Here is a 50,867-nt window from a genome sequence, read left to right on the forward strand (position 1 = left end):
GCTCGGCCTGGCGCCACTTATCGTGAAGCAGATCTTCGATGCCATCCGCGAGCTGAACCGCACGCAGGGCCTCACCGTGTTCCTGGTCGAGCAGAACGCCTTCGGCGCCTTGAAGCTCGCCAACCGCGGCTATGTGATGGTCAACGGCAAAGTGACGATGAGCGGCACCGGCAAGGAACTGCTCGCCGATCCGGAAGTCCGCGCCGCCTATCTCGAAGGCGGACGGCACTAATGCATGTCGCCCGAAAGTGTCCTCGGTTTCGGGAGAAACGACATGCGCAAACAAGAAATTACGGCGCGGGGGCCGAATCCCATTCGGCGCGACGCGCTGTAGCAGTCGGGAGACAATGACGATGCAGGGAATTCTCTACGAGGAACCCTCGATTCTGCAGTTCTTTTTTGTCACCTGCCTGCTCGGCGGCTGGGCGGCCTGGATGACGGGGCGGGCCTGCGCGCAAACCTGGCGCCCTTATTCCGGGCTGGTTCTCTACCTGCTTCTGCTGGGCATTGCGGTGCGTTTCATCCACCACGCGCTGTTCAACGGCACCATGTTCACCCTGCAGTACTATGTTGTCGACACCATCGTGCTGCTCGTTATCGGCACGCTCGGCTACCGCTATACGCGGACCAGCCAGATGGTGTCGCAGTATCACTGGCTCTACGAGCGGGCCTCGCTGCTTTCATGGAAGCCCAAGGCCTGAACGCGTCCGCCCCAGCGGTTCGCCCGCATTCACCATTCGCGCTGATTTGGGGACAAATCGGCGTGACAACTGCCGGAAAATCGGCATTCTATCCCTTCTGCGATATGGGTGGGTCGCACGAACGGGTTGTCCAAAGCTCACCCTGTTTAATGGGAGTTTATCAATGAAGAAGTCACTGTTGTCCGCAGTTGCTCTGACCGCGCTCGTCGCGTTCAGCGGCAGCGCCTGGGCGGACGTCATTATCGGTGTCGCCGGCCCGATCACCGGCCCGAACGCCGCTTTCGGAGCCCAGCTCCAGAAGGGCGCAGAGCAGGCGGCCGCCGACATCAATGCCGCTGGCGGCATCAACGGCGAGCAGATCAAGGTCGTCGTCGGTGACGACGTCTCCGATCCGAAGCAGGGCATCTCGGTCGCCAACAAGTTTGTCGCGGATGGCGTCAAGTTCGTCGTCGGCCACTTCAACTCGGGCGTCTCGATCCCGGCCTCGGAAGTCTATGCCGAGAACGGCATCCTCGAGATCACGCCTGCCGCGACCAACCCGACCTTCACCGAACGCGGCCTCTGGAACACGTTCCGCACCTGCGGCCGTGACGATCAGCAGGGCGGCATTGCCGGTGCTTACCTCGCCGCCAACTTCAAGGACGCCAAGATCGCTGTCGTTCACGACAAGACGACCTACGGTCAGGGCCTTGCCGATGAGACCAAGAAGGCCATGAATGCCGCTGGCGTCACGGAAGCCCTCTACGAGGGCGTCAACGTCGGCGACAAGGACTTCTCGGCGCTCATCGCCAAGATGAAGGAAGCCGGCGTCTCGATCGTCTATTGGGGCGGCCTGCACACCGAAGCCGGCCTGATCATCCGTCAGCTGGCCGACCAGGGCCTGAAGGCGACGCTGGTTTCCGGCGACGGTATCGTGTCGAACGAACTCGCTTCGATCGCTGGCGATGCGGTTGCGGGCACCCTCAACACCTTCGGTCCCGATCCGCGCCTGATCCCGGCGAACAAGGAACTCGTCGAGAAGTTCCGCGCGCAGGGCTTCGAGCCGGAAGCCTACACGCTCTACTCCTACGCCGCGATGCAGTCGATCGCCGGTGCAGCCGCTGCGGCCGGATCCAACGATCCGCAGGCTGTTGCGACCGCGATGAAGGAAAAGGGTCCGTTCAAGACCGCTCTGGGCGACATCGCCTTCGACGAGAAGGGTGATCCGAAGCTTCCGGGCTACGTCATGTACGAATGGAAGAAGGGCGACGACGGCAAGTACACCTACGTCCAGAAGATGTAGGCTTCTTCCTTAGTCGACCAAAAACAAGGATGCCCGGCGCGCAAGCGCCGGGCATTTTTGTTGCGTCGCGACGTTGATTGCCGCAATGATGTTTGCACTGCAGCATTTTCGGCGCTAAGCGGTCCAACGACCTTTCCGTCCCCTGCCCCAGCGGAGCCTGGCCGTGCCAATCACGAAACTTCTTGTCGCTAACCGTTCCGAGATCGCGATCCGCGTCTTTCGCGCAGCCAACGAACTCGGCATCAAAACGGTCGCCATCTGGGCGGAAGAGGACAAATATTCCCTGCACCGCTTCAAGGCGGACGAATCCTACCAGGTCGGGCGTGGTCCTCACCTTTCCAAGGATCTCGGCCCGATCGAAAGTTACCTGTCGATCGACGAGGTAATCCGGGCGGCAAAGCAGTCTGGCGCCGATGCAATCCATCCCGGCTATGGTCTGCTGTCTGAGAGCCCGGAATTTGCCGAGGCCTGCGCCGCCAACGGCATCACCTTTATCGGACCTTCGCCGGAGACGATGCGCAGGCTCGGCAACAAGGTCGCCGCCCGCAACCTTGCCATCGAGGTTGGCGTGCCGGTGGTTCCGGCTACCGACCCGCTGCCGGATGACCTCGACGCTATCAAGAATATGGCAGCGGATATTGGCTTCCCGGTCATGTTGAAGGCATCCTGGGGCGGTGGCGGTCGCGGCATGCGCGCCATCCGCTCGGAAGCCGACCTCGGCCGCGAAGTGATGGAAGCCAAGCGCGAAGCGAAAGCCGCGTTCGGCAAGGACGAGGTCTACCTTGAAAAGCTCATCGAGCGCGCCCGCCATGTCGAGGTGCAGGTGCTCGGCGACACCCATGGCAACGCCGTTCACCTTTTCGAGCGCGACTGCTCGATCCAGCGCCGCAACCAGAAAGTCGTGGAGCGCGCGCCCGCCCCCTATCTCGACGAGAGCCAGCGTGAGGAACTCTGCGCCTATGCGCTGAAGATCGCCCGCGCCACCGATTATGTAGGCGCAGGCACGGTCGAATTCCTGATGGATGCCGATACAGGCAAATTCTACTTCATCGAGGTCAATCCGCGCATCCAGGTCGAGCACACCGTCACCGAACAGGTGACCGGCATCGACATCGTCAAGGCGCAGATCCACATCCTCGATGGCGAAGCGATCGGCTCGACGGCTGCAGGCGTGCCTGCGCAGGCGGATATCAGGCTGAATGGCCATGCTCTGCAGTGCCGCATCACGACGGAAGATCCCGAGCAGAATTTCATCCCGGACTATGGCCGCATCACCGCCTATCGCGGCGCCACGGGCTTCGGCATCCGCCTCGACGGCGGCACCGCCTACTCCGGCGCGGTGATCACCCGCTTTTACGACCCGCTGCTGGAAAAGGTGACCGCATGGGCGCCTACGCCGCAGGAGGCGATCGCCCGCATGCATCGCGCCTTGCGCGAGTTCCGCATCCGCGGCGTGGCTACCAACCTCACGTTTCTCGAAGCGATCATCACGCACCGCGCCTTCCGCGACAATTCCTACACGACGAAGTTCATCGACACGACGCCGGAACTGTTCGCCCAGGTGAAGCGGCAGGACCGCGCCACCAAGCTGTTGAACTACCTTGCCGACGTCACCGTCAACGGCCATCCAGAGACGCGCGGCCGCCCGAGGCCGAACGCCGAGGCGGCGCCGCCCGTGGTTCCCTATGTCAACGGCTCGGTGCCAGCCGGCACCAAGCAGTTGCTCGACGATCTCGGGCCGAAGAAGTTCGCCAGCTGGATGCGCGACCAGAACCGCGTGCTGGTCACCGACACGACGATGCGCGACGGCCACCAGTCGCTGCTGGCGACGCGCATGCGCACGCACGACATCGCAGGCATCGCCGGTGCCTATGCGCGCACCTTGCCCAACCTCTTCTCGCTGGAATGCTGGGGCGGCGCCACCTTCGACGTTTCCATGCGCTTCCTGACCGAAGACCCTTGGGAGCGGCTGGCGCTGGTGCGCGGCGGCGCGCCCAATATCCTTTTGCAGATGCTGCTGCGTGGCGCCAACGGTGTCGGCTACACCAACTACCCCGACAATGTGGTGAAACACTTCGTCAAGCAGGCAGCGCTCGGCGGCATCGACCTCTTCCGGGTGTTCGATTGCCTCAACTGGGTCGAAAACATGCGCGTCGCCATGGACGCGGTTGTCGAGGAGAACAAGCTCTGCGAAGCGGCGATCTGCTACACCGGCAACATCCTCGATCCCGACCGCGCCAAATACGACCTCAACTACTATGTCGGCCTGACCAGGGAACTGGAAGCCGCCGGCGCCCACATCATCGCCGTCAAGGACATGGCGGGACTGTTGAAGCCCGGGGCGGCGCGCGTGCTGTTCAAGGCGTTGCGCGAGGCGACCGACCTGCCCATCCACTTCCACACGCACGACACGTCCGGCATCGCCGCGGCTTCCGTGCTGGCGGCGGTCGAGAACGGCGCCGATGTCATCGACGCGGCGATGGATTCGTTTTCGGGCAACACCTCGCAACCATGCCTGGGCTCCATTGTCGAGGCGTTGCGCGGCCATGAACGCGACCCGGGCCTCGACCCGCAATGGATCCGCCGCATTTCCTTTTATTGGGAAGCGGTGCGCAACCAGTATGCGGCGTTCGAAAGCGACCTCAAGGGGCCGGCGTCGGAGGTCTACCTGCACGAAATGCCCGGCGGCCAGTTCACCAACCTCAAGGAGCAGGCGCGTTCTCTCGGGCTGGAGACGCGCTGGCACGAGGTGGCGCAGGCCTATCACGACGTCAACCTGATGTTCGGCGACATCGTCAAGGTCACGCCATCCTCCAAGGTTGTCGGCGACATGGCGCTGATGATGGTCAGCCAGGACCTGACCGTCGCCGATGTCGAGAATCCGGCCAAGGACATCGCCTTTCCCGATTCGGTGGTTTCGATGCTACGCGGCGATCTCGGCCAGTCGCCTGGAGGCTGGCCGAAGGACTTGCAGAAAAAGGTGCTGAAGAGCGAGAAGCCGATCACCGCCCGCCCCGGTTCGCTGCTCAAGGAGGCCGATCTCGAGGCAAGCCGCGCCGAGATCGAAGCGAAGCTGGAGCGCAAGCTCACCGAGTTCGAATTCGCTTCCTGGCTGATGTATCCGAAGGTGTTCACCGACTTTGCCGGCGCACAGGAGACCTACGGTCCGGTCAGTGTGTTGCCGACGCCCGTCTATTTCTACGGCATGAAGCCGCAGGACGAAATTTTCGTCGATCTCGAACGCGGCAAGACGCTGGTCATCCGGTGCTTTGCAATCGGCGAAGTCGATGACAAGGGCATGGTGACCGTGTTCTTCGAGCTGAACGGCCAGCCGCGCCGCGTCAAGGTTCCCGACCGCATGCATGGCGGTTCAGCCGCCAAGGCAAGGCGCAAGATAGAGCCCGGCAATGAAGCACATGTCGGCGCACCGATGCCGGGCGTGGTGTCGACGCTCGCCGTATCGGCCGGACAGTCGGTCAAGGCAGGCGATGTCCTGCTGTCGATCGAGGCGATGAAGATGGAAACCGCCCTGCACGCCGAGCGCGATGGCATCATTTCCGAGGTGCTGGTGCGCACCGGTGACCAGATCGATGCGAAAGACCTGCTGGTGGTATTCGGCTGACGGAAGATTGCGCCCTGCCACGCGAAGTGTCGCGTGGGGCGAACTGGCTCAACGGAATCCGCGATTGCGGCGGTTGACTGTCGATTAAATCGATTTAGTTGTTTGCAATCCGTTATCTCCTGTCAGGATTCTGTCCATGGATACCACCAACGCCATGCAAGCGGCCATACGCGGACGTTGGGCCGTCGCGGCGATGTTCTTCATCAACGGTTTCATTCTCGGCAGTTGGGCGCCGCAGATTCCAGAATTCGCCGCCCGCCTCACCATCACCGAGTTCACGCTGGGCCTGCTGATCCTGTGTTTCGGTCTAGGCGCAGTGGTGGCCATGGTGGCGGCGGGCCATCTCATCGCGCGTTACGGTTCGCAGCGCGTGCTCCGGCTTTTTGCCGGCGCCGCGATCTTCGGCCTGCTGATTGTCGCGCTGGCGCCCAATGTACCGCTGGCAGCGGGAGCGCTATTCCTGTTTGGCGGCTCCATCGGCGCCATGGACGTTTCGATGAACTCCAACGCCGTCGTGGTGGAGCGAAAGCTGGCACGGGCGGTCATGTCGTCCTCGCACGGCTTCTGGAGCCTGGGCGGCTTTGTCGGCGGCGGCACCGGCGGGATCCTGATCCAGAATTACGGGCACCTCTCCCATGCCTTCATGGTCACCTTGATTGCCTTGGTCGGCATCGGCCTGGCATTCCGCTATGTCGTTCCCGACGATCAGCCGATGGCGCAGGAACACAAGACCTTTTCGCTGCCGCGCGACCCCATGATCTACGTCATCGGCTTCATGGCGCTTCTATGCATGAACTCCGAAGGCGCGGTGCTCGATTGGGCCGCGCTCTACCTTCGTCAGGAACTTGGCACCGACATCGCGACAGCGGGTTTTGCATTTGCATTCTTTTCCGGCGCCATGGCCATCATGCGCTTTGCCGGCGACGGTATCCGCAACCGCTACGGCGCGGTCGCCACATTTCGGGTTTCGGCGGTCATCTCGGCCGCCGGAATGTTGGTCGCGGGCCTCGCGCCCTGGCCGTGGGTGTCGATCGCGGCATTCGCATTCTGCGGCCTTGGCATCGCCAACATGGTGCCGATCCTGTTTTCGGCGGCAGGCAACCATCCCGGGCTGACCTCGGGCGCCGGCATGAGCGTCGTCACCACGATGGGTTACTCCGGCATCCTCGTCGCACCGTCGCTGATCGGCTTCGTCGGCGGCAAGGTAGGCTTCTCGCCTGTCTACGTCGCGGTGGCGCTGTTGCTGATGCTTGTGTTCCTGATGTCGGGCCTCACCCGCTCCGCCGATCTCAACCACGACACCGTACAGGATCCGGTGCCGATCTGAACACGCAAGAACGCGCTGCTTCAGGCAGCGCGTTCTTGAAAGCCAGGCTCATTCGTCAGATTCTGCCCATCAGGACCAGGATCAGCAGCACGACCAGGATCACGCCGACAATGCCGGACGGCCCGTAGCCCCAGCCTGCCGAATGCGGCCATGCGGGAATCGCGCCAAGTAGGATGAGAATGAGAATGATGATCAGAATTGTGCCAAGCGTCATCGAAATTCCCCTTGGAAACGGTTTTGCAATACTGCGACAATGCACAAGGCCCGTGGGAGGTTCCCGCGGGCCTTGTTGATTTCGGCACCTGGCAGCAGTTGGCCGGCTTCTACTCGGCAGCCTTCGGGTAGGCGACTTTAGGCTTGACCGGCCCCACATGTGCCGGCACATCGACCGCCTTTCCGCGCCCGAACATCCGCTTCTTGATCTTCCCGAGCCAGCCGACATCGCCCACCTTGCGGGTGTCGCGGGTGAACACCATCAGCATCGAAGGGGTCACCACGAGCGTCAGTACCGTCGCGAAGGACAGGCCGAAGACGATCGCCGACGACAGCGCGATCCACCACTGCGTTGACGGCGCGTTGATCGTCGTCTCCTGATGGAAGATTTCGAGCCCGAGGCCGAAAGCGATCGGCAAGACGCCGAGGATCGCGGAAACGGCGGTCAGAACCACCGGACGGGCACGCTCACGGCAGGTCTGCATGACCGCATCGTATTTGTTCCAGCCCTCCTCGCGCAGCCGGTCGTAAGTATCGATCAGCACGATGTTGTTGTTCACCACCACGCCGGCCAGCGCGATGAAACCGATGCCGGACATCACAATGACGAAGGTCTGGCCTGTCGCGAGCATGCCGAGCAGTGCGCCTACAATCGCCATCACAACGCAGGTAAGCACCAGCACGACGCTGGTGAACTTGTTGAACTGCGCGAGCAGCACGATGAAGATCAGGAACATCGCCGCGCCAAAGGCATTGGTGAGGAAGGAGGCGGCTTCCGCGCTGTCCTCATTCGAGCCGGCCAGCTTCCAGTCGACACCCGGCTTGGCCATGTCCCCAACCACTTTGGTGACCGCCGCCTGTACCTCCGCCACCTGGAAACCATTCGCGACGTTGGCCTGGATGGTGATCGTGCGCTTGCCGTCGATGCGGTTCAGGATGCCGACGGTCGATTCCGGCTTGCGGGTGACGAAGTTCGAGATCGGCACCGAGCCATCGGCCGTTTCGACCCGCAACTGGTCGAGGGCGGCCAGTGTGCGCCGGTCCTCCGGCAGGCGAAGGCGAATATCGACCGCGTCGTCGACGCCCGCCGGCCGATACTCCGTCAGCTTGAGGCCGGTCGTCACCAGTTGCACGACCGTGCCGACGGCGAGTGGGCTGACACCGTATTGAGCAGCCTTGGCGCGGTCGACTTCCAGCGCCCAGTCGACCCCGGGCGGCGGCAGGCCGTCCGACAGGTCGATGACGCCAGGCACCTTGGCGACAGCCGCCGCCACCTGTTTGGCATAATCGTTCAGCCCGGTCGGATCGACCGCGGAAAGCTGAACCTGGACCGGCTTGCCGGTGGGCGGACCCGCATCCGGTACGCGGACTTCGACATCGACGCCCGGAATACCGGCCATGGCGACACGCAGATCGTCGAGAATATCGTGTGCCGACTTGCGCTCGCGCCAGTCGATGAACTCGTAGTTGATGACGCCGACGACGTCCTCCGGGATGTCCTGGCCGCCGCGCGTCTTGCCGACGCGCGTGTAGACTGACTTGATGCCGGGCCACCCGAGGATACGACGCTCCGCTTCGCGCGTGGCGATATCCATCTCTTCCAGCGAAAGATTGCCGCGGGCGTGGACATAGAGCAGTCCGTAGTCCGGTTCGACGGTGGGGAAGAACTCGACGCCGTTGCCGTATTTCACATAGGCGTAGAAGCCGCCGCTGAGCAGCGCGACCGTCAGCAGGAGCGCCGTGACCGGATAGTGCACCGCCTTCTTCACCACAGCCATGTAAAGGCCGTCCCGCCGGTCCTCCTCGGTATGCAGCGGCGCCTTGCCGATGATCGCTCCGATCGACGGCGCGAAGATCAGCGCATAGGCCATGGATGCGGCAAGCGTGACGATCAACGTTATCGGCAGGTATTTCATGAAGTCGCCGACGATACCCGGCCAGAACAGCAGCGGAGAGAAGGCGGCGATGCGGGTGAGCGTCGCCGCGATCACCGGGCCAGCCATGCGTTTGGCGGCTTCTTCGAACGCCTGCGCCTTCGGCATGCCTTCCGACATGCGCCGCTCGGCATATTCGGTGACGATGATTGCGTCGTCGACCAGCATGCCGACGGCCAGGATCAGCGAGAAGAGCACGATCATGTTGATCGTGTATCCCATCATCGCGAGCGCCAGGATGCCCATCAGGAACGAGGCGGGGATGGCGAGACCGATCAGCATCGAAGCGCGACCGGACAGCGCGTAGAGGATGACGATGAAGACCAGGATGACCGCGATCAACACGTGGTTCTGCAGGTCATTCAGCAACTGGTTGACGAAGGTCGACTTGTCCTGGGTGTAGGTCACCTTCAGGTCGGGCAGGGTCTGCTTGCTGTCGGCGACGAACCGGTCCGCGACCCTCTTGGCGCCTTCGATCGTCTCGACGACATTGGCGCCGATGCGCTTCTTGACCTCCAGTACGATGGCCGGCTTGCCGTCGAGACGGGCAATCGTTTCGGCATCCTCGAAGGTTGCGCGCACTGTGGCGAGATCCTGCACCCGCACCACGGCATCCGATCTGGCGACCACGGGAAGGTTGGCGACATCTTCCGGCGTCTCGATCAGTGCCGGCACCTTGATAGCGTATTTGCCTTCGGCGCCTTCGATGGAACCGGCCGCGACAAGGTTGTTCGACGCTCCGATCCCCTCGATCAGCTGATCGAGGCGCATATTGTAGGATGCGAGCTTCATCGGGTCGATGACGGCCTCGACCATATCGTCGCGCGCGCCCTGGATCGGCGCTTCCAGCACGCCAGGCACCTCCTCGATGCGATCCTGGAGTTCCTTGGCGGCGGCAGTCAGAGCGCGTTCCGGGATATCACCCGACAGGGTAACGAACACCACCGGGAATTCCGAGAGGTTCACCTCGTTGACCGTCGGCTCCTCAACGCCGGTCGGCAAATCACGCTTGGCGTCCTGAACCTTGTTGCGGGTCTCGATGAGCGCGTCGCCCAGATCCACGGAGGGGTCGAACTCGACGATGACGTTCGCGCCCCCCTGGTAGGCGTTCGACTTCATCTCCTTGAGGCCCTTGAGGTTCTTGAGCTGCTGCTCGACCGGCCGCAACAGAAGACGCTCGGCGTCCTCCGGGGAGATGCCCTGATAGACCAGGGAAACGTACATGATCGGGATTGCGACGTCCGGCTCGGCCTCTTTCGGCACTGCGCGGTAGGCAAGCGCCCCGGCGATCAGCAGGAACACCAGCACCGACAGCGTCAGGCGCGCATTGTTTATTGCAAGCTTGACGATATCCATGACAGACCTGTGTCGAGTCCCTAATTAATGCCGCTGTCGGCTTGGCCGGCGAGCTTCTTGACCAGTTCGGGGTCGACGGCCTCGGGGATCACTTCATCGCCCTCCTTGACCAGATCCTGACCCATGACGATCACCCGTGCATCGGACGGGATACCGCCAAGCAACAATCCACTTGGCGTGTCGTCGATGATGTCGATCGGGAAAAACCCAACCTTGTTAGCTGAATCGACGGCTCGGATGCCGAGATCGCCATCGTTGCCGAGCGTCACCACGGAACGCGGCAGCGCCACCGCATCGACAGGTTCGGACCGCAGCGTGATTTCAGCAGTCATCCCGGCCGGCAGCCGCTTGTCCTCGTTGGGCACCGCCACTTCGATGCGGAAGGTGCGGGTGGCGGCCGAGGCGTCGCGGCTTATGTAACGCAGCGTGCCCTTGACCGTCTCGCCGTTGACAAGCCGGATGTCGGCGTTGTTACCGAGCTTCAGATATTGCAGGTCGCGCTCGCTCACCTCGCCGATCACCAGCAGCGGGTCGAGATTGATCAGCGTCGCTACTTCGCCACCCGCCATGATGGCGCTGCCGCGTTCGACCGGTACACGGTCGATAACGCCATTGAACGGCGCATAAATCTCGTTGCGGGCGAGTTCAGCCTTGGCCGTCTCGCGCTGCGCCTTGGCGGCAGCAAGTGCGGCCCGCGCCTGATCGGCCTGCAACTTGGGTGCGTTGCCGCCCTTGACCAGTCTCTCGGCGGCATCGGCTTCCGCCTGGCGCTGCGTGACCAGCGTTTCCGCCATATCGACGGCAGCTTCCTTGTCCTCGGCGTCGAGCCTCATGACCAGATCGCCACGGTTGACATGTTGGCCCTGCTTGACCGGCAGTTCCTTGATGATGCCCATGACGCGAATGGCAAGCAGCGCGCGCTTCTCGGCTTCGGTGTGGCCGGAAATGCGGATCGCTCGCGCATGATCGAGGCGAGGCGGCGCAATCACCGCGACCTTCCGCAGGGGGGCCTTTGGCTGTTCCGCCGCTTGGGGTTTCTGTTCGGCTTCGGCTGCCGCGCTGCCGACAGACGAAAACTTTCCTGTTCCCATCCATGCCGCGAAAGCGACCAGCACTATCAAAGCGGCAACCTTGTGGAACCTCATCCGTGGCATTTCATGTTATCCATGTGGTTCCGGCCCGCTGTCATGCCCAGCGCTTTCGATATGGGTGCGCGGGTCGCCGGATGCAAATTTATACTGCCTTCGCGGGGCAGGCGGCGGTTTGTATCCCAAAGTTGCATCGCAAAACAGTCACAAATTTTCATGAATCGGCAAATCCTGACAATTGGTTGTCAGGATGTTTTGCAGTCAGGGGCACGGCGCGCCGGCCGCCACCCAACGCTGGATTGCAAGGAACGTCTCCTCGGCGGAGCCCGGCGCCGGCTCGCGCCCAGGGCCGGGGTCCCATCCCCAACCGACAAGTTCGTCCTCGTGCACATGCTTGGCGACCTTTTCCAGCGAGCGCCCGCCATTGCGTTGCGGATCCTTTATCTGGGCGCAGATCTGCTCCGACGACTTGCCGAACCACACCATCTCGACCGGCGCGAGCTGCCATTTCTCATTGCCCGGCGGTCCATGCGGCACACTTGAGTTCGTCTCGAAGTGACATGTGTTGCAGCGCAGGCCGGCATTGCCCATGCCCGATCCGTCCAAGCCACGCTGCACGTTGAAGCCATGTACCCTTGTCGTCGCGAATTCGGGGCCGGACCAGCGTGGATGATCATCCTCGACGTGGCAGTTGGCGCAGCGCGGATGGGAAAAGACGGCGTAAATCCTTTCCCATTCCTGCAGACCCTTGGCGGTGTCGGCCGCCGACGGCGGTTCAGGATTTGCGTCCTGCGCGGGCGCGATGCCTGCTCCAACGACGACCAGGGCTGCCGAGGCCAGGGTTACGGCGAGCGCTTTCATGCAAACGACACCTCCTTGTTGAGCGGCAGTTTGCGGATGCGTTTCCCGGTCAGAGCGAAGACGGCATTGGCCAATGCCGGAGCCGCGGGCGGCGTGCCGATTTCGCCGACGCCGCCCAACTTGTGGTAGTTCTCCAGGATAGCCACTTCGAATTCCGGGCACTGGAAGATGCGCATCGCGTCGTAGTCGTGGAAGTTGGATTGCTCGACCATGCCATCGGCGAAGGTGACCTCCTGCCCCATCGCCGCTGACAACCCGTAAACCGCGCCGGAGACCAGTTGTGCCTCGATTATGCCGGGATCGAGCGCGGTGCCGACATCGGCCGCAATCCACATCTTTTCCAGCCGGATACCCGCCGGGGTGTCGGCGATCTGCACGATCTCACCGACCCAGCTGCCGAACGACAGCGTGAAGGCAAACCCTTTGGCCTTGCCGGCCGGCAGCGCCTCGCCCCATTTCGCCATCTCGGCGACTTTCTCGACCACCTTCACCGCGGCCGGCTGGGCCGCCAGCAATTTCCTGCGCATCTCGACAGGATCGAGTTTGCCGGCCGCCGCGAGCTCGTCCATAAAGCATTCGTGGAAGAAGCCGTTGTAGGAATTTCCAACCGAGCGCCAGAAGCCGACCGGAATGGAAATGGCTGCCGGAATGGCCGTCACCCGATAGTCCGGGATCGTGTAGGGCTGGTCGAACGAGCCTTCGACGATCGTCTTGTCGGGACCGGGCAGCCACAGCCAGGGAAAGGTGCGGCGCAAAATGCTCGCCATGACCGATGGCGAGGCGATTGCCATGTCGACGGCGACCGGCATGCCGTCGTCGCCGAGGCGAGCCCTGAACTTGCCTGCAGCGGCAGGGCGGTAGACGTCGTGGCGGACATCCTCCTCGCGCGTCCATGTCACCTTGACCGGCCGGCCGTCGGCCTCCTTGGCGATCAGCGTCGCAAACATCGAAAAGTCGACCTCGCCGCGGCGCCCGAAACCGCCGCCCATATAGGTGGTGTGGACATTGACGTTGTCCTGACCGACGCCGGCAAGGCCGGCGCAGAGCTGGCGGGTGATGGTGGGTACCTGGTTGGGTGACCAGAGATCGAGAACCCCGTCCTTCAACCGCGCAGTGGCGTTCATCGGCTCCATGCAGGCGTGGGCGAGATAAGGCACCTCGTAATCCGCCTCGACGAGTTTCTCCCGCGCTACGTCGGCGAAGGCCGTGTCGACGTTGCCGTCGTCGCGCAGCGCAGAACCGTCCGCCGAGGCCAGCGCATCCTGCAGGGCTTTCGAAATAGCGGCGTTGTCGGCGGGATAGTCTGGCTCGCCCCACTCCACCGCTATCGCCTCGGCTGCCTTGAACGCCGCCCAGGTATTTTGAGCGATGATGCCGAAGCCATGGCCGTAGGTGGTGTCCATCTGCACGATCTTGACCACGCCTGGCATTTTTTCCGCCGCGGAGAGATCGATCTTCGTGGGTTTAGCGCCGAAGCGCGGGCTCATTTTCACCGTGCCGTAGAGCATGTCCGGCAGATTGACGTCGACCCCGAAGATCGGCGCGCCGGTGACCTTCGCCAGCATGTCGGTGCGCATCTGCGGTTTGCCGAGCAGCCGCCAGTGGGCCTTTTCCTTCAGCTGCAAGGTCTCCGGCGCCAGGGTTTGGGCATCCACGGCCACCTCGCCATACGTCACCGACTTGCCGGACGGCTGGTGCACAATCGTTGCGTCGGTGGTCCGGAGTTCGCCGGCCGGAACATCAAGCCTCGTCGCCGCCGCTGCAATCAGCATCTGCCGCGCCGCCGCACCCGCCTGACGCATATTGTCGAACGCGTCGCGGACGGATGCAGACCCGCCGGTGCCTTGCAGGCCAAGGAACTTGCTGGCCGCACCGAACGCGGCACGTCCGGATTCTGCGATCAGCCCATCGTCGAAGAAGGCAAAAGGGCCGCCTTCCGCCAGCATTTCACGGTTGTAGTAGGCGTAGGAAGCCGGACCATGCTCGACCTTGATCGCATCGAGCGCGACGTCCAGTTCCTCGGCGACGAGGGCCGCAAGCGTCGTCGTCACGCCCTGGCCCATTTCGGCGCGCGGCACGATGACCGTCACCGTGTTGTCGGCGGCGATCTTCACATAGGGGTTAAAGGTGACGTTGCCTTCCGCCAGATCGTCGTCGAGCGGATTGGGGAATGGTTTGCGGTAATAAAAATAGCCGACGGCGACGCCTCCGGCGATTGCGGCAGCGCCGATCAGCAAGCTGCGGCGGGTGATCGTGGCGATGGCGCCCATTGTCAGGCCCCCGCTTTCAGAGACGCCGCGCGCTTGATGGCGGCGCGGATGCGCGGATAGGTACCGCAGCGGCAGAGATTGCCCCCCATGGCGTTGTCAATGTCTTCGTCGGTCGGGTCGGAAATCTCGTCCAGAAGCGCCACGGCGGTCATGATCTGCCCGGCCTGGCAATAGCCGCATTGTGCGACCTGCTCTTCCAGCCATGCCTGCTGAACCGGGTGCAGCCTGCCATCCTGGGCAAGTCCATCGATGGTGAGGACGTTGTCTTCGACGTCGCCGACCGGCAGGACGCAGGAGCGCACCGGCACGCCGCCGACATGCACCGTACAGGCGCCGCAGGCTGCAATGCCGCAGCCGAATTTCGGACCGAGAATGCCCGCGATGTCTCGCAGCGCCCACAAAAGCGGCATCTCAGGATCGGCGTCGATGTCGATGGCCTTGCCGTTGACCGTGAGGCGCATGGGGATACCCTTCGTTGTCGTCCATAGCCCTTAGCGACACCGTCGCTTAAGAACATCTTGACAAATTCTGTTATTTTGTCAATTGAGGAAAGATGGACGGCTCGGCGATCGACGACGGTACACCGCAGACGCTGGAAAGCCTGAAGCGCGCCCGCATCCTCGACGGCGCGATGAAGGTGTTTCTGGCGTACGGGTTCGCGCGCACGACGATGGACGACATCGCGCGCGCCTCGGACTTGTCACGGCCGGCGCTGTACCTGCTGTTCAAGAACAAGACGGACATCTACCGCGCCATCGCCGAGACGCTGCTGCGCCACAGCCTCGACACTGCCCGCGCGGCGCTCGCGCGCGACGAACCGTTCGCCAGGCGCATGGAGGCGGTGGCCGACGAAGCGCTGATCGCGCTGATGCAGACATTCCAGCAGTCCGCCCACGGCGCCGAGATCCTCGACAAGAAGAACAGCCTCGCCGGCGATGTCGTCGAAACGTGGCGCAACACGATGACCGGCCTGCTGGCGGCGGCGATCGAGGAGGAGGCGGCGCGTGCGGGAACGGACCTCGGCGCCAGCGGGCTGTCGGCCGCGATGCTTGCAAACCTGCTGCTCGATGGGCTGGAGGGCATGAAGATGCGCAATCCCGACCCGGATGCACAGCGCGAAGGTGCGCGTGGGCTGATACGCGCGGTGGAACGCATCCTCAGGCCCTGAACGGCTTTTTGACAGGCTTCACCTCTTCCTCACCGCCTCCGGCTTCGCCCGGTTGGCAAGGAATGCACGGACACGGCTGCCGACGCCGTGCGGGCGTTTTGGAACCATGCCGGGCACCAGCATGTCGGAGAGGTCGAGCGTCGGCTCCTTGCCGACCTTGTCGTAATTTTCTTCCAGCCAGTCACCGGCCGCCGAGCGGCCGAGGTCGCGCAGATATTCGAGGAAAGCCCATTCGGCATTGACCTTGGAGGAGGCGGAGAGATCCTTGAAAGCCTCGTCGGCATCGATGCGGTGCATGCGGATATCCCGGTATTCGCCATGCGGGATGCGGCCGGCGGCGATCAGTTCCTTGATGAAGGCAATGGCGCGGAATTCGCGCAGCAGTGCGGCGTTGAAGGTGATTTCGTCGATGCGGTTCTGGATCTCGTTGGCGGTCCTTGGCACACCCTCGCGAACCACCGGATTGATCTGGACAAGCAGCACGTCCTCGGTGGCATTTGTGTAGAAGAACGGGTAGATCGCCGGATTGCCGCCATAGCCGCCGTCCCAATAGGGCGCGCCGTCAATCTCGACGGCCTGGAAGATCAGCGGCAGGCAGGCCGAGGCCATCACCACGTCCTCGCTTATGTCCTCCGTTTCGAAGACCCGCAGCTGGCCGGTTTCGACATTGGTTGCTGACAGGAACAGCTTCAGCGCCTTGCAGGCGCGCACATTGTCGAAATCGATCTCGGCGCGCACCACATCGCGCAGCGGATTGATGTTGTAGGGATTGGCGAGATAGGGCGAAAACAGCCGCGACATGGAATCGAACCACAAATAGCCCGGCGTGTTTTCGACCGACCAGTTGCCCCACAGCATGTCCCAGGGCGAGCGCTGCACCGGGCTGAAGCGACCGGTGCGGCCGACCGCGCGCCAGAAATCGGCGAGCTTCTGCCGTGCTCCGTCGGCGCCGCCACGCATCCATCCGTCGGCCATGGCGACCGCGTTCATGGCGCCGGCGCTGGTGCCGGACACCGCTGCGAAATCGAGGCGGCCATCCTCCAGCAGGCGGTCGAGCACGCCCCAGGAGAAGGCGCCATGCGAGCCGCCGCCCTGCAGCGCGATGTTGACCGGCTTTTTCTCGCCTTTGGCGTTGGTGTTCATCCGGGCGATCTCACTGAGCGGTCCAGCCGCCATCCACCGAGATCGGCGTGCCGGTGATCTGCGCGGCGTTGTCGGAACAGAGGAAGGCGACGGTGCCGCCGATCTGCTCGACCGTGGCGAACTGCCTGGTCGGTTGCCGGTCGAGCATGACCTCGCGGATGACGGTCTCGCGGTCCATGTTGTGCGCCTTCATCTGATCGGGAATCTGCGCCTCGACCAGCGGGGTCAGCACGTAGCCGGGGCAGATGGCGTTGCAGGTGATGCCCTGTTCGGCGACTTCCAGCGCCACCGTCTTGGTGAGGCCGAGAATGCCATGCTTGGCAGATACATAGGCCGATTTGAACGGCGACGCACGCAGCCCGTGCGCCGAGGCGATATTGACGATGCGGCCCCACTTCCTTGCCTTCATCAGCGGCAGCGCGGCAGCCGTGGTGTGGAAGGCCGAGGAAAGGTTGATCGCGATGATGCGATCCCACTGTTCGGCCGGGAATTCGTCGACCGGCGCGACGTGCTGGATGCCGGCATTGTTGACCAGGATGTCGACGCCGCCAAACCTTTCCGCGGCTTTCTTCACCAGCGCGCGGCAATCGTCGCCCTTAGACATGTCGGCCTGGACATAGATCGCCTCGACCGCATGTTTCGCGGCGATCTCGGCCGCAATGGCATGGTCTGCTTCGGTGTCGGAGAAGGAATTGACGACGATATTGCAGCCTTCGGCGGCGAGCGCATGGGCGATCGCCAGGCCAATGCCCGAGGTTGAGCCGGTGATGATGGCGGTCTTCTTGGCAAGTGCCATGATAGTGTCCTTTCGGCAGTCTTGTTGCGGCGCAATATACATATTGCTTTGCAGCAAAAATGCGAAGGCAGTGTTATCACCCTGTTTGTGAACGTCGATGACCACGCCCGCTTGCGCTCCTTCGCTCCGCTCTGGTCTGCCGGCTTGTCTATCAAGACCCCCTCTCCGGTTTGCTACGCAAACCACCTCTCCCCCATTTCATGGGGGCGAGGAACCCAAGCTGGAAGGGCGTCGGCATCGCGGCAGCGGTTCCTCGCCCCCGCCGAGCGGGGGAGAGGTGTCGAGGCGAAGCCGAGACGGAGAGGGGGTTCTTCATCAGCACAAGCTTCTCCGTCGCCACGCCCCGTTTCCGGTCTGGCCATTGCTGGGGAAAATGGGGAAGCGGGGCGCCGGGTCAGCACCTCGTAAGTAAATTATTGGCGCCTTCCCAGGCGCCGCCGGTGTTCTTGCCCTACCGCAGGGAGCGCGGCTTTCACACCGCGAACTAGCCTCGGTCAGGGCCCGGACCTACGGGTTCATTCCCCAGCAACGCCACCGTAGCGCTGCCGATCCGGCACCGTCGCCCTCCCTGATACCCGGTGCGCACCAGGTTCCCGTGAGGGCGATGCAGCCATTATGCGGGAGGGATCGAGGGGTGTGGATAAAAGAAAATGAAAGACTGCTGACAGGTGCTGACTATGGGGGAACCGGCCTTCTCCCCTTGTTGTGGGAGAAGGCGCCTGAGCGCAGCGAAGGCGGATGAGGGGTGTTTCCAGCCTGATGAGTCGCGCTTCGCCCAGCACCCCTCATCCGACCTCACCCTCGCAAGCTCGGGCTCGGCCACCTTCTCCCACAAGGGGAGAAGGGAGAGGCGCGCGTTCTGTGCCGCTTTCGTACTGCCGCCCTGTCACGGCATGATGGAGATTCCGGCCATGATGGCGTGGCGCGAACACCAGCGCATCTCCCCACAAGGAGGAGATGCGCTGGCCTCAAGGTCGCCGCCAGTCGCCAACGGTTGCCCACGTTGGCGTGACGAGCCGCAACCTGTGCTAGAATAGTTTCAGCAGGCGGATCGTTCCGACGAAGTCCTGCTCGAAGCCGCCTTCGGCATTCACGTCAGTGCCGATCATGCCGCCGAGCTGAAGTGTCGGCGTGAGGAAGGTGCTGGCATGGAGGCGGATCTGATCGTTGCGGGTCTTGATCCCGGTATAGGTGTCATTGACGAAATTCTCGCCGCCGAACGTTCCGGAATAGCCGACCGACACCGAGGTGGTCGGGGAGAACTGATAGCGCAGATAGGCCTGGAACTGGGCCGAAGCGTCGCGCGAGAACTCGATGCCATTTTCGGTATGGTCGGCCCGCCAGTTCACATCGAAGGCGGCGTCGACAAAGAAACCGTTGCCCAGGCCCTGAATGAGACCGACCTGCGGCATGAAGCTCCAGCTTCCCGATCCCAGATTGATGGCGCTCGGATTGTCGCTGAAGGCGCCCGTCGGTGTCACCAGATAGGCGGTCACGCCGATCGTCGTGCCGGTCGGCTCAGCGCTGTGCACCGGAAAGACAGTGAACCCGAAGGTCAGATCGCCAAGCCCATCCTTCGTCGGAGGCTCGCCGCCGCCGATGCGCGCCTCGGTAAAGCCGCCAAAAGGCAAGAAGGCCTGCACCGCAATCGGAATGCCGCCAATATCGTTGTAGTGGAGATAGCGCGCGATGCCGAGACCGACGCCGAGTTCGGAATTCGGAACATCGCCGACGCCGTCGACATTAAGACTGCCGGCGGTGGAGTATTGCCCGTAAGCGAGAAACAAGTTGGTGCCCGAAGGCAGGACCGTATAGTCGGCCGGAAAAATATCGAGTGCCTGCGCCTGCGTGGCCGCGCTCAAACAGCCGGCAAAGCCCGCCGCAAACTGTCCCCTCTTCGTCATTCCCCAAATCCTCCCAGAATTGTCTTGACAGCTGACCAAAATTTACAAGCCAGTCGTAAGAAAGAATTTGGTCAATCGTCAAGGATGCAATCACGTCGCGGAAGATTCGCGCATGGGTTGTGACTATTCTGCAACGAATTAGCCGGCGCACGACAAGGCGTGCGCGAATTGTCCGGTGTTTTTCGGATCAGTTCCGCTGCGGGGCGCAGCAGAGGGAGAGGAATTCGCGAACGTGCGTCTGCAGATCCGTCAAGGCAGCGGGATCGTCATCCAGGAAACGCAAAAGCGCCGTTTGAAACAGCCCGTCCAGCGACGCATAGGCCACTTCCCGGGAGACCGTGGGCTGAATGCCGCGCAGCGAAAACGCCTTGGTCATGACCCGCCAGACCATGTCTTCCAGGCTCTTGTCGATTTCGGCGACATCGCCTCGAAAAGTGTCCTCGAACAGAGCCTGCGACCGCAGGTCATACCAGAGGCGATGCAGCAATGCGTCCTCGCGAAGCGTCTGGGCAAGGCCGCTTGCGAATTTCTCCCGCAGTTCCTCGTACGAAGCCGCATCGAGCACGATCTGGTCGTAGCGAAGCACGCACTTCGCCTTGTAGTCCCGCACGCAGTAGGCGATCAGGTCATCCTTGTCGCTGAAGTAGTAGTGGATCACGCCATGCGAGAAACGGGATTTCTGTGCGATCTCCCGCAAGCTCGTGCGGGCGTAACCCAGTTCCGCCAGCGTATGCAGGGCGGCATTCACAAGTTCGGCCCGGCGTTCGGAGAACTTGTCCGCCGGAGGGCGTCGCTCCTTCCTCTGCTTCTGGGCCAATTCCATCAAAAGGTCTCTCAGATTCGCTCCACTCCCCCCAACATATGAACCCGAGGGCATGTTGAAAAGGCGAGTCAGCTTATCACGCATTCCTCATATACCGCCATCGAAAATCAAATCGATTGAATGCCTTGCATTGCCGCCCGGAATGCCGGTCTCCCGCTTGTCCGTCAGAACATGTAGCCGCCGCTGCAGACGACAACCTGTCCGCTGATGTAGTTCGATTCCGGGATGCAGAAGAGGTATATGGCGCCCGCCGCCTCCTCCGGCGTGCCGCCCCGGCCAAGCGGAATGCCCTCTTCAAGCGCCTTCATGACATCAGGATTGACGCCGACCTTGATGTCGCGGCCCTCGACCTTGATTGTGCTCGCGCCGGCCGGCGCCTGGGTCAGGCGCGTCTTGATCAGGCCGAAGGCGACGCTGTTGACATTGACCTTGAAGCGTCCCCACTCCTTCGCCATGACCTTCGTCATGCCATTGACGCCGGCTTTCGCGGCGCCATAGCCGAGTTGGCCGGCATTGCCGCCGACGCCGGCCAGCGAAGAGATGTTGACCACCTTGCGGAACACTTCGCGGCCCTCTTCTGCTTCCATCTTCGCATTGGCGCGGATGAATTCGGAAGCGGCGCGCAAGATGCGGAATGGCGCGGTCATGTGGACGTCGATCATCGCGTACCACTGCTCGTCCGTCATCTTGCCGACAGTGTTGTCCCAGGTGTAGCCGGCATTGTTGACGATGATGTCCAGCCTGCCGAAGGAATCGATCGCGGTCTTGACGAAACGGTGCCCGAAATCCGCGTCGGTGACGCTGCCCACACAGGCGATCGCCTTAGAACCGGCGTCGCCGATGGCTGCGACCGTTTCTTCGGCGAAGGTTCCGTCGAGATCGTTGACGACGATGCGCGCGCCGTCGCGCGCCAGTTTCAGCGCGATCTCCCTGCCGATGCCGCGGCCCGAGCCGGAGATCAGAGCGACCTTTCCGTCGAGTTTACCCATGTCCGTCCCTCTCGTTGCTGTCCAGGAATTCGCTGACCACGCCTGCGGCTTCCCGCGCGCTGGAGATCAGGAACAGGTGGCCGTCTTCGAAGACGTGCAGCCGGCTGTCGCGGATGAGGCCGGCCAGGATCTTTGCGTTCACCAGCGGAATGACCGGATCGTCATCGCCGGCCATCACCAGTGTCGGCTGACCGAGCAGCGGCAGCCACGGCACGCTCGTCCAGCCCATCAGGGCGAGCTGCTGGTAGAGATAGCCAAGCTTGCTGGTCTTGCGGAATTCCTCGACCGGCGACTTGCTGTCGCGGGCCTTGCCGCCATAGATCTGGCCGGCGATCCCGGCGCGGTAGCTGGCGTCGTTGAACCGCTTCGGCGTGATGAACTTGGCCAGCACCGAAAGCTTCGGCGGCACCATCAAGACGCCTTGCGAGGTCGCAGCGAGGATCAACCTGCGGCAGCGCCGCGGATTCTGCAGCGCGAACTGCTGCGCGAAAGCCCCGCCCCAGGAGACGCCGAGCACGTCGACCTGGCCGTAGCCGAGCTTGTCCAGAACGCCGCTGGCGACCATGGACAGCATCCACATCCGATAGGGCACGAGCATCGGGCCGGATTCGCCGGTGCCGGGCACGTCGAAGGCGATGATCTCGCGCCCGGCCAACGCGTCGGCGAACGGCACCAGAAGCTCCAGGCTCGCGCCGATCCCATTGAGCAGGAGCAGCGGCGTCTTCGCCTTGTCGCCGGGCCATACCGCCACGCGGATGCTGGAGCCATAGACCGTGACCTGCGACAGCTGCATCTCGCGCGTGGCCGCGCCGCGGACGAGCCGCGCCGGCTCGTCGATTTTGTTTTTTGCCGAGGCGCTTCTAGCCGCGTTCATGGACATAGGTGCCGGGTGCGGCCCCGAGCGGCGGAAAGTCCTTGTTGCCCGGGCTGTCGGGAGCGGGGACAAGAGCGCCGCCACGCTCGGACGTCCAGGCGACGCCATGGTCCCACCAGCTGCCGGCGTGCCGGGTGGCGGAAGCGAGCCATTCCTCGGCAGTGTCGGGCTTTTCGCCATGGGTGAAGAAACTCGCCTTGGGATTGCCCGGCGGGCAGACGATGGTCTGGATATGGCCTGAGTTGCCGAGCACGAACTGGCTGCGCTCACCCAGCAGCTGGGCGCTGCGGTAGACGCTCTGCCAGACGCAGAGATGGTCGTTCGCCGCGCCCAGCACGTAGCTGTCGATGCCGAGATCTGCGAGCCCGGCAATCGGCGTGCCGCGCACCGTCATTGCGCCATCGGTGACGAAGGGATTTTCCTCCACGAACCGCGAGAAATCGTGGTTGAACTGCGCCGTCATGCCGGTGCCGTCGCCGTTCCAGTACAGCACGTCGAAGGCGGACGGCGTCTTGCCCAGGAGATAGTTGCTGACCCAGTAGTTCCAGATCAGGTCGTTCGGCCGCAGCATCGCGAACAGCAGGGTAAACTCATTGGCGCTGATACGTTTGTTACGGGCCACCTTTTTCATGACCGCACTGGCGGCAGCGCCCTCTTCTTTGACGAAGGCGCTCAGCGACGGAGCCTTCGACATCGCCTTCATGTCGAGCGGCGACACCACCAGGAGCAGGCTATTGATCTTGCGCGTGTTTTTCGCCGCGTAGTAGCCGGCCATCGAAACGACGACCGGGCCCGCCCCGCACACCGCCCAGATGTTGACATCGCTGGAGCCGGCGATGGCTGACGTCGCGTCGATCGCGGCGTCGACCGCGTCCTGATAGTCCGGCATGCCCCAGCGGTCATGCCGCTTTTGCGGGTTGCGCCAGGCCAGCACGAACACCGAGTGCCCCTTCTGGATGAAATATTCCAGGATGCTGCGCTTTGGCGCGATATCGAAGATGTAGAACTTGTTGACGATCGAGGGCACGACGAGGATCGGCCGCTCATGCACCTCTTGCGTCTGCGGCGCATACTGGATGAGCTCGAACATCTCCGTGCGCAGCACCACCGAACCCGGTGTGACAGCGAGATTGCCGCCAACCTCGAAGGCGCTCTCGTCGACCTGGCTCGGGATCGGCCGGCGTTTTCGTACGTCGCCGATCAGGTTCTGCGCGCCGCGCACTATGCTCATGCCTTTGGTGTCGCGCGCTTCGCGCACAGCCGCCGGATTGCCGAGCAGGAAATTGGTCGGCGCGAAGGCTTCGCCCACCTGCTCGAGCAGGAAGCGGCCGCGATCGTCCACGCCAGCATCGTCGGCATAGGTCCCGACCGCCGCGCGCCACGCCAGATAGGTCTGCAGCAGGCCGGCGTAATACGGATTGTCGCGGTAAGCGTCGTCGGCGAAGCGGCGGTCGCCCGCTTCCGGTTCGCGCCGCGCGCCGCTTGTGGCGAGACGGCCGAGATCGCCCCAGAAGCCGAAGGCCGCCCTGGCAGCCGCCATCGGCTTGGTGAAAGCGTCGACCATCATGGCGTTGGCCGTGCCGATGAGATCCGACGGCAGGAAATCGCCGGTCACGTTCTGCCCAAGCGCGCTCTCCACCGTGCGGTGGATCTGGTCGTTGGGCATCGACGCAGCCGTCTCGTCGGCTGCTGGCCGGCTATCGCCGGCGGGGCCGTTGCCGGCCTTGCGTCTTGCCGTCGCGGCCATCACAAGCCTTCCCTGGTCGGCGCCTTCCAGGAGTAGTCGGCGGCAACATGGATCTGCCCGACGTCGCGCCCGGCGCCGTGATCTACCTGCCGGTGAATGCGCCGGGCGGCCTTCTCTATCTCGGCGATTGCCACGCGGCCCAGGGCGATGGCGAACTCTGCGGCGTCGCCATCGAGCACCCGACCGTCACCACCGTCCAGATCGACCTGATCAAGGGCTGGAATTTCCGCTGGGCCCGCCTGGAGACGGCGGAAACGATCATGACCATCGGCTCCGGGCGGCCCATGGAAGACGCCGCGCGGATCGCCTACCGCGAACTGGTCCGCTGGATGGCGGCCGACTACGGCTTCAGTGAAATCGATGCGTATATGCTCCTGACCCAGGTCGGAAAAGTGCGGCAATATGGTCGATCCCAAATACACATTGGGAGCGTCCATCAACAAGCGATACCTTCCCGATCCGAAGAGCGCCTCCTGACGAATCTGGCTGCACACCCGCCCGTTGGAGCACGATTATTTCGCCTCAACGAGGCAGAAGACCTCGCAAAGCGAAGGTCCCGACACTCTGGACAAAAAAGCCGGGCTGAACCCGGCTCTTTTCAATTCCGTTCGCAGGCGGCGGTCAGGCGGCCAGCGCGCTTTCCAGCGTGGTAAGCTGGGCGAGGAACTGCTCGGCCTTGGTCTTTGCCTTGTCGTCCTTGGCGTCGGCCACGTCTTCCTTGGCCTCCTGTATGCGGCGGGCAAGGTCGTCGCGATCGATGTCGCCGACAGCAACCGCCGATTCGGCGAGCAGCGTGCAGCCTTCCGGCAAGATGTCGGCGAAGCCGCCGAACACCACATAACGCTCTTCCGCGCCCGAGGCGGGTTTAACAGTGACGACGCCCGGCTTGATGGTGGTCATCACCGGCGCGTGGTTGGCCATCACGGTCATCTCGCCTTCGGCGCCCGGAATGACGACATGCTGGACCTCTTCGGAGACCAGCAGACGCTCGGGCGAGACGAGTTCGAATTTGAAGTTGTCGGCCATGATCCAATTAGTGAATAGTGAATGGTGAATGGTGGATGGCCGCAACGACCCGTCACCACGTCATCATCTGCTATTCGCTACCTCCATTCACCATTCACTATTGACCATTCACACTCAGGCCGCTTCCGCCGCCAGGCGCTGCGCCTTTTCGACCGCTTCCTCGATGGTGCCGACCATGTAGAAGGCGGCTTCGGGGAGGTGGTCGTAGTCGCCGTTGGCCAGGCCCTTGAAGCCCTTGATGGTGTCGGCGAGGTCGACCAGCTTGCCCGGCGAACCCGTGAACACTTCGGCGACGAAGAACGGCTGCGACAGGAAGCGCTCGATCTTGCGGGCGCGGGCAACGGCCAGCTTGTCTTCTTCCGACAGCTCGTCCATACCCAGGATCGCGATGATGTCCTGCAGCGACTTGTAGCGCTGGAGGATCGACTGCACCTGGCGGGCGACCGCGTAGTGCTCCTCGCCGACGACCAGCGGGTCGAGCATGCGCGAGGTCGAGTCGAGCGGATCCACCGCCGGATAGATGCCCTTTTCGGCGATCGAGCGGTTGAGCGTCGTCGTCGCGTCAAGGTGGGCAAACGACGTTGCCGGCGCCGGGTCGGTCAAGTCGTCGGCCGGCACGTAGATCGCCTGCACCGAGGTGATCGAACCCTTGGTGGTGGTGGTGATGCGTTCCTGCAGCGCGCCCATGTCGGTGGCGAGCGTCGGCTGGTAGCCCACGGCCGAAGGAATGCGGCCGAGAAGCGCCGACACTTCCGAACCCGCCTGGGTGAAGCGGAAGATGTTGTCGACGAAGAACAGCACGTCCTGGCCCTGGTCGCGGAAATATTCGGCGACCGTGAGGCCGGTCAGGCCGACGCGGGCGCGCGCGCCCGGCGGCTCGTTCATCTGGCCGTAGACGAGGGCAGCCTTGGAGCCTTCGCCGCCGCCCTTCTTGTTGACACCCGATTCGATGAACTCGTGATAGAGATCATTGCCCTCGCGGGTGCGCTCGCCGACGCCGGCGAACACCGAGTAGCCGCCGTGGGCCTTGGCGATGTTGTTGATCAGTTCCTGGATCAGCACGGTCTTGCCGACGCCGGCGCCGCCGAACAGACCGATCTTGCCGCCCTTGGCGTAGGGAGCCAAGAGGTCGAGCACCTTGATGCCGGTGATCAGGATCTGCGCTTCCGTCGACTGGTCGACATATTCCGGAGCCGGCTGGTGGATGGCGCGGAATTCGGTCGCCTTGACCGGGCCTTCCTCATCGACCGGCTCGCCGATGACGTTGATGATGCGGCCGAGCATTTCGGGGCCGACCGGCACCGAGATCGGGCCGCCGGTGTCGGTGACCGCCTGGCCGCGGACGAGACCTTCGGTCGAGTCCATGGCGATGGTGCGGACCGTGTTTTCGCCAAGATGCTGGGCGACTTCGAGAACCAGGCGGTTGCCGCGGTTGTCGGTTTCCAGCGCGTTCAGGATCGCCGGCAGGTTGCCTTCGTCGAACTGCACGTCGACGACGGCGCCGATGACCTGGCGGACTTTGCCGACCGATCCGGATGCCCTCTTCGCCGTTGCCGGCGCCTTGGCCGCCGCCGCCTTCACGGGAGCCGCCGCCTTGACCGGCGCCGTCTTCTTGGCCGCCGGAGCCTTTGCCGCCGCTGCCGGCGCCTTGGCCGGTGCGGCCTTCTTCGGGGTCGCTGCTTTCGCCATTTTGTCTACCCTTTTCGTCCGTTTCGTCTCGCGCGATGCGGAAGCTTTGCCTTCCGCGCCCGCGCGCCTAGAGCGCTTCGGCGCCCGAAATGATTTCGATCAGTTCCTTGGTGATCTGCGCCTGGCGCTGACGGTTGTAGGTGATCGACAGCTTGTTGATCATCTCGCCGGCATTGCGTGTCGCATTGTCCATGGCGCTCATCTTGGCGCCCATCTCGCCGGCAGCGTTTTCGAGCAGCGCCCGGAAAATCTGCACCGCGATGTTGCGCGGGATGAGGTCGCCAAGAATTTCGCCCGGCTCCGGCTCGTATTCGTAGACGGCGCTGCCGGCCGATTCCGGCTCCGCGGCGGCGACCGAGTCGGCCGCCGGGATGATCTGCTGCGCCGTCGGAACCTGGCTGATCACCGACTTGAATTCCGAATAGAACAGCGTGCAGACGTCGAACTGGCCTTCGTTGAACAGCGCGATCACCTTGCGGGCGATGGCGTCGGCATTGACGAAGCCGAGCGTCTTCACTTCGCGCAGGTCGACGCGGTCGATGATCAGGTTGCCATAGTCGCGGCGAAGGATATCGTAGCCCTTCTTGCCGACGCTGATGATCTTGACGGTCTTGCCCGCCGCGATGAGCTTGCGGGCATGCTCGCGGGCAAGCCGCGAAATCTGCGAGTTGAAGCCGCCGCAAAGGCCGCGCTCGGCGGTGCAGACGACGAGCAGGTGCACGTCGTCCTTGCCGGTGCCGGTCATCAGCGCCGGGGCTTCGCCGCCGCCGCCGACCGCCTGAGCGATGTTGGCGAGCACGGCGCCCATGCGCTGCGAATAGGGCCGGGCCGCTTCCGCCGCTTCCTGGGCGCGGCGCAGTTTCGCCGCGGCGACCATCTGCATCGCCTTGGTGATCTTCTGCGTCGCCTTGACCGAGGCGATACGGTTACGAAGGTCTTTTAGTGAAGCCATGCCTCAACCCTGATCCGTTCCGCCCTGTTCAGGCGAAGTTCTTGGCGAACGCGTCGATCTGCGCCTTGAGGTTGGCGCGCGTCTCATCCGTCAGCTGCTTGTCCTTGCGGATCGTATCGAGCACGCCCTTGCCTTCCGAGCGCATGTGGGCGAGCAGCCCCTGCTCGAACTTGCCGACCTGGTTGACGGCGAGCTTGTCGAGGTAGCCATTGACGCCGGCGAAGATCACCGCGACCTGCTCTTCGACCTTGAGCGGCGAGAACTGCGGCTGCTTCAGCAGCTCCGTCAGGCGGGCGCCGCGGTTCAGGAGGCGCTGCGTGGCAGCGTCGAGATCAGAACCGAACTGCGCGAAGGCCGCCATTTCGCGATACTGCGCGAGCTCGCCCTTGATCGAGCCGGCGACCTGCTTCATCGCCTTGATCTGCGCCGACGAACCGACGCGCGACACCGAGAGGCCGACGTTCACCGCCGGGCGGATGCCCTGGAAGAACAGGTTGGTCTCGAGGAAGATCTGGCCGTCGGTGATCGAGATCACGTTGGTCGGGATGTAGGCCGACACGTCGTTGGCCTGCGTCTCGATGACCGGCAGCGCGGTCAGCGAACCGTTGCCGTTGTCGTCGTTGAGCTTGGCGGCGCGCTCGAGCAGGCGCGAGTGCAGGTAGAAGACGTCGCCCGGATAGGCTTCGCGGCCCGGCGGGCGGCGCAGGAGCAGCGACATCTGGCGGTAGGCGACGGCCTGCTTGGACAGGTCGTCATAGCCGATCAGCGCGTGCTGGCCGTTGTCGCGGAAATATTCGCCCATGGTGCAGGCGGTGAACGGCGCCAGGAACTGCATCGGAGCCGGGTCCGATGCGGTGGCGGCGACGATGATCGAATATTCGAGCGCGCCGCGCTCTTCGAGCACCTTCACGAACTGAGCGACGGTCGAGCGCTTCTGGCCGACGGCGACGTAGACGCAGTAGAGTTTTTCCGAATCCGGGCCGCTCTGGTGAATGGCCTTCTGGTTCAGGATGGTGTCGAGGATGATGGCGGTCTTGCCGGTCTGGCGGTCGCCGATGACCAGCTCGCGCTGGCCGCGTCCGACCGGGATGAGCGCGTCGATGGCCTTCAGGCCGGTCGACATGGGCTCGTGCACCGACTTGCGGGGAATGATGCCGGGCGCCTTGACGTCGACGCGCATGCGCTTCTCCGCCTTGATCGGGCCCTTGCCGTCGATCGGGTTGCCGAGCGCGTCGACGACACGGCCGAGCAGGCCGGGGCCGACGGGGGCGTCAACGATGGCGCCGGTGCGCTTGACGGTGTCGCCTTCCTTGATGTCGCGGTCGTTGCCGAAGATGACGACGCCGACATTGTCGCTTTCGAGGTTGAGCGCCATGCCGCGGATGCCGCCGGGGAATTCGACCATCTCGCCCGCCTGGACGTTGTCGAGGCCGTAGACACGGGCGATACCGTCACCGACGGACAGCACCTGGCCGACTTCGGAGACTTCAGCCTCCTTGCCGAAGTTCTTGATCTGATCTTTCAGGATTGCGGAAATTTCCGCGGCGCGGATATCCATCAGCCGACCTCTTTCAGTGCAAGCTTGAGCGAATTGAGTTTGGTTTTGAGCGACGTGTCGATCTGGCGCGAGCCCATCTTGACGACGAGACCGCCGAGCAGCGACGGATCGACCGTCACGGCGATCGAGACGTCCTTGCCGGCAACGCCTTTCAGCGCCGCCTTCAGCTCGGTTTGCTGGGCCGGCGTCAGCGCATGCGCCGACGTGACTTCTGCAGAGATTTCACCGCGCGCCTCGGCGGCGATGCGGCGGAAGGCGCGGATCATGCCGGGGACGGCGAACAGGCGGCGGTTCCTGGCCACGACGCGCAGGAAATTGCCGACGAGACCGCCAATCTTCGCCGTGTCGAGGATGGCCGAGATGGCTTTCAGCTGGTCTTCGGCCGAGAAAACCGGGCTCTTGATCAACCGGTCGAGATCGTCGCTGCCCTGAAGCAGCTCTTCGAAGCGGCCGAGGTTCTTTTCCACCTCGGCGACGGTGTTTGCCTGGGCGGCGAGTTCGAACAATGAACCCGCATAACGCTCGGCAACACCGGAGATTGGCGAGTTAGACTGAGCCACGGACCGTCTTTTCTCTCGTCTGACAGGCCGCAAGATTTCTGGCGCGAGTACCGGACTCTGGCTAAATCTTTGACCTTGTTGAATTTTACTGGCTTTAAGGGATTCCTGACGGCACCCCCCGGCCAAAAGTCGATTGCCGTCTAGCACAGGCTTTTGGCTACGGCAACACGGCAAAACACACGCTTTTCAGGCAGTTTTGTCGCAGCACTGTCATACCCGCCCAGGCGTCGCCGGGAATCAGGGAACGAAGCCCAAAGCAAGAGCCAGCGGCAGCGCCGCCAAAGTCAGTTCGATGACCAGCCAAACCCAGTTGTAGAGTGTGTTGCCGTCGTCCGACAGCATCGAGACGATGCGGCCGAACGCGGTGAAAAGCCAGGAGAAGCCGAGCGCCATGTAAAGCAGCGGCTGCGCCAGCAGAATGCAGCAGAGGCCGACGCCCAGATAGAAGCCGGACATGGTGGCGCGCGCCTCGCCGACCGCTTCGGGGTGTTTTTCGGTGGGCTGCAGGTGCAGGAGGCGGAAGCTGAGCCGCGGCGCAAACAGGAAGATGAGGCCGAGCAGAACCGTTACGACGGCGGACGACCATGCCAGCCATTCGCCTTGGCTTGTCGGCCAGGGAAACGAGAATTCCATGATGTCCCCTCAAAAATGACTGTTTGAAATCGCGGTCATTCTAGAGCGGAATGCATCCGGGTTGAACCCAAGCATTCCGCTCTATCTGTTTGTTCAGCCCAGCGCGAAATCGACCGCTGCCTGCGCATGGATGCGCGTGGTGTCGAAGACCGGAATATCGAAATCCTCCTGCCCGATCAGCATGGTGATCTCGGTGCAGCCCATGATGACGCTGTCGATGTCGTTACCACGCCGCATGTTGGCGACCTCGGCGATGTAGGCGGCTTTCGATTCGGCGGTGATGATGCCCTTGCAGAGTTCGTCATAGATGACGCGGTGGACCATGGCGCGGCCTGCCTCGTCCGGCACCACCGGCGCCATGCCATGCTTGCGCGCCAACCGGCCCTTGTAGAAATCCTGTTCCATGGTGAACCCAGTGGCGAGCAACGCCGGCTTCGTGGCGCCGCCCTGCTTCATTACGCCGGCGGTCGCGTCGGCGATATGGATCAGCGGGATCGAAACCGCCGCCTGCACCTCGTCGGCCATGCGGTGCATCGTGTTGGTGCAGATGAGCAAGCCTTCGGCGCCGCCCTCCTGCAGTTTCTTCGCCGCAGCCGAGAGCAGCGCCGCGGCACCCTGCCAGTCGCCTGCATGCTGGCGTTCGGCGATCTCGGCGAAATCGAACGACCACAGGAGCAGCTTGGCCGAATGCAGGCCGCCCAGCCGCTCGCGTACGATCTCGTTGAGATGGCGGTAATAGATCGCCGTCGATTCCCAGCTCATGCCGCCGATCAGGCCGAGGGTTTTCATGACGGGGCTTTTCCTTTGCAATTCGCCCCACTATATTGTGACTACATGAGACCACAAGGAGGCCGGCGATGAAAACGATGCAGGTTCGCGACGCCAAGGCCGGATTTTCCGCGCTGATCGAGGCCGCCGAGAAAGGCGAGCCTACGATGATTACCAAACATGGCAAGCCTGCCGCCGCGATCGTATCGGTGGAAGATGCCCTGAAGCTTCACCCCGAACGCAAGCTCAACTTCGGGGAGTTTTTGCTCACCTATCCCGGTGGAATCGACCTTGAGCGCAACCCGTCGCCGTCGCGCGAGATCGACTTGTGAGCGGCTTTCTTGTCGACACCTCAGTAATTTCCATCTTTGCGCCTGGCCGACAAGCGGTTCCCCTTGCATTGCAACATTGGATCGTCGATCAGGGCGCGAGAGGCGCGCTGTTCGTGTCGTCAATCGTCATCCTTGAGATCCAGCGAGGCATTTCAAGGTTGCGCCGCGCCGGCGGAACCACGAGGGCGAGCGGCCTAGATCACTGGCTTGGGTCTTTGCTGGTGGACTTCCGGGAGCAAACCCTTTCCGTCGACACTGAAATAGCCCGGCTCGCGGGCGAAATTGAAGATGCAGCGATTGCACGCGGCCGCAACCCAGGCCTCGCTGACATCCTGAATGCCGCAACCGCATTGACACACGACCTCACGGTCGTGACATCAAACATGCGGCATTTCGAACCTCTCGGGGTGAGGCACCTCGATCCATTCAAGGACAACTTGCCAAGCGGTTGAGCCCCCTGCCTACAGAAAGCTCTGCGGATCGATGTCGACACTGACCCGCACCGAGCCGCGTATTTTCGGGCCGGCCGCCAGCATCTCGCGGATATAGCCCTGCATGTCGGAACGCCGTTCGCCCTGCACCAGCAGGCGGAAGCGGTGGCGGCCGCCGATCAGCGCCAGCGGCGCCTCGGCGGGGCCAAGCACGTGGATGTCGTCGGAGGCTGGGGCTACGCGGCGCAGCGCCCGGGCGTGGCTTTCGGCTTCGGCGCGCGTCTGCGCGCTGACGATGATCCCCGCCAGCCGCCCGAACGGGGGCAAGTGCGACCGCTCTCGCTCAGTGATTTCCCTGTCGTAAAAAGCCTCGGCGTCGCCCGAAACGATGGCGCGCATCACCGGGTGGTCGGGCTGATAGGTCTGCAGCAGCCCGTGGCTCTTCTTGCCGGTGCGCCCGGCGCGGCCGGTGACCTGACTGAGCAGCTGGAACGTGCGCTCGGCGGCGCGCGGATCGCCATTGGCGAGGCCGAGATCGGCGTCGACGACGCCCACCAGCGTCATGTTGGGGAAGTTGTGGCCCTTGGCGACCAGTTGCGTGCCGATGACGATATCGGCTTCGCCATTGGCGATGGCCTCCAGCTCCAGGCGCAGGCGTTTCACGCCCCCCATGATATCCGAGGAGAGCACGATGGTACGGGCGTCGGGGAAGTGGCCGACAACCTCCTCGGCGATGCGTTCGATCCCCGGGCCGCAGGCAACCAGGTGATCGAAGGTGCCGCATTCGGGGCAGGCGTCGGGGCGCTTTTCGTTGTGGCCGCAATGGTGGCAGAGCAACTGGCCGCGAAAGCGGTGCTCGACCAACCAGCTCGAACAGTCCGGGCATTGGAACCGGTGGCCGCAGACACGGCACAGCGTCAGCGGCGCGTAGCCGCGGCGGTTGAGAAAAAGCAGCGACTGCTCCTCGCGCGCCAGCGTTTTGCGGACATGGTCGATGAGCACCGGAGACAGGAACCCGCCCCGCGCCGGCGGCGCCTTGCGCATGTCGATCGACCGGATGTCGGGCATCGCCGCGTCGGCGAAGCGCTGCGGCAGCGCCACGCGTTTGTAGCGTCCTTGCAAGGCGTTGACCTGGCTCTCGACCGACGGCGTCGCCGACGCCAGCACGACCGGGAAACTGCCGATGTGGCCGCGCACCACCGCCATGTCGCGGGCGTGGTAATAGACGCGGTCCTCCTGCTTGTAGGCGGGGTCGTGCTCCTCGTCGACGACGATGAGGCCGAGATTGTTGAAAGGCAAAAACAGCGCCGAGCGCGCGCCGGCGACGACACGGACGGTGCCTTCGGCGACCTGGCGCCAGACTTTTTCGCGCATGCGCGGCGGCAGGTCGGAATGCCACTCCGCCGGCTTCGCGCCGAAGCGGTCGTGGAAGCGTTCGAGAAAGGCCTGGGTGAGCGCGATCTCGGGCAGCAGGATCAGCACCTGCCTGCCGCTTTCCACCGCCGCTGCGATCGCCTCGAAATAGACTTCGGTCTTGCCGGAGCCGGTGACGCCGTCGATCAGAGTGACGCTGAACTTGCCGGCCAGCGCCCGTTCGCGCAGCACATCGGCCGCCGCCTTCTGGCCGTCGGTGAGGTCCGGCGCCGCATAGCCGGGATCAGGAGCTGCGACCACCGACCGCGGCGGGATCATCACCTGTTCGAAGACGCCTTGCGCCTTCAGCCCGTCGATGACGGTGAGCGACACGCCGGCGGCATGCGCCAGTCCGGAACGGGTCCATGCAAGGCCGTCTGACGAAAGTTCAAGGACGCGTCGCCGCGCCGCCGTCATGCGATCCGGCTCGTTTTCGGTGCGCAGCAGCCCTTCCGTCCATGGCTGCGGATCGAAGGCCTCGGGCGCGCGCAGGATCATGCGCGCCACCATGCCGGGCGGCGACAGCGTGTAGGAGGCGATCCAGTCGACCAGCCGGCGCATGCCCTCTTCGACAGGCGGGCAGTCGAAGGCTTCGGAGATGGGCCTGAGCTTTTTTGGATCGACAGTGTCGGTGGCGCCGTCCCAGACGATGCCCGCCACCTCGCGAGGCCCGAGCGGCACCCGCACGATGGAGCCCGGCTGGACCTGCATGCCATCGGGCACGGCATAGCTGTAGGGCCGCTCGGCCGGCATCGGCACGAGCACCGGCACGGACAGTGGCTGGCTTTCCAGCCGGAACAGGCGCGAATCTTCCTTCATCGGGCGTGACCTTGCCCCGAACTTCGTCTAGAGCAAAGGCCGAACAGGGGCGGTTTCCAGCCCGCCCGGAAAATCGCGAAGGAGACAGCCATGAAATTTTTCGTCGACACGGCCGACATTAAGGAAATCAAGGAGCTCAACGATCTCGGGCTGCTCGACGGCGTCACCACCAACCCTTCGCTGATCCTGAAATCCGGCGGCAAGATCGCCGATGTGACGAAGCAGATCTGCGACATCGTCGAAGGCCCGGTTTCGGCCGAGGTGGTGGCGACCGAATACAAGGACATGATGGCCGAAGCCGAAGCGCTGGCAAAGATCGCCAGCAATGTCTGCATCAAGGTGCCGCTGACGCTGGACGGACTGAAGGCCTGCAAGACGATCCGCACCGAGATGAACCGCATGGTCAACGTCACGCTGTGCTTTTCGGCCAACCAGGCGCTGCTTGCCGCCAAGGCCGGCGCATCCTTCATCTCGCCCTTCGTCGGGCGCATCGACGATACCGGCGCGGACGGCATGGAGCTGATCTCGGAAATCCGCACCATCTACGACAACTACGATTTCAAGACCGAGATCCTGACCGCCTCGGTGCGCACGGTGAACCACGTCAAGCAAGCGGCGCTGATCGGCGCTGACGTCATCACCGCTCCGCCGGCGACGCTGAAGGCGCTGGTCAAGCACCCGCTGACCGACAAGGGCCTGGAAGCATTTCTCGCCGATTGGGCCAAGACCGGCCAGAAGATCGGCTGATCCCGATGGCGGCAGTCGGCATCGAAACGATCGCCTCCGAAGTCCTCGCCGCCCTCGATTCGAAACGCCAGGTCGAACCGTTTACGGCGCGGTTCGACCACTTCGGCAGTGACGATGCCTACAGGGTTGCCACGGTGCTGCGCAACATGCGCATTGCCCGCGGCGAAAAACCCGCCGGTCGCAAGATCGGCTTCACCAACCGAAACATCTGGGCCGAATACGCCGTCGACCGACCGCTGTGGGGTTACGTCTACGCGACGACGCTGCACGACATCCATCCGGGAAGCAGCATAAAAGCCTCGCATTTGCCGGAACCGCGTATCGAACCGGAGATCGTACTTGGCCTCGGCCGCGATATCGGACCCGAAACAACCTTGCCGGAACTGGCGAAATCCGTCGAATGGGTAGCCCACGGCTTCGAGGTCGTGCAGTCCATCTATCCCGGCTGGCGTTTCGCGGTCGCCGACTGCATCGCCGATGGCGGCCTGCATGGGGCGCTGTTCGTCGGGCCGAAACTCCAGGTCAACGACCATGCTGGGCTGGCTTCGGCACTATCCGGCCTCACGGTCGCACTCTCGCGCAATGGCGAGATCGTTGACAATGGTCGCGGCGCCAACGTGCTCGATGGCCCGATCCAGGCGCTCGGCCATCTGGTGGGCGTGCTAGCCACGGACAGCTTCAACCCGTCGCTTCGTAAGGGCGAGGTGATCACGACCGGCACGCTGACGCGCGCCTTTCCGATCTCGCCTGGCGAACGCTGGTCGACGACGCTCACTGGTTTCGACCTGCCGGGATTGTCGGTCGATATTGTTTGAGGAGAATGTCTCGGCGCACGAGCGAAGTCCGACCAGAGACGACTACCAATCCTCATAGGCCGGGCAGGATGCATCACCGGTTTTGGTGAGCAGGAATTCGCGGTCGTCGGCGCCGGCTTCGAGGTCGATCGCGCCTTCCTCGTCGCAGCCATCCGTCATTCTCAAGCGGCCATTTTCGCCAAGGCCGAGCAGAACCTTGTCCGGCGGCCGGTTGGTCAGCGTAAAGCCGCCGCCGTCGCAATCGACACCGCAGGAGATCTTGCCGTCGTAGAGCATGCATTCGCCCATCGAAGTCAGCAGCTTGCCCTGGCCGCGCAACCGCGCCAGCACCTCGAAATAATAGTTGCGCTGGCCTTCCGGCGCGGTTTCGTCCGGTTCGTGGCGATAGTAGGCGAGGCGGAACTGGATCTCGGTTACTTTTTGCTTTGGATGCGAATTGAGGTGCGCGGCATCGTAGCGCCGGGAATAGCACACGCGCCGCCCTACCTCGGGCGGCAGGATGTTCGCCAGTTCGCCTTCCTTGCCCGGTTCCACCGGCTGGGCGGCAGCCGGGGCGGGCAGCGCCACGCAGAGAAACCCGGCGACCAACGCGTATCGATAAAATCGGCCCATCCCGCCCCTCGCACACCACCTCATGCAGGTTACCGCGCCTGGCGGCGCCGCGCAAAGCCTGTGTCCGATCCCGTCCAGCTCACAAACTTCGATGAAAATTTTCGTCGAATGCCCGGCTGCCTCTTGAGCACCCATCAACCATGCGGGCGTGCGGCGCTACCATCGCCCGGCGCGAGGGGGTAAGGCGCTAGGGATATTCAGGCGACGGCTGGGGGCAGCTTGCTTGAGGAGTCACGATGCAATCGAATTTTGCCGCTGCCCGCGCCTTGCTTGAGCGCGCTCAAGAGATGCTCATTGGCGACGACGAAAGGTCCGTCAAAATGCGCGAAGCGCTCGACATGCTGATCGAGGCGGCGCTGACCGCCGAACACAGCCAGCCGCCCGTGGCCGGCAATGTCGTCAGCTTCCCCGGCAAACGATTGGCCAGGCGGTAAACAGGATCGCCGCAAGAGCGGTTCCGGTTTCTTTCAGAACCGGTAACTCGCTCTAACTATTTGTTTTGCCGCATTTATGCGGACGCCAAATGATTCCATTTGGCTGCAAAATGCTCTAGGGCAGCGAACGCTCAACCGGGATTGTCTCCGGGATGAATGTCGCATCGGGATCGCCCGCGAGCCCATGCACGGTGTGCTGCTGCAGGCGGGCGGTGACGTCGGCCGGCTCGCCTTCCAGCGCCTCCGCCGGGATCGACTTTCCGATGGTGATCGAGAAGGCTCGGCCCTTCTTGTTCAAGAGTTCGTGGAACACCGTCATGTCGCGCAGTTCGGTCGAATATTTCGACAGGAAGTAGAAAAGCCCGGAGTTGCGCGCGGTGATGCGGGCCGGCACCACCGGATAGCGATAGCGCCGCGCCAGCGACACCAGCGAAGTCTGCCATGGCCGCTCGGTGAGCACGCCTTCGTGCCAGTAGGCGATGCGGCCGGACGGGAAGAGAACGATCGCCCTGCCGGCGGCGAAAGCGCGCGCCATCAGCTCCAGCGTCTCGCGGCTCTTTGCATACGATTTCTCGTGCTGCCGCCATTCGACCGGAATGATGAGGTCGGCGAAGCGCGGCGCCACCCGCTGCGCGTCGCGGTTGGCGAAGATCGCCATATCGGGGCGCACCTTCTTCAGCATGTCGAACACCGCGACGCCGTCGGCGATGCCGGTCGGATGACTTGGCGCCAGGATGAACCCGGTCTTTTCAGGCAGGTTTTCGATACCGTGAACCGTAACCTCGAGCGACAGCAGCGCGGAAAGATAGGACATCGCGTCCCAGCCCGACATTTCCGCGATGTCGTCGGCCATCTCGACCGCCTGGCGGTAGTGGAGGAACCGCAGCAGCAACGGACGCATGACCGGCCACAACGGGTGACGCGACAGCTGCATGGAGCGTTCGGCGATCATCTGGTCGATGATGTGGGAATTGACATCGACGCTGGCGCCGCGGAACCACCGCGCGCCGAGAGTTTCCGTGAAGCTGGACAGCGTCGTCCGAGAATCCATGGGTTCCACTCCGTTAGGCGCTGTGTGGCCGAAACCTGTGACGCAGTAATGACACGAGAGCGTACAACGAAACCGCCGCGAACCTCGTTCCTTTTACGGCGCTACCTGCCTGCCAGCCTTTCGATATCCTGGGCAATCGCAAGGCGCAGAAGTTCGGCAAGTTCCCGCGCCGCACGGTTCTCGGCGTCGCGCACCGCGCGCAGATTGGCGAATTCCTGGCGTGGCGCGTCGTAGGAGGACGACACCTGCCGCCTACCGGCCGCCACCTGCGTACCGCCCTTGCTGAGCGTATAGCTCGAGAAGACCGTGACGGTGCCGGCCGTCGGCTCGTCTTCGTCGCCGACCTGGATGATGGCCGACGCTTCGTTGATCGCGGTAACGCCGAGATCGAGCGAATAGACCGGGTTGGCCGGCTGGCCTTTGCCGCCATTGAACAGGAAAATCAGGTGATTGCGGACTTCCTGGCCGTAGCGGGTCACCGCCGGCTTGATGGCGATCGACGACAGCGCCACCGTGGTGGCCGCACCGGGAGCCGTGGAGGATGCCGGAGCATACATCGGCCGCACGGTGCAGGCCGACGCCAGCACCAGGCAGGAAATCAGCAACGGCCGGAGGAAACGGTTCACGGGATGGAATTTCCGCTCAGGCAACGACATTCACGATTCTCTGCAGGACGACGATCACCTTGCGCGGAGGCTTGCCGTCCAGCGCCTTCTGAACGAAGTCGAGAGCGAGCACCGCTTTTTCCACCGTACCTTGGTCTGCGTCGCGGGCAATTGTCAAATCGCCCCGTTTCTTGCCGTTGATCTGCACGGGGTAGACCACATCGTTGTCGACGGTGAGCGCCGGATCGAACTCCGGCCAGCGCTGATTCGCCACGAAACCCTCGCCGCCGAGGGCTGACCAGCACTCCTCGGCGAGGTGCGGCATCATCGGCGCGATCATCAGGACCAGCATCTCGATGGCCTGGCGCAGCGCCGCAGCGCCGGTCGCGTCGGCCTTGCCGCTGGCGAGCGCTGCGGCAGGCGGCTGGATCGTGTTGATCAGTTCGTAGAGGCGCGCGACGGCCTTGTTGAACGACAGCCTGCCGATATCCTCGCCGACTGCCTTGACCGTCTTGTGCGCCGCCTTGGAGAGCACGCCGGCCTCGCCTTCGCTGGCGGCTTTCGCTGCAACGCCGCGCAGGGCCGGGGCGGTTTCGGAAACCAGACGCCAGACGCGCTGCACGAAGCGGTGCGCGCCCTCGACGCCGGCTTCCGTCCAGATGACGTCGCGCTCGGGCGGCGAGTCCGACAGCATGAACCAGCGCGCCGTGTCGGCGCCGTAGCTGGCCAGGATGTCGTCGGGGTCGACGACATTCTTCTTCGACTTCGACATCTTCTCGATGGGACCGATATCGACCGGGCTGCCGTCGGCGATCAGCGTGGCGCTGCGCTTGCCGTCGACATCCTCGATCTTCACCTCGACCGGTTGCACCCAGCGGGCGTTCGGGCCGCTGCCGAGGCGATATGTCTCGTGGACGACCATGCCCTGGGTGAACATGCCTTCGAACGGCTCCTTCACCTCGCTCAGATGTCCCGTAACCTTCATCGCCCGCGTGAAGAAACGCGAATAGAGCAGATGCAGGATCGCGTGCTCGATGCCGCCGATATACTGGTTGACCGGCATCCAGCCGTTCGGCCCGTCGGCATAGTTCGGCGTCGTCGGGCTTTCCTGGTTCCACGGATCGGTAAACCGGGCGAAATACCAGGACGAATCGACGAACGTGTCCATCGTGTCGGTGTCGCGCTTTGCCGGTTTGCCGCATTGCGGGCAATCGACGTGCTTCCACGTCGGATGATGGTCGAGCGGATTGCCGGGCTTGTCGAAGCTGACCTCGGCCGGCAACTCCACCGGCAGCTGATCGGACGGCACCGGCACCGCGCCGCAGGCTTCGCAATGGATGACGGGGATCGGGCAACCCCAGTAGCGCTGGCGCGAGATCAGCCAGTCGCGCAGCCGGAACTGCACCTTGCGCTCGCCCTGCGGGCGATTGCCGACGGTGACGCCGGACAGCCGCGTCGCCACCTCGTCGAAAGCCTGCTTCGGCGCCATGCCATCCAGGAAGCGCGAATTGATCATCACCCCGTCGTCGCCATAGGCCTCGTCGATGATCTGGAAGGTCTTGGCGTCGCCGCCTTCCGGCATCACCACCGGGACCACCGGCAGGCCGTATTTGTTGGCGAAATCGAGGTCGCGCTGGTCGCCCGACGGGCAGCCGAAGATGGCGCCCGTGCCGTAGTCCATCAGCACAAAATTGGCCACGTATACGGGCAGCGTCCAGCTGTCGTCGAACGGATGGACGACGCGGATGCCGGTGTCGAAACCCTTTTTCTCGGCCGTCTCCAGCTCCGCCGCCGACGTGCCCATATGGCTGATATCTTCGATGAACGCCGCCAGCGCCGGATCGTTCTCAGCCGCTCTCTTGGCCAGCGGATGATCGGCAGCGACCGCCATGAAGGAGGCGCCGAAGATCGTGTCGGGACGCGTCGTGTAGACTTCGAGCTCGGTCTCGCCCTGCGGCGCGGTTGCCTCGGCCAGCCGCCAGCGGATCAGCAGGCCTTCCGACCGGCCGATCCAGTTCGCCTGCATGACGCGGACCTTTTCCGGCCATTTGTCGAGCGTGTCCAGGCTGTCGAGCAGGTCCTGCGACATCGATGTGATCTTGAAGAACCATTGCGTCAGGTCGCGCTGTTCGACCAGCGCGCCGGAGCGCCAGCCGCGGCCGTCGATGACCTGCTCGTTGGCGAGCACGGTCATGTCTTCCGGATCCCAGTTGACCTTGGCCGACTTGCGCTCGACCAGGCCGGAGCGCCAGAAGTCCAGGAACATCTTCTGCTGGTGCTTGTAGTAGCTGGGGTCGCAGGTGGCGAATTCGCGCGCCCAGTCGAGCGACAGGCCCATCGTCTTCAGCTGCGCCTTCATGGTGGCGATGTTGGCGTAGGTCCAGTCGCGCGGGTTGACCTTGTTGTCGCGCGCGGCGTTTTCAGCCGGCAGGCCGAAAGCATCCCAGCCCATCGGGTGCAGCACGTTGTAGCCCATGGCGCGGCGCCAGCGGGCCACCACGTCGCCCATCGTGTAGTTGCGCACATGCCCGATATGGATGCGGCCCGATGGATACGGGAACATCTCCAGCACGTAGTATTTCGGGCGCGGGTCGTCGTTCTTCGTCTCGAAGAGCTTTGCTTCGTCCCACGCCTTCTGCCATCTCGGTTCGGATGCGCGGGGATTGTATCGTTCGGTTGCCATGCCCGGTATTTCGCCTATGAAGAATGCGGGAGACGTTCACCATGGTTTGCCGAAACCGTCAACACCATGTACGGGCAAGTCCATGCGCAATAAGGCGGTTTGAGGGATGAGCGAGGCGGTTCAGCGGTTGCAGGAGGTGCGGGGCAAGATCGCCGTCGCCGAACAGGAAGCCCTGCGCGAAACCGGCGACGTGACGCTCGTCGCCGTCTCGAAAACCTTCTCGGCCGACGAAATCAGGCCGGTGATCGAGGCTGGCCAGCGGGTTTTCGGCGAGAACCGCGTGCAGGAGGCGCAGGCGAAATGGCCGGCGCTGAAGGCTGCGTTCCCCGATCTCGAACTGCATCTGATCGGCCCCCTGCAGTCCAACAAGGCCAAGGAAGCGGTCGCGCTGTTCGACGTGATCGAGACGGTGGATCGGGAAAAGATCGCGGCCACACTTGCCGCGGAGATGAAAAAGCAGGGCAAGGCACCGAGGCTCTACGTGCAGGTGAACACCGGTTCGGAACCGCAGAAAGCCGGCATCGAACCGCGCGAGGCTCTTGCCTTCGTCAAGCGCTGCCGCGAGGTCCACGGCCTCGCCATCGAAGGGCTGATGTGCATTCCGCCGGCCGAGGAAAACCCCGGGCCGCATTTTGCGCTGCTCGAAAAGCTGTCGCTGGAGGCCGGCGTCGAAAAGCTCTCTATGGGCATGTCGGGCGACTACGAACTGGCGGTGCGTTTCGGCGCAAGTTCGGTTCGGGTGGGCTCGGCGATCTTCGGCAGCCGGTGAGGCCTACAGCTTCACATTATCGACCAGGAAATCCACAAAGGCCCGCACCCGGGCCGGCAAATGCTTACCCTGTCCGACATAGACGGCGTGGACCGGCTCCTCGTCGCCGGGGTTGAATTCTTCCAGCAGCGGCACCAGCCGCCCGGCCGCGATGTCCGGCCCGACATGCCAGTTTGCGTGGCGGGCGATGCCGCCGCCCGCCAATGCCATCAGCCGCATCGATTCGCCGTCGCTGACCAGCGGCCCGCCTGAAGGCATTATCGTCATGGTCTTGCCTTCGCTGTCCCTGAACGGCCAGCCTTCGATCTGCCGCGCGAAACAGAAACCCAGCATCGTATGCCGGACAAGATCTCCCGGGATTTCGGGCTTGCCATGCGCGGCGAGATAGGCCGGCGAGGCGACGACTGCCATCCGGCTCTGCCCGAGCTTGCGGGCGATCAGGCTCGATTCGACGAGCGGCCCGGCCCGGATCGCCAGATCGGCGCGTTCTTCCAATAGATCGACGACGCGGTCGGTGATGGACAGGTCGATCGATATTTCCGGGTTCTGCTCCAGGAATATCGGGATAAGGGGAATGAGATAATGCTGGCTGAACGGCACGAGGCAGTTGACGCGCAGCCGCCCGCGCGGTGCTGCACCCTGCGCAGCCTCGCGTTCGGCCGCCGCTATCTCGGCCAGGATGCGCAAGCCGCTTTCGTAGAAGGCGACGCCTTCAGGCGTCACCTGCAGCTTGCGCGTGGAACGGCGCAGCAGCCGCGCGCCCAGCCTGTCCTCCAGCCGGGCGATCAGCTTGCTCACCGCCGACGGCGTCATCCTGAGCTTGCGCGCCGCAGCCGAAAAGCTCTGCTCTTCGACGACACGAACAAAAACTTCGATCTCGCCGGAGCGATTGACTTCGATTCGACCCATTCGTGAATTGATCTCACAAACAATGTGCCGAGATCAAGGCTGGTTCACAGCCTGGCAAGTTCCGATCTACCGGTTGAGCCGACCATGCGGCCCTTCGCAACAGCGATCCGGGGAATTTCATGCCACTTGCTCTCTATGCCCTTACCGCCGGCGCCTTCGGCATCGGCGTCACAGAATTCGTCATCATGGGCCTGCTGCTCGACGTCAGCGCCGATCTCGGCGTCTCGATCTCGGCCGCCGGCATGCTGATCTCCGGCTATGCGCTGGGCGTCGTCGCTGGCGCGCCGCTGCTTGGCGCCTTCACCGGCAGGATGTCGCGCAAGACGTTGCTCCTGGCGCTGATGGTCGTGTTCACCGTCGGCAACCTCGCCTGTGCGCTGGCGCCCGACTACTGGACGCTGATGGCGGCCCGCGTGCTGACCGCCTTTGCCCATGCTTCCTTCTTCGGCGTCGGCTCCGTCGTCGCCACAGGCCTGGTGCCGGCGAACAAGAAGGCGTCGGCGATCGCCATCATGTTCACGGGGCTGACGGTCGCCAACATCCTCGGCGTCCCTTTCGGCACCTGGCTCGGCCAGGCCTATGGCTGGCGCTCGACCTTCTTTGCGGTGACCCTGGTCGGTATAGTCGCCATCGCGGTGATCGCGCTTCTGGTTCCGCGCGACCAGCCCTCGAACGATGCGCAGGAAAGCTCCGGCGGAGCGCTTGCCGTGCTCGGCCGCCGGGCTGTGCTGCTTGGCCTGTTGACCACGGTGCTTTCCTGGGTGGGCGTCTTCGCTGGCTTCACCTACATCGCGCCCATCCTCACGCAGATCACCGGCTTCTCGGAACCAGCCGTGTCGCCGATCCTGATGGTGTTTGGCGGTGGGCTGATCGTCGGCAACATCCTCGGCGGACGCCTTGCAGACAAGCGGCTGGTGCCGACCATGCTGGGCAGCCTGCTGGCGCTCTCGGCGGTGCTGTTCGCCATGACCTTCGCCATTCACAGCAAGATGCTGGCGGTCGCAGCCATCGGCCTGTTCGGCGCCACCGCCTTCGCCACTGTCGCGCCGCTGCAAATGTGGGTGTTGCAAAAGGCCGAGGGCGCCGGCCAGGGCCTTGCCTCGTCGTTCAACATCGCGGCGTTCAACCTCGGCAACGCGATCGGCGCCTGGCTGGGCGGCTTCGTCATCGACCGCGGCGCCGGCCTCGGCGCCATCCCCCCGGTCGCGGCAATTGTGCCGCTGGTTGCGCTTGCCGTCGCGCTACTGGCCATGCGCCTGGAAAAGCACAGCTCAAAGCTCACGCCGGTTGCGGCCTGCCCCGCCGCGGCCGAATGATCATTGAAACCCAGGAGAAGAACCATGGAATACAGACGTCTTGGCGCATCCGGCTTGAAGGTTCCCGCACTCAGTTTCGGAGCCGGAACGTTCGCCGGATCCGGCCCACTGTTCAGTCATTGGGGCACCAGCGATGCCGACGAAGCACGCCGGCTGGTCGACATCTGCCTGGAAGCCGGCGTCAATCTTTTCGACACCGCCGATGTCTATTCGAACGGCGCGTCGGAGGAGGTGCTTGGCGAGGCCATCAAGGGCCGCCGCGACCAGGTGCTGATCTCCACCAAGACCTCGCTGCCGATGGGCGACGGACCCGCTGACTGGGGCTCTTCCCGATCCCGGCTGATCAAGGCGGTGGAGGACGCGCTTCGGCGCATGGGCACCGACTATATCGACCTCCTGCAACTGCACGCCTTCGACGCTGGCACGCCGGTCGAGGAAGTCCTTTCCACACTCGATGGCCTCGTGCAGGCCGGCAAGCTGCGTTATGTCGGGGTCTCGAATTTTTCCGGCTGGCATCTGATGAAGTCGCTGGCCGCCGCCGACAAGCACGGTTGGTCGCGCTACGTCGCGCATCAGGTCTATTATTCGCTTGTCGGGCGCGACTACGAGTGGGAGCTGATGCCGCTCGGCCTTGACCAGGGCGTCGGCGCGCTGGTGTGGAGCCCGCTCGGCTGGGGCCGGCTGACCGGCAAGATCCGCCGCGGCCAGCCACTGCCGGAAGGCAGCCGCCTGCACGACACGGCAAGCTTCGGCCCGCCGGTCGACGACGAGCACCTCTACAATGTGGTGGACACGCTGGATGCCGTGGCCGAGGAGACCGGCAAAACGGTGCCGCAGATCGCCATCAACTGGCTGTTGCGACGTCCGACCGTGTCGTCGGTGATCATCGGCGCCCGCAATGAAGGGCAGTTACGGCAGAACCTCGGCGCCGTCGGCTGGTCGCTGACCGAAGAACAGGTGAAGAAGCTCGATGCAGCAAGCGAAGTGACGGCGCCTTACCCCTACTTCCCCTACCGCAGGCAGGAAGGCTTCGCCCGGCTCAACCCACCGGCGGTTTGAACCGCAGAAAAAGGCCGAAGTTTCCTTCGGCCTTTTTCATTGACTCTGCCCGGAGAACTTATTCCACGGCGACGATCTTGCCGGCTTCCCACTTGAACAGCGAGAAGCTCGGCGAACTCAAGTCGCCATTCTCGCCATAGGTCAGCTTGCCGATCGCGGTGGCAATCGGCTCGCCGGACTTGAGCGCGGTCGCCACTGCGGTCGCATCTTCTGCGCTTCCGGCCTTCTCGATGCCCGCCTTCAGCACCTCGACGGCGGCGTAGGCGTTGAGCGTGAAAGCCTCCGGAGGGATACCCTTGTCACCCAGCACCTTCACGGCGTTGGCCGAGTCCGGGTTCTTCAGCGCATCGGTCGCGTTGGTGAAGATGGTGCCGGCGGCAGCCTCGTTGCCGATGGCCCAGAATTCACTGTTGGAGAGCCCCTCGCCGCCGATGATCGTCGCATTGACGGAGACGTCGCGCAGCTGGCGGGCGAGCAGGCCGCCTTCCGGGTGGTAGCCGCCGAAATAGATCACGTCGACATTCTCGGACTTGATGCGGGTGACGAGGGCGGAAAAGTCCTTCTCGCCCGGCGTCAGCGCGCTTTCCAGCACTTCGGTGACACCACCGGCGTTGAGCGCCGCCTTGAAGGCATTGGCGAGGCCCATGCCATAGGTGCCCTTGTCGTTGATGATGGCGATACGCTTGTCCTTGAGGTTTTTCAGCACATAGGCTGCCGCGACTTCGGCCTGCTGGTCGTCGCGGCCGCAGGTCCTGAGAACATTGGTCAGGCCGCGGGACGTCAGGTCCGGCGCCGTCGCCGTCGGCGTCACCATCAGCACGCCGTTTTCGGCGAACACGTCGGAAGCGGGAATGGCAACGCCTGACGTTACCGGGCCGACAACGAAACGGACGCCTTCGCCGACCAGCTTGTTGGCGGCCGAAACGCCCTGCTTGGGATCACCGGCATCGTCGGCCAGCGTCAGCACGACCTTTTCGCCAAGGATACCGCCATTCTTGTTGATCGCATCGACGGCCGCCTCGGCGCCGTTCTTGACCTGATCGCCATAGGCGGCGACGGGGCCGGTCAGCGGCGCGACAAGGCCGATGGCGATGTCGGCCTGCGCGGCCGGGGTGAAAGCGAAGGAAGCCGCAAGGGCGGCCCCCAGCAGGGTTTTGTTGGTCATCATCGTACTCCTCGAGCATCGAACCCACTCGGGTCCGCTGAAGGCTCAGGGAATACGCTTGCCTGCCGGCCAAGGCAAAACGATTGCTTTGGGCCAGAAGCCGGCCCGGCTTTGCTTCCCGGAGATCAGTGCAGCCGAAGCTCGCCGCTGACGTTGCGCCATTCCGTCGGCGAAATCAGCTTCTTGTGCGTGTAGGCGACCGAGTGCAGCGGCCCGTCGAGCTTGGCCTGCCAGAACTCGATGAAACCATAAAGCGCGGGGAATTTCGGCGCCAGGTCATAATGCTGCCAGATGAAGGTTTGCAGCACATGCGGGTGGTCGGGCATGTGATAGAGGATTTGTGCTGTGGTGAGGCCGTAGCCCTTCAGCATCAGTTCGAATTCGGCATGGTCGCGCATGGCCGTCCTTTCGGCGCCGGATTGTCTCCTCCACGAGACGAAGTGTGCGCCCCGATTGTTAACCGACTGTTGCGATCCGCCAAGTCACACTTTTGGATTATAAAGCGAAATCAATAGTTTGGCAGCCGCCACCGGCGAGTGCTGATAGACGCCTGCATCGAAGGTGCGGCATGCCGCCACGCGAATCCAACGTCTAATATTGTGGTCGGCTGCCAAAATGATAATAAATGCCGGCGAAATCGCCCTTGGCGATGCGACTTCGAGCGGCCTGGAAGGGCCGCCGGCCTACTGCATAATTCCTTAAATCGGAATCGATTTAAGGAGAAAATTATGCAGAAAATCAAAGTGCTACAGCGACCTTTGCGCGTCTGAAAAGACGCGCGGCGCTGTAGAAAATTCGGGGAGGGAATGCCAGAAATGTCCGAGGTCCAGATTCACCGCGTCCAGCCGGCGTGGAAAAAAGACGCGCTCATCGACAACGACACCTACCTCAAATGGTATAAGGAGAGCGTAAAAAACCCGGAAAAGTTCTGGTCCAAGCACGGCAAGCGCATCGACTGGTTCAAGCCCTACACCAAGGTCAAGAACACCTCCTTCGACGGCAAGGTATCGATCAAGTGGTTCGAGGACGGGCTGACCAACGTCTCCTACAACTGCATCGACCGCCACCTGAAGAAGCGCGGCGACCAGACCGCCATCATCTGGGAAGGCGACAACCCTTACGACGACAGGAAGATCACCTACAACGAGCTCTACGAGCATGTCTGCCGGCTCGCCAATGTGATGAAGAAGCACGGCGTCAAGAAGGGCGACCGCGTCACCATCTACATGCCGATGATCCCGGAGGCGGCCTATGCGATGCTCGCCTGCACGCGCATCGGCGCCATCCATTCGATCGTCTTCGGCGGCTTCTCGCCGGACGCGCTGGCCGGCCGCATCGATGACTGCAAGTCGACCTTCGTCATCACCGCCGACGAAGGTCTGCGTGGAGGAAAATCGATTCCCTTGAAAGAAAACACCGACCGGGCGATCGACATCGCCGCGCGCGCCGGCACCAAGGTCGACAAGGTGATCGTGGTGCGCCGCACCGGCGGCAAGATCGGCTGGGCGGAAGGCCGCGACCTCTGGTACCACGACGAGGTGGCGACCGTTAAGGCAGAGTGCAAGCCGGAAAAGATGAAGGCGGAAGACCCGCTGTTCATCCTCTACACGTCGGGTTCGACCGGCAAGCCGAAAGGCGTGCTGCACACCACCGGCGGCTATCTCGTCTACGCCTCGATGACCCACCAGTATGTCTTCGACTACCATGACGGCGACATCTACTGGTGCACCGCCGATGTCGGCTGGGTGACCGGGCACTCCTACATCGTCTACGGGCCGCTGGCCAATGGCGCCATCACGCTGATGTTCGAGGGGGTGCCGAACTACCCCTCGCCGGCGCGCTTCTGGGAGGTCGTCGACAAGCACAAGGTCAATATCTTCTACACCGCGCCGACCGCCATCCGCGCCCTGATGGGCGCCGGCGACGCGCATGTAAAGAAGACCTCGCGCAAGAGCCTGCGGGTGCTGGGCTCGGTCGGCGAGCCGATCAACCCGGAAGCCTGGGAATGGTACTTCAACGTCGTCGGCAACAAAAAGGTGCCGATCGTCGACACCTGGTGGCAGACCGAGACCGGCGGCATATTGATCACGCCGCTGCCCGGCGCCACCGATCTCAAGGCCGGCTCGGCGACCAGGCCCTTCTTCGGCGTGCAGCCGCAACTGGTCGACGGCGAGGGCAAGGTGCTGGAAGGTGCGTCCGACGGCAACCTTTGCATCGTCGATAGTTGGCCGGGCCAGATGCGCACGGTCTATGGCGACCACGAGCGTTTCATCCAGACCTATTTCTCCACCTACAAGGGCAAATATTTCACCGGTGACGGCTGCCGGCGCGACAAGGACGGCTACTACTGGATCACCGGCCGCGTCGACGACGTCATCAACGTGTCAGGCCACCGCATGGGCACTGCCGAGGTGGAATCGGCACTGGTCAGCCACGACAAGGTGTCGGAGGCAGCCGTCGTCGGCTATCCCCACGACATCAAGGGCCAGGGCATCTACTGCTACGTGACGCTGATGGCCGGCGAGGTGTGGTCTGACGACCTGCGCAAGGAGCTGATCGCACATGTGCGCAAGGAGATCGGGGCGATCGCCTCGCCCGACAAGATCCAGTTCGCGCCGGGCCTGCCGAAAACCCGCTCGGGCAAGATCATGCGGCGCATCCTGCGCAAGATCGCCGAGGACGACTTTTCTGCGCTGGGCGACACCTCAACGCTGGCCGATCCGGCCGTCGTCGACGACCTGATCGCCAACCGCCAGAACAAGAAGGGGTAGGCGAAAGCGCGATCGGCACGGCCGTGAGAATCCGATTTGGCCGGGCCGGGCCGACAATTCCTCACGGCCTCTGGTTCGTCTATAGTTCGGTCGCTTGAGGTTGGGACCGGAACGCCTGCCAGAGGAGCCTCCTGATGAATTTGAAGCAAATCGCGATCGTGGCCGCGCTCGCAAGCTCAACAACATTCGTGGGCGCCTTCCCCGTGGAGGCTGCCCGGGCCGTCGTTACCGGAAATGTCAGTGTGCGTTCAGGACCCAGCACCCAGTACCGCGTCGTTGGACGACTGCGTACAGGCGACAGGGTCAACGTCACCCGCTGCGCGCCTTCCCGCCGCTGGTGCCATGTCCAGTCCCGACGCACTCGTGACGGCTGGGTCAGTTCGCGGTATCTGGACCGCGTCCGCGGCGGTCCCAACCGGCCAGGGAGCATTTGCTTCTACGGCGCCCGTGGCCAAATTTGCCTGAGCCGCTAGAGCATTTTGCAGCCAAATGGAATCATTTGGCGTCCGCATAAATGCGGCAAAACAAATACTTAGAGCGAATTATCGGTTCTGAAAGAACCGGAACCGCTCTAGACGCGGGCCCTATGCTTCGCCGCTAACCGAAGCCGGGTCACTTTGGCCGGCGCCCGGTGGCCCAAGCCGACCTATTCCGCAATTTCCAGGCGAACTGCTCTGATGTAGAGCTCCCGGACATCGCGGTCCACCTTGCCGACGAGCCGAACCGGGGTCTTGGATGTCACTTTGCGATTTCGCCAGAGATGCCGATTGATTTCAGCGCGCATCTCGCCGGTTGTGTCGCGAAACGTGTAGTAGGTCCCGCGAAGGTGTTTGACGACGAAGCCCTCAAGGGTCACGTCCTGGCCCCGGCGCGCGGTCTGTGCCTGCTCAACCGTGCTGAGATGCCTGGAACTGCTCGGCCCCGCGAACTGCCCGTATGCACTGGTCGCGAGAAAGGCTGACAGGAAAAGCGTTACAAGGATTCTCTTCATTGCCGATGCTCCAACGTAACGGTAGTCACGTATGTGGCCTGAAGTGGCAATATACACCGTGCGGTAGCTGCGTAGCCTGAATTTGTTTGCAGGATGTATGTTTCCTGCCGCCAACAGATCGTGGCGGCTCTTGCGCCCGGTATCTGTTGGCGCGCGACCCTTTAGCGCCAGGGGCGGACAGTCGCGCGCCATCGCAGATGTTCGGCGGTGGTGAGCTAGAGCATTTTGCAGCCAAATGGAATCATTTGGCGTCCGCATAAATGCGGCAAAACAAATACTTAGAGCGTGTTATCGGTTCTGAAAGAACCGGAACTGCTCTAGGCTGTAGTGACGATTTAACGGCTTGGGATTCCCAAAGTTGCGCAAATCAGATTCAACGCTGGCTTTTGGAGGCTGGCGATGGACGGAGAGGTTTTGCGCGACGATCAGTGGGAGAAGGTGAAGTCGTTCGTTCCGGGCGGTCGCAAGGGCAAGCGCGGTCCACGCAGTGATGGACGACGCTTCTTCGACGCGCTCTTGTGGATGGCGCGTTCGGGTGCACGTTGGCGCGATCTGCCCGAAGGCCGGTTCGGTCCTTATCAGACGGCCAAACGGCGCTATTATCGCTGGATCGAGATGGGTGTGTTCGACCGCCTGTTCGCGGCGGTCGCGGCCGATCCTG

46 protein-coding genes and 1 pseudogene (1 of these 47 running past the window's edge) are annotated in these 50,867 nt (G+C 63.3%); 18 read left to right on the top strand and 29 right to left on the bottom strand.

Going from position 1 to position 50,867, the window contains the following annotated elements; all coding sequences use genetic code 11:
* The 5 genes from F3H98_RS08180 to F3H98_RS08200 all read left to right on the top strand — a co-directional run.
* On the top strand, positions 1–232 hold the 3' portion of the coding sequence (locus F3H98_RS08180) for an ABC transporter ATP-binding protein (RefSeq protein WP_149759627.1). The gene continues 497 nt to the left of window position 1, outside the view; 232 of the gene's 729 nt are visible here — the last part of the coding sequence; its start codon lies off the left edge, out of view; the stop codon is at positions 230–232.
* A gap of 121 nt (positions 233–353) precedes the next feature.
* Positions 354–701: a DUF6867 family protein gene (locus F3H98_RS08185; protein WP_149759628.1), complete on the top strand. Its 348-nt coding sequence runs from the start codon at positions 354–356 to the stop codon at positions 699–701.
* A 163-nt stretch (positions 702–864) separates the two neighbouring features.
* Positions 865–1,983, top strand: coding sequence for a branched-chain amino acid ABC transporter substrate-binding protein (locus F3H98_RS08190; protein WP_149759629.1), 1,119 nt, complete (start codon positions 865–867; stop codon positions 1,981–1,983).
* Positions 1,984–2,146: 163 nt separating this feature from the next.
* Positions 2,147–5,605 carry a pyruvate carboxylase gene (pyc, locus tag F3H98_RS08195; protein WP_149759630.1) on the top strand — a complete coding sequence of 1,153 codons (3,459 nt, stop codon included), beginning with the start codon at positions 2,147–2,149 and terminating at the stop codon, positions 5,603–5,605.
* A 136-nt stretch (positions 5,606–5,741) separates the two neighbouring features.
* On the top strand, positions 5,742–6,932 hold the full coding sequence (locus tag F3H98_RS08200; RefSeq protein ID WP_149759631.1) for an MFS transporter: 1,191 nt from the start codon (positions 5,742–5,744) through the stop codon (positions 6,930–6,932).
* A 55-nt stretch (positions 6,933–6,987) separates the two neighbouring features.
* Here the strand turns inward: F3H98_RS08200 and F3H98_RS08205 are convergent, their stop codons facing one another.
* The 6 genes from F3H98_RS08205 to F3H98_RS08230 all read right to left on the bottom strand — a co-directional run bounded on the left by F3H98_RS08205 (position 6,988) and on the right by F3H98_RS08230 (position 15,115).
* Positions 6,988–7,146 (bottom strand): DUF3309 family protein, encoded by a 159-nt coding sequence (locus tag F3H98_RS08205; protein ID WP_149759632.1) that lies wholly within the window; start codon positions 7,144–7,146, stop codon positions 6,988–6,990.
* Between the two features lie 109 nt (positions 7,147–7,255).
* Positions 7,256–10,435: an efflux RND transporter permease subunit gene (locus tag F3H98_RS08210; RefSeq protein WP_149759633.1), complete on the bottom strand. Its 3,180-nt coding sequence runs from the start codon at positions 10,433–10,435 to the stop codon at positions 7,256–7,258.
* Between the two features lie 20 nt (positions 10,436–10,455).
* A complete protein-coding gene (locus F3H98_RS08215; RefSeq protein WP_149759634.1) occupies positions 10,456–11,589 on the bottom strand; it encodes an efflux RND transporter periplasmic adaptor subunit in 1,134 nt (377 codons plus the stop codon).
* Positions 11,590–11,784: 195 nt separating this feature from the next.
* Positions 11,785–12,384 carry a hypothetical protein gene (locus tag F3H98_RS08220; RefSeq protein WP_149759635.1) on the bottom strand — a complete coding sequence of 200 codons (600 nt, stop codon included), beginning with the start codon at positions 12,382–12,384 and terminating at the stop codon, positions 11,785–11,787.
* On the bottom strand, positions 12,381–14,654 hold the full coding sequence (locus F3H98_RS08225; RefSeq protein WP_149759636.1) for a xanthine dehydrogenase family protein molybdopterin-binding subunit: 2,274 nt from the start codon (positions 14,652–14,654) through the stop codon (positions 12,381–12,383). The genes F3H98_RS08220 and F3H98_RS08225 overlap by 4 nt, the downstream gene beginning before the upstream one ends.
* A 2-nt stretch (positions 14,655–14,656) precedes the next feature.
* Positions 14,657–15,115: a (2Fe-2S)-binding protein gene (locus F3H98_RS08230; protein ID WP_149759637.1), complete on the bottom strand. Its 459-nt coding sequence runs from the start codon at positions 15,113–15,115 to the stop codon at positions 14,657–14,659.
* 92 nt (positions 15,116–15,207) lie between these two features.
* On the opposite strand from F3H98_RS08230, the gene F3H98_RS08235 reads away from it, so the two are divergent.
* Entirely contained in the window at positions 15,208–15,822 is a 615-nt protein-coding gene (locus F3H98_RS08235; RefSeq protein WP_149759638.1) for a TetR/AcrR family transcriptional regulator, read from the top strand.
* Positions 15,823–15,840: 18 nt separating this feature from the next.
* Here the strand turns inward: F3H98_RS08235 and F3H98_RS08240 are convergent, their stop codons facing one another.
* From F3H98_RS08240 to F3H98_RS08270, 7 genes are all read right to left on the bottom strand, one after another.
* Entirely contained in the window at positions 15,841–16,965 is a 1,125-nt protein-coding gene (locus F3H98_RS08240; RefSeq protein ID WP_149759639.1) for a patatin-like phospholipase family protein, read from the bottom strand.
* A 10-nt stretch (positions 16,966–16,975) separates the two neighbouring features.
* Positions 16,976–17,761 (bottom strand): 3-hydroxybutyrate dehydrogenase, encoded by a 786-nt coding sequence (locus F3H98_RS08245; protein WP_149759640.1) that lies wholly within the window; start codon positions 17,759–17,761, stop codon positions 16,976–16,978.
* Between the two features lie 1,028 nt (positions 17,762–18,789).
* The gene (locus tag F3H98_RS08250) at positions 18,790–19,665 is read right to left on the bottom strand and encodes a transporter (protein WP_149759641.1); all 876 of its coding nucleotides are present in this window, start codon (positions 19,663–19,665) and stop codon (positions 18,790–18,792) included.
* A gap of 187 nt (positions 19,666–19,852) precedes the next feature.
* Positions 19,853–20,488 (bottom strand): TetR/AcrR family transcriptional regulator, encoded by a 636-nt coding sequence (locus F3H98_RS08255; RefSeq protein ID WP_149759642.1) that lies wholly within the window; start codon positions 20,486–20,488, stop codon positions 19,853–19,855.
* Between the two features lie 164 nt (positions 20,489–20,652).
* Positions 20,653–21,477, bottom strand: a complete 825-nt coding sequence (locus tag F3H98_RS08260) for an SDR family NAD(P)-dependent oxidoreductase (RefSeq protein ID WP_149759643.1) — start codon at positions 21,475–21,477, stop codon at positions 20,653–20,655.
* Positions 21,470–22,351: a poly(3-hydroxyalkanoate) depolymerase gene (gene phaZ / locus F3H98_RS08265; protein ID WP_244621641.1), complete on the bottom strand. Its 882-nt coding sequence runs from the start codon at positions 22,349–22,351 to the stop codon at positions 21,470–21,472. Before phaZ ends, F3H98_RS08260 begins: the two co-directional genes overlap by 8 nt.
* Entirely contained in the window at positions 22,338–24,098 is a 1,761-nt protein-coding gene (locus F3H98_RS08270; RefSeq protein WP_149759644.1) for an alpha/beta fold hydrolase, read from the bottom strand. Before F3H98_RS08270 ends, phaZ begins: the two co-directional genes overlap by 14 nt.
* Positions 24,099–24,121: 23 nt before the next feature.
* Here F3H98_RS08270 and F3H98_RS08275 point away from each other — a divergent pair.
* Positions 24,122–24,575: pseudogene (locus F3H98_RS08275) on the top strand (acetamidase/formamidase family protein); the annotation flags it as partial.
* Between the two features lie 144 nt (positions 24,576–24,719).
* On the opposite strand, the gene F3H98_RS08280 reads toward F3H98_RS08275, so the two are convergent.
* The 7 genes from F3H98_RS08280 to F3H98_RS08310 form a co-directional block, all read right to left on the bottom strand.
* Positions 24,720–25,124 (bottom strand): F0F1 ATP synthase subunit epsilon, encoded by a 405-nt coding sequence (locus tag F3H98_RS08280; RefSeq protein WP_149759645.1) that lies wholly within the window; start codon positions 25,122–25,124, stop codon positions 24,720–24,722.
* Between the two features lie 114 nt (positions 25,125–25,238).
* A complete protein-coding gene (atpD, locus tag F3H98_RS08285) occupies positions 25,239–26,813 on the bottom strand; it encodes a F0F1 ATP synthase subunit beta (RefSeq protein ID WP_149759646.1) in 1,575 nt (524 codons plus the stop codon).
* A 67-nt stretch (positions 26,814–26,880) separates the two neighbouring features.
* Complete coding sequence (locus F3H98_RS08290; protein WP_149759647.1) at positions 26,881–27,765, bottom strand: F0F1 ATP synthase subunit gamma; 885 nt, start codon at positions 27,763–27,765, stop codon at positions 26,881–26,883.
* Positions 27,766–27,793: 28 nt separating this feature from the next.
* Entirely contained in the window at positions 27,794–29,323 is a 1,530-nt protein-coding gene (atpA, locus tag F3H98_RS08295; RefSeq protein ID WP_149759648.1) for a F0F1 ATP synthase subunit alpha, read from the bottom strand.
* Positions 29,323–29,883: a F0F1 ATP synthase subunit delta gene (locus F3H98_RS08300; protein WP_149759649.1), complete on the bottom strand. Its 561-nt coding sequence runs from the start codon at positions 29,881–29,883 to the stop codon at positions 29,323–29,325. Before F3H98_RS08300 ends, atpA begins: the two co-directional genes overlap by 1 nt.
* 237 nt (positions 29,884–30,120) lie before the next feature.
* Complete coding sequence (locus tag F3H98_RS08305) at positions 30,121–30,516, bottom strand: AGROH133_08824 family phage infection protein (RefSeq protein ID WP_149759650.1); 396 nt, start codon at positions 30,514–30,516, stop codon at positions 30,121–30,123.
* Between the two features lie 93 nt (positions 30,517–30,609).
* Positions 30,610–31,305: an aspartate/glutamate racemase family protein gene (locus tag F3H98_RS08310; protein WP_149759651.1), complete on the bottom strand. Its 696-nt coding sequence runs from the start codon at positions 31,303–31,305 to the stop codon at positions 30,610–30,612.
* A 68-nt stretch (positions 31,306–31,373) separates the two neighbouring features.
* On the opposite strand from F3H98_RS08310, the gene F3H98_RS08315 reads away from it, so the two are divergent.
* A complete protein-coding gene (locus F3H98_RS08315) occupies positions 31,374–31,616 on the top strand; it encodes a type II toxin-antitoxin system Phd/YefM family antitoxin (RefSeq protein WP_149759652.1) in 243 nt (80 codons plus the stop codon).
* On the top strand, positions 31,613–32,068 hold the full coding sequence (locus F3H98_RS08320; RefSeq protein WP_149759653.1) for a type II toxin-antitoxin system VapC family toxin: 456 nt from the start codon (positions 31,613–31,615) through the stop codon (positions 32,066–32,068). Before F3H98_RS08315 ends, F3H98_RS08320 begins: the two co-directional genes overlap by 4 nt.
* A 9-nt stretch (positions 32,069–32,077) precedes the next feature.
* Here F3H98_RS08320 and F3H98_RS08325 read toward each other — a convergent pair whose 3' ends face one another.
* The gene (locus F3H98_RS08325; protein ID WP_149759654.1) at positions 32,078–34,279 is read right to left on the bottom strand and encodes a primosomal protein N'; all 2,202 of its coding nucleotides are present in this window, start codon (positions 34,277–34,279) and stop codon (positions 32,078–32,080) included.
* A gap of 90 nt (positions 34,280–34,369) precedes the next feature.
* Between F3H98_RS08325 and fsa the strand changes: the two genes are divergently transcribed.
* Entirely contained in the window at positions 34,370–35,026 is a 657-nt protein-coding gene (fsa, locus tag F3H98_RS08330) for a fructose-6-phosphate aldolase (RefSeq protein ID WP_149759655.1), read from the top strand.
* 5 nt (positions 35,027–35,031) lie between these two features.
* On the top strand, positions 35,032–35,841 hold the full coding sequence (locus tag F3H98_RS08335; protein ID WP_149759656.1) for a 2-keto-4-pentenoate hydratase: 810 nt from the start codon (positions 35,032–35,034) through the stop codon (positions 35,839–35,841).
* A 42-nt stretch (positions 35,842–35,883) separates the two neighbouring features.
* On the opposite strand, the gene F3H98_RS08340 is transcribed toward F3H98_RS08335, so the two are convergent.
* Positions 35,884–36,453 (bottom strand): hypothetical protein, encoded by a 570-nt coding sequence (locus tag F3H98_RS08340; protein ID WP_149759657.1) that lies wholly within the window; start codon positions 36,451–36,453, stop codon positions 35,884–35,886.
* Positions 36,454–36,689: 236 nt separating this feature from the next.
* Between F3H98_RS08340 and F3H98_RS08345 the strand changes: the two genes are divergently transcribed.
* On the top strand, positions 36,690–36,887 hold the full coding sequence (locus F3H98_RS08345; protein ID WP_149759658.1) for a hypothetical protein: 198 nt from the start codon (positions 36,690–36,692) through the stop codon (positions 36,885–36,887).
* Positions 36,888–37,002: 115 nt separating this feature from the next.
* On the opposite strand, the gene F3H98_RS08350 is transcribed toward F3H98_RS08345, so the two are convergent.
* The 3 genes from F3H98_RS08350 to leuS form a co-directional block, all read right to left on the bottom strand.
* On the bottom strand, positions 37,003–37,947 hold the full coding sequence (locus F3H98_RS08350) for a GNAT family N-acetyltransferase (RefSeq protein WP_425294820.1): 945 nt from the start codon (positions 37,945–37,947) through the stop codon (positions 37,003–37,005).
* Between the two features lie 92 nt (positions 37,948–38,039).
* Positions 38,040–38,594, bottom strand: coding sequence for an LPS assembly lipoprotein LptE (locus tag F3H98_RS08355; protein WP_149759660.1), 555 nt, complete (start codon positions 38,592–38,594; stop codon positions 38,040–38,042).
* Positions 38,581–41,226, bottom strand: a complete 2,646-nt coding sequence (leuS, locus tag F3H98_RS08360; protein WP_149759661.1) for a leucine--tRNA ligase — start codon at positions 41,224–41,226, stop codon at positions 38,581–38,583. The genes F3H98_RS08355 and leuS overlap by 14 nt, the downstream gene beginning before the upstream one ends.
* 106 nt (positions 41,227–41,332) lie before the next feature.
* On the opposite strand from leuS, the gene F3H98_RS08365 reads away from it, so the two are divergent.
* On the top strand, positions 41,333–41,995 hold the full coding sequence (locus F3H98_RS08365) for a YggS family pyridoxal phosphate-dependent enzyme (RefSeq protein ID WP_149759662.1): 663 nt from the start codon (positions 41,333–41,335) through the stop codon (positions 41,993–41,995).
* Between the two features lie 3 nt (positions 41,996–41,998).
* Here F3H98_RS08365 and F3H98_RS08370 read toward each other — a convergent pair whose 3' ends face one another.
* The gene (locus tag F3H98_RS08370; RefSeq protein ID WP_149759663.1) at positions 41,999–42,904 is read right to left on the bottom strand and encodes a LysR family transcriptional regulator; all 906 of its coding nucleotides are present in this window, start codon (positions 42,902–42,904) and stop codon (positions 41,999–42,001) included.
* Between the two features lie 119 nt (positions 42,905–43,023).
* Between F3H98_RS08370 and F3H98_RS08375 the strand changes: the two genes are divergently transcribed.
* Together F3H98_RS08375 and F3H98_RS08380 are read left to right on the top strand one after the other, a co-directional pair.
* A complete protein-coding gene (locus tag F3H98_RS08375) occupies positions 43,024–44,220 on the top strand; it encodes an MFS transporter (RefSeq protein ID WP_149759664.1) in 1,197 nt (398 codons plus the stop codon).
* A gap of 24 nt (positions 44,221–44,244) precedes the next feature.
* A complete protein-coding gene (locus tag F3H98_RS08380; protein ID WP_149759665.1) occupies positions 44,245–45,279 on the top strand; it encodes an aldo/keto reductase in 1,035 nt (344 codons plus the stop codon).
* Between the two features lie 58 nt (positions 45,280–45,337).
* Here the strand turns inward: F3H98_RS08380 and F3H98_RS08385 are convergent, their stop codons facing one another.
* Positions 45,338–46,444 carry a branched-chain amino acid ABC transporter substrate-binding protein gene (locus tag F3H98_RS08385; RefSeq protein WP_149759666.1) on the bottom strand — a complete coding sequence of 369 codons (1,107 nt, stop codon included), beginning with the start codon at positions 46,442–46,444 and terminating at the stop codon, positions 45,338–45,340.
* A 125-nt stretch (positions 46,445–46,569) separates the two neighbouring features.
* Positions 46,570–46,842: an usg protein gene (locus F3H98_RS08390; RefSeq protein ID WP_149759667.1), complete on the bottom strand. Its 273-nt coding sequence runs from the start codon at positions 46,840–46,842 to the stop codon at positions 46,570–46,572.
* Between the two features lie 417 nt (positions 46,843–47,259).
* Between F3H98_RS08390 and acs the strand changes: the two genes are divergently transcribed.
* Together acs and F3H98_RS32505 are read left to right on the top strand one after the other, a co-directional pair.
* Positions 47,260–49,215 (top strand): acetate--CoA ligase, encoded by a 1,956-nt coding sequence (acs, locus tag F3H98_RS08400; RefSeq protein WP_149759669.1) that lies wholly within the window; start codon positions 47,260–47,262, stop codon positions 49,213–49,215.
* 134 nt (positions 49,216–49,349) lie between these two features.
* Positions 49,350–49,688: an SH3 domain-containing protein gene (locus F3H98_RS32505; RefSeq protein ID WP_149759670.1), complete on the top strand. Its 339-nt coding sequence runs from the start codon at positions 49,350–49,352 to the stop codon at positions 49,686–49,688.
* Positions 49,689–49,861: 173 nt separating this feature from the next.
* Here F3H98_RS32505 and F3H98_RS31025 read toward each other — a convergent pair whose 3' ends face one another.
* Positions 49,862–50,206: a YgiW/YdeI family stress tolerance OB fold protein gene (locus tag F3H98_RS31025; RefSeq protein WP_188130365.1), complete on the bottom strand. Its 345-nt coding sequence runs from the start codon at positions 50,204–50,206 to the stop codon at positions 49,862–49,864.
* Between the two features lie 399 nt (positions 50,207–50,605).
* Here F3H98_RS31025 and F3H98_RS08415 point away from each other — a divergent pair.
* A partial coding sequence (locus F3H98_RS08415) for a transposase (RefSeq protein ID WP_149759672.1) occupies positions 50,606–50,867 on the top strand: 262 nt, incomplete at its 3' end.

The sequence above is a fragment of the Neomesorhizobium albiziae genome (genome assembly GCF_900114255.1).
Classification (GTDB): domain Bacteria; phylum Pseudomonadota; class Alphaproteobacteria; order Rhizobiales; family Rhizobiaceae; genus Neomesorhizobium; species Neomesorhizobium albiziae.

Coding starts and splice junctions, on each gene's coding strand:
- F3H98_RS08290 (WP_149759647.1), bottom strand. CDS start 27,765: ATGGCTTCACTAAAAGACCTTCGTAACCGTATCGCCTCGGTCAAGGCG.
- F3H98_RS08220 (WP_149759635.1), bottom strand. CDS start 12,384: ATGAAAGCGCTCGCCGTAACCCTGGCCTCGGCAGCCCTGGTCGTCGTT.
- leuS (WP_149759661.1), bottom strand. CDS start 41,226: ATGGCAACCGAACGATACAATCCCCGCGCATCCGAACCGAGATGGCAG.
- F3H98_RS08225 (WP_149759636.1), bottom strand. CDS start 14,654: ATGGGCGCCATCGCCACGATCACCCGCCGCAGCTTGCTGATCGGCGCT.
- F3H98_RS08205 (WP_149759632.1), bottom strand. CDS start 7,146: ATGACGCTTGGCACAATTCTGATCATCATTCTCATTCTCATCCTACTT.
- F3H98_RS08315 (WP_149759652.1), top strand. CDS start 31,374: ATGAAAACGATGCAGGTTCGCGACGCCAAGGCCGGATTTTCCGCGCTG.
- F3H98_RS08230 (WP_149759637.1), bottom strand. CDS start 15,115: ATGCGCCTCACGGTCAACGGCAAGGCCATCGACATCGACGCCGATCCT.
- F3H98_RS08200 (WP_149759631.1), top strand. CDS start 5,742: ATGGATACCACCAACGCCATGCAAGCGGCCATACGCGGACGTTGGGCC.
- F3H98_RS08345 (WP_149759658.1), top strand. CDS start 36,690: ATGCAATCGAATTTTGCCGCTGCCCGCGCCTTGCTTGAGCGCGCTCAA.
- F3H98_RS08325 (WP_149759654.1), bottom strand. CDS start 34,279: ATGAAGGAAGATTCGCGCCTGTTCCGGCTGGAAAGCCAGCCACTGTCC.
- F3H98_RS31025 (WP_188130365.1), bottom strand. CDS start 50,206: ATGAAGAGAATCCTTGTAACGCTTTTCCTGTCAGCCTTTCTCGCGACC.
- F3H98_RS08215 (WP_149759634.1), bottom strand. CDS start 11,589: ATGCCACGGATGAGGTTCCACAAGGTTGCCGCTTTGATAGTGCTGGTC.
- F3H98_RS08375 (WP_149759664.1), top strand. CDS start 43,024: ATGCCACTTGCTCTCTATGCCCTTACCGCCGGCGCCTTCGGCATCGGC.
- F3H98_RS08245 (WP_149759640.1), bottom strand. CDS start 17,761: ATGGCACTTGCCAAGAAGACCGCCATCATCACCGGCTCAACCTCGGGC.
- F3H98_RS08365 (WP_149759662.1), top strand. CDS start 41,333: ATGAGCGAGGCGGTTCAGCGGTTGCAGGAGGTGCGGGGCAAGATCGCC.
- F3H98_RS08310 (WP_149759651.1), bottom strand. CDS start 31,305: ATGAAAACCCTCGGCCTGATCGGCGGCATGAGCTGGGAATCGACGGCG.
- F3H98_RS08255 (WP_149759642.1), bottom strand. CDS start 20,488: ATGGAATTGGCCCAGAAGCAGAGGAAGGAGCGACGCCCTCCGGCGGAC.
- F3H98_RS08270 (WP_149759644.1), bottom strand. CDS start 24,098: ATGGCCGCGACGGCAAGACGCAAGGCCGGCAACGGCCCCGCCGGCGAT.
- F3H98_RS08385 (WP_149759666.1), bottom strand. CDS start 46,444: ATGACCAACAAAACCCTGCTGGGGGCCGCCCTTGCGGCTTCCTTCGCT.
- atpA (WP_149759648.1), bottom strand. CDS start 29,323: ATGGATATCCGCGCCGCGGAAATTTCCGCAATCCTGAAAGATCAGATC.
- F3H98_RS08370 (WP_149759663.1), bottom strand. CDS start 42,904: ATGGGTCGAATCGAAGTCAATCGCTCCGGCGAGATCGAAGTTTTTGTT.
- phaZ (WP_244621641.1), bottom strand. CDS start 22,351: ATGAACGCGGCTAGAAGCGCCTCGGCAAAAAACAAAATCGACGAGCCG.
- F3H98_RS08355 (WP_149759660.1), bottom strand. CDS start 38,594: ATGTCGTTGCCTGAGCGGAAATTCCATCCCGTGAACCGTTTCCTCCGG.
- acs (WP_149759669.1), top strand. CDS start 47,260: ATGTCCGAGGTCCAGATTCACCGCGTCCAGCCGGCGTGGAAAAAAGAC.
- F3H98_RS08240 (WP_149759639.1), bottom strand. CDS start 16,965: ATGAACACCAACGCCAAAGGCGAGAAAAAGCCGGTCAACATCGCGCTG.
- F3H98_RS08380 (WP_149759665.1), top strand. CDS start 44,245: ATGGAATACAGACGTCTTGGCGCATCCGGCTTGAAGGTTCCCGCACTC.
- fsa (WP_149759655.1), top strand. CDS start 34,370: ATGAAATTTTTCGTCGACACGGCCGACATTAAGGAAATCAAGGAGCTC.
- F3H98_RS08340 (WP_149759657.1), bottom strand. CDS start 36,453: ATGGGCCGATTTTATCGATACGCGTTGGTCGCCGGGTTTCTCTGCGTG.
- F3H98_RS08210 (WP_149759633.1), bottom strand. CDS start 10,435: ATGGATATCGTCAAGCTTGCAATAAACAATGCGCGCCTGACGCTGTCG.
- atpD (WP_149759646.1), bottom strand. CDS start 26,813: ATGGCGAAAGCAGCGACCCCGAAGAAGGCCGCACCGGCCAAGGCGCCG.
- F3H98_RS08185 (WP_149759628.1), top strand. CDS start 354: ATGCAGGGAATTCTCTACGAGGAACCCTCGATTCTGCAGTTCTTTTTT.
- F3H98_RS08305 (WP_149759650.1), bottom strand. CDS start 30,516: ATGGAATTCTCGTTTCCCTGGCCGACAAGCCAAGGCGAATGGCTGGCA.
- F3H98_RS08390 (WP_149759667.1), bottom strand. CDS start 46,842: ATGCGCGACCATGCCGAATTCGAACTGATGCTGAAGGGCTACGGCCTC.
- F3H98_RS08190 (WP_149759629.1), top strand. CDS start 865: ATGAAGAAGTCACTGTTGTCCGCAGTTGCTCTGACCGCGCTCGTCGCG.
- F3H98_RS08250 (WP_149759641.1), bottom strand. CDS start 19,665: ATGACGAAGAGGGGACAGTTTGCGGCGGGCTTTGCCGGCTGTTTGAGC.
- F3H98_RS32505 (WP_149759670.1), top strand. CDS start 49,350: ATGAATTTGAAGCAAATCGCGATCGTGGCCGCGCTCGCAAGCTCAACA.
- F3H98_RS08280 (WP_149759645.1), bottom strand. CDS start 25,124: ATGGCCGACAACTTCAAATTCGAACTCGTCTCGCCCGAGCGTCTGCTG.
- F3H98_RS08335 (WP_149759656.1), top strand. CDS start 35,032: ATGGCGGCAGTCGGCATCGAAACGATCGCCTCCGAAGTCCTCGCCGCC.
- F3H98_RS08235 (WP_149759638.1), top strand. CDS start 15,208: ATGGACGGCTCGGCGATCGACGACGGTACACCGCAGACGCTGGAAAGC.
- F3H98_RS08260 (WP_149759643.1), bottom strand. CDS start 21,477: ATGGGTAAACTCGACGGAAAGGTCGCTCTGATCTCCGGCTCGGGCCGC.